General features: G+C 26.4%; 66 protein-coding genes, 1 tRNA gene and 5 pseudogenes. 55 read left to right on the top strand and 17 right to left on the bottom strand.

Features of this window, described 5'->3' with window-relative positions; genetic code table 11:
• Nucleotides 1-20: 20 nt before the first annotated feature.
• From DJ007_RS13450 to DJ007_RS13460, 3 genes are all read right to left on the bottom strand, one after another.
• A complete protein-coding gene (locus DJ007_RS13450) occupies nt 21-314 on the bottom strand; it encodes a DnaA N-terminal domain-containing protein (RefSeq protein WP_165974193.1) in 294 nt (97 codons plus the stop codon).
• Between the two features lie 317 nt (nt 315-631).
• Nucleotides 632-856 (bottom strand): GAF domain-containing protein, encoded by a 225-nt coding sequence (locus tag DJ007_RS13455; protein WP_129410031.1) that lies wholly within the window; start codon nt 854-856, stop codon nt 632-634.
• A gap of 166 nt (nt 857-1,022) precedes the next feature.
• Complete coding sequence (locus DJ007_RS13460) at nt 1,023-1,529, bottom strand: hypothetical protein (RefSeq protein ID WP_129410032.1); 507 nt, start codon at nt 1,527-1,529, stop codon at nt 1,023-1,025.
• A 159-nt stretch (nt 1,530-1,688) separates the two neighbouring features.
• On the opposite strand from DJ007_RS13460, the gene DJ007_RS13465 reads away from it, so the two are divergent.
• Nucleotides 1,689-2,459: a Rossmann-like domain-containing protein gene (locus DJ007_RS13465; RefSeq protein ID WP_129409525.1), complete on the top strand. Its 771-nt coding sequence runs from the start codon at nt 1,689-1,691 to the stop codon at nt 2,457-2,459.
• Here DJ007_RS13465 and DJ007_RS13470 read toward each other — a convergent pair.
• A complete protein-coding gene (locus DJ007_RS13470) occupies nt 2,454-3,107 on the bottom strand; it encodes an HAD family hydrolase (RefSeq protein WP_129409526.1) in 654 nt (217 codons plus the stop codon). The genes DJ007_RS13465 and DJ007_RS13470 overlap by 6 nt on opposite strands.
• A 151-nt stretch (nt 3,108-3,258) precedes the next feature.
• Between DJ007_RS13470 and DJ007_RS13475 the strand changes: the two are divergent.
• The 8 genes and pseudogenes from DJ007_RS13475 (at nt 3,259) to DJ007_RS13510 (ending at nt 10,612) form a co-directional block, all read left to right on the top strand.
• Nucleotides 3,259-4,469, top strand: a pseudogene (locus DJ007_RS13475) (2,3-bisphosphoglycerate-independent phosphoglycerate mutase).
• A gap of 282 nt (nt 4,470-4,751) precedes the next feature.
• A complete protein-coding gene (locus DJ007_RS13480; protein WP_129410033.1) occupies nt 4,752-5,741 on the top strand; it encodes a ComEC/Rec2 family competence protein in 990 nt (329 codons plus the stop codon).
• A complete protein-coding gene (locus DJ007_RS13485; RefSeq protein WP_129410034.1) occupies nt 5,741-6,301 on the top strand; it encodes a thymidine kinase in 561 nt (186 codons plus the stop codon). The genes DJ007_RS13480 and DJ007_RS13485 overlap by 1 nt, the downstream gene beginning before the upstream one ends.
• Nucleotides 6,302-6,676: 375 nt before the next feature.
• Nucleotides 6,677-7,729 (top strand): metallophosphoesterase family protein, encoded by a 1,053-nt coding sequence (locus DJ007_RS13490; protein ID WP_206076394.1) that lies wholly within the window; start codon nt 6,677-6,679, stop codon nt 7,727-7,729.
• Between the two features lie 87 nt (nt 7,730-7,816).
• Complete coding sequence (locus DJ007_RS13495) at nt 7,817-9,352, top strand: AAA family ATPase (RefSeq protein WP_129410035.1); 1,536 nt, start codon at nt 7,817-7,819, stop codon at nt 9,350-9,352.
• Nucleotides 9,349-9,567, top strand: a complete 219-nt coding sequence (locus DJ007_RS13500) for a hypothetical protein (RefSeq protein WP_129410036.1) — start codon at nt 9,349-9,351, stop codon at nt 9,565-9,567. The genes DJ007_RS13495 and DJ007_RS13500 overlap by 4 nt, the downstream gene beginning before the upstream one ends.
• A complete protein-coding gene (locus tag DJ007_RS13505; protein ID WP_129410037.1) occupies nt 9,543-9,980 on the top strand; it encodes a coiled-coil domain-containing protein in 438 nt (145 codons plus the stop codon). The genes DJ007_RS13500 and DJ007_RS13505 overlap by 25 nt, the downstream gene beginning before the upstream one ends.
• 17 nt (nt 9,981-9,997) lie before the next feature.
• On the top strand, nt 9,998-10,612 hold the full coding sequence (locus tag DJ007_RS13510; RefSeq protein WP_276318802.1) for a hypothetical protein: 615 nt from the start codon (nt 9,998-10,000) through the stop codon (nt 10,610-10,612).
• 26 nt (nt 10,613-10,638) lie between these two features.
• Here DJ007_RS13510 and DJ007_RS13515 read toward each other — a convergent pair whose 3' ends face one another.
• Genes DJ007_RS13515 through DJ007_RS13525 form a run of 3 tightly spaced genes read right to left on the bottom strand, consistent with a single transcriptional unit; the run spans nt 10,639 to nt 14,690 of the window.
• Nucleotides 10,639-12,711 (bottom strand): metallophosphoesterase, encoded by a 2,073-nt coding sequence (locus tag DJ007_RS13515; RefSeq protein ID WP_129410039.1) that lies wholly within the window; start codon nt 12,709-12,711, stop codon nt 10,639-10,641.
• Between the two features lie 14 nt (nt 12,712-12,725).
• Complete coding sequence (locus DJ007_RS13520; protein ID WP_129410040.1) at nt 12,726-13,928, bottom strand: BaiN/RdsA family NAD(P)/FAD-dependent oxidoreductase; 1,203 nt, start codon at nt 13,926-13,928, stop codon at nt 12,726-12,728.
• 54 nt (nt 13,929-13,982) lie between these two features.
• Nucleotides 13,983-14,690: a metal ABC transporter solute-binding protein, Zn/Mn family gene (locus DJ007_RS13525; protein ID WP_165974194.1), complete on the bottom strand. Its 708-nt coding sequence runs from the start codon at nt 14,688-14,690 to the stop codon at nt 13,983-13,985.
• Between the two features lie 97 nt (nt 14,691-14,787).
• Here DJ007_RS13525 and DJ007_RS13530 point away from each other — a divergent pair, with 97 nt between their 5' ends.
• The 9 genes from DJ007_RS13530 (at nt 14,788) to DJ007_RS13570 (ending at nt 20,560) form a co-directional block, all read left to right on the top strand.
• Complete coding sequence (locus tag DJ007_RS13530) at nt 14,788-15,495, top strand: MBL fold metallo-hydrolase (protein WP_129410042.1); 708 nt, start codon at nt 14,788-14,790, stop codon at nt 15,493-15,495.
• A gap of 139 nt (nt 15,496-15,634) precedes the next feature.
• Complete coding sequence (locus DJ007_RS13535) at nt 15,635-16,162, top strand: hypothetical protein (RefSeq protein WP_129410043.1); 528 nt, start codon at nt 15,635-15,637, stop codon at nt 16,160-16,162.
• 11 nt (nt 16,163-16,173) lie between these two features.
• Nucleotides 16,174-16,575, top strand: a complete 402-nt coding sequence (locus DJ007_RS13540; protein ID WP_129410044.1) for a DUF2089 domain-containing protein — start codon at nt 16,174-16,176, stop codon at nt 16,573-16,575.
• On the top strand, nt 16,575-16,955 hold the full coding sequence (locus DJ007_RS13545; protein WP_129410045.1) for a hypothetical protein: 381 nt from the start codon (nt 16,575-16,577) through the stop codon (nt 16,953-16,955). The genes DJ007_RS13540 and DJ007_RS13545 overlap by 1 nt, the downstream gene beginning before the upstream one ends.
• Nucleotides 16,956-17,057: 102 nt before the next feature.
• Nucleotides 17,058-17,146 (top strand) — tRNA-Leu (locus tag DJ007_RS13550).
• 70 nt (nt 17,147-17,216) lie between these two features.
• Nucleotides 17,217-18,179: a 2-hydroxyacid dehydrogenase gene (locus DJ007_RS13555; RefSeq protein WP_129410046.1), complete on the top strand. Its 963-nt coding sequence runs from the start codon at nt 17,217-17,219 to the stop codon at nt 18,177-18,179.
• Nucleotides 18,169-18,816, top strand: coding sequence for an endonuclease III domain-containing protein (locus DJ007_RS13560; protein WP_129410047.1), 648 nt, complete (start codon nt 18,169-18,171; stop codon nt 18,814-18,816). Before DJ007_RS13555 ends, DJ007_RS13560 begins: the two co-directional genes overlap by 11 nt.
• Nucleotides 18,817-18,992: 176 nt before the next feature.
• Nucleotides 18,993-19,514, top strand: a complete 522-nt coding sequence (locus DJ007_RS13565; protein WP_276318803.1) for a type IV pili methyl-accepting chemotaxis transducer N-terminal domain-containing protein — start codon at nt 18,993-18,995, stop codon at nt 19,512-19,514.
• An 86-nt stretch (nt 19,515-19,600) separates the two neighbouring features.
• On the top strand, nt 19,601-20,560 hold the full coding sequence (locus DJ007_RS13570) for a methyl-accepting chemotaxis protein (protein WP_129410049.1): 960 nt from the start codon (nt 19,601-19,603) through the stop codon (nt 20,558-20,560).
• 37 nt (nt 20,561-20,597) lie between these two features.
• Here DJ007_RS13570 and DJ007_RS13575 read toward each other — a convergent pair whose 3' ends face one another.
• Nucleotides 20,598-20,987: a NifB/NifX family molybdenum-iron cluster-binding protein gene (locus tag DJ007_RS13575; RefSeq protein ID WP_129410050.1), complete on the bottom strand. Its 390-nt coding sequence runs from the start codon at nt 20,985-20,987 to the stop codon at nt 20,598-20,600.
• Entirely contained in the window at nt 20,962-21,330 is a 369-nt protein-coding gene (locus tag DJ007_RS13580; protein ID WP_129410051.1) for a PadR family transcriptional regulator, read from the bottom strand. Before DJ007_RS13580 ends, DJ007_RS13575 begins: the two co-directional genes overlap by 26 nt.
• A 172-nt stretch (nt 21,331-21,502) precedes the next feature.
• On the opposite strand from DJ007_RS13580, the gene DJ007_RS13585 reads away from it, so the two are divergent.
• The 17 genes and pseudogenes from DJ007_RS13585 to DJ007_RS13650 all read left to right on the top strand — a co-directional run bounded on the left by DJ007_RS13585 (nt 21,503) and on the right by DJ007_RS13650 (nt 34,441).
• The gene (locus DJ007_RS13585; RefSeq protein ID WP_129410052.1) at nt 21,503-21,973 is read left to right on the top strand and encodes a hypothetical protein; all 471 of its coding nucleotides are present in this window, start codon (nt 21,503-21,505) and stop codon (nt 21,971-21,973) included.
• Between the two features lie 16 nt (nt 21,974-21,989).
• Nucleotides 21,990-22,400, top strand: a complete 411-nt coding sequence (locus tag DJ007_RS13590; protein WP_129410053.1) for a carboxypeptidase-like regulatory domain-containing protein — start codon at nt 21,990-21,992, stop codon at nt 22,398-22,400.
• Between the two features lie 35 nt (nt 22,401-22,435).
• Nucleotides 22,436-22,651 carry a carboxypeptidase-like regulatory domain-containing protein gene (locus DJ007_RS13595; RefSeq protein ID WP_129410054.1) on the top strand — a complete coding sequence of 72 codons (216 nt, stop codon included), beginning with the start codon at nt 22,436-22,438 and terminating at the stop codon, nt 22,649-22,651.
• 103 nt (nt 22,652-22,754) lie between these two features.
• On the top strand, nt 22,755-24,389 hold the full coding sequence (locus DJ007_RS13600) for an IS1634 family transposase (protein WP_129407806.1): 1,635 nt from the start codon (nt 22,755-22,757) through the stop codon (nt 24,387-24,389).
• Nucleotides 24,390-24,734: 345 nt separating this feature from the next.
• Nucleotides 24,735-24,893 carry a hypothetical protein gene (locus DJ007_RS14970; RefSeq protein ID WP_165974195.1) on the top strand — a complete coding sequence of 53 codons (159 nt, stop codon included), beginning with the start codon at nt 24,735-24,737 and terminating at the stop codon, nt 24,891-24,893.
• 74 nt (nt 24,894-24,967) lie between these two features.
• Nucleotides 24,968-25,204 (top strand): hypothetical protein, encoded by a 237-nt coding sequence (locus DJ007_RS13605; RefSeq protein WP_129410055.1) that lies wholly within the window; start codon nt 24,968-24,970, stop codon nt 25,202-25,204.
• 15 nt (nt 25,205-25,219) lie between these two features.
• Entirely contained in the window at nt 25,220-26,212 is a 993-nt protein-coding gene (locus DJ007_RS13610) for an MSCRAMM family protein (RefSeq protein WP_129410056.1), read from the top strand.
• Nucleotides 26,143-26,565: a hypothetical protein gene (locus tag DJ007_RS13615; protein ID WP_129410057.1), complete on the top strand. Its 423-nt coding sequence runs from the start codon at nt 26,143-26,145 to the stop codon at nt 26,563-26,565. Before DJ007_RS13610 ends, DJ007_RS13615 begins: the two co-directional genes overlap by 70 nt.
• Nucleotides 26,566-26,681: 116 nt before the next feature.
• Nucleotides 26,682-27,582, top strand: a pseudogene (locus DJ007_RS13620) (aldo/keto reductase).
• A 12-nt stretch (nt 27,583-27,594) separates the two neighbouring features.
• Entirely contained in the window at nt 27,595-30,207 is a 2,613-nt protein-coding gene (locus DJ007_RS13625; protein WP_129410058.1) for a hexose kinase, read from the top strand.
• A gap of 12 nt (nt 30,208-30,219) precedes the next feature.
• Nucleotides 30,220-30,705 carry a peroxiredoxin gene (locus DJ007_RS13630; protein ID WP_129410059.1) on the top strand — a complete coding sequence of 162 codons (486 nt, stop codon included), beginning with the start codon at nt 30,220-30,222 and terminating at the stop codon, nt 30,703-30,705.
• Between the two features lie 3 nt (nt 30,706-30,708).
• Entirely contained in the window at nt 30,709-30,933 is a 225-nt protein-coding gene (locus DJ007_RS18420) for a hypothetical protein (RefSeq protein WP_240739646.1), read from the top strand.
• A 167-nt stretch (nt 30,934-31,100) separates the two neighbouring features.
• Complete coding sequence (locus DJ007_RS13635) at nt 31,101-31,676, top strand: class I SAM-dependent RNA methyltransferase (protein WP_276318799.1); 576 nt, start codon at nt 31,101-31,103, stop codon at nt 31,674-31,676.
• Between the two features lie 11 nt (nt 31,677-31,687).
• Nucleotides 31,688-31,858, top strand: a complete 171-nt coding sequence (locus DJ007_RS19525; RefSeq protein WP_276318800.1) for a hypothetical protein — start codon at nt 31,688-31,690, stop codon at nt 31,856-31,858.
• A 3-nt stretch (nt 31,859-31,861) separates the two neighbouring features.
• Nucleotides 31,862-32,557: a rhomboid family intramembrane serine protease gene (locus DJ007_RS13640; RefSeq protein WP_129410060.1), complete on the top strand. Its 696-nt coding sequence runs from the start codon at nt 31,862-31,864 to the stop codon at nt 32,555-32,557.
• A gap of 80 nt (nt 32,558-32,637) precedes the next feature.
• On the top strand, nt 32,638-33,402 hold the full coding sequence (locus DJ007_RS13645) for a TSUP family transporter (protein WP_129410061.1): 765 nt from the start codon (nt 32,638-32,640) through the stop codon (nt 33,400-33,402).
• Nucleotides 33,403-33,694: 292 nt separating this feature from the next.
• Nucleotides 33,695-34,441 carry an alanine racemase gene (locus tag DJ007_RS13650; protein ID WP_129410062.1) on the top strand — a complete coding sequence of 249 codons (747 nt, stop codon included), beginning with the start codon at nt 33,695-33,697 and terminating at the stop codon, nt 34,439-34,441.
• Here the strand turns inward: DJ007_RS13650 and DJ007_RS13655 are convergent.
• Entirely contained in the window at nt 34,436-35,254 is an 819-nt protein-coding gene (locus DJ007_RS13655; protein WP_129410063.1) for a M55 family metallopeptidase, read from the bottom strand. The two genes, DJ007_RS13650 and DJ007_RS13655, sit on opposite strands and share 6 nt — an antisense overlap.
• A 170-nt stretch (nt 35,255-35,424) precedes the next feature.
• On the opposite strand from DJ007_RS13655, the gene DJ007_RS13660 reads away from it, so the two are divergent.
• The 4 genes and pseudogenes from DJ007_RS13660 (at nt 35,425) to DJ007_RS13670 (ending at nt 38,696) form a co-directional block, all read left to right on the top strand.
• Entirely contained in the window at nt 35,425-36,258 is an 834-nt protein-coding gene (locus DJ007_RS13660) for a DegV family protein (RefSeq protein ID WP_129410064.1), read from the top strand.
• A 92-nt stretch (nt 36,259-36,350) separates the two neighbouring features.
• Nucleotides 36,351-36,764 carry a sulfite exporter TauE/SafE family protein gene (locus DJ007_RS16395; protein ID WP_206076395.1) on the top strand — a complete coding sequence of 138 codons (414 nt, stop codon included), beginning with the start codon at nt 36,351-36,353 and terminating at the stop codon, nt 36,762-36,764.
• A gap of 46 nt (nt 36,765-36,810) precedes the next feature.
• On the top strand, nt 36,811-37,002 hold the full coding sequence (locus DJ007_RS16400) for a hypothetical protein (protein WP_206076396.1): 192 nt from the start codon (nt 36,811-36,813) through the stop codon (nt 37,000-37,002).
• 103 nt (nt 37,003-37,105) lie between these two features.
• A pseudogene (locus DJ007_RS13670) lies at nt 37,106-38,696 on the top strand (gamma-glutamyltransferase family protein).
• Nucleotides 38,697-38,777: 81 nt separating this feature from the next.
• On the opposite strand, the gene DJ007_RS13675 reads toward DJ007_RS13670, so the two are convergent.
• The 3 genes from DJ007_RS13675 to DJ007_RS13685 form a co-directional block, all read right to left on the bottom strand.
• The gene (locus tag DJ007_RS13675; RefSeq protein WP_129410065.1) at nt 38,778-39,623 is read right to left on the bottom strand and encodes a DUF4382 domain-containing protein; all 846 of its coding nucleotides are present in this window, start codon (nt 39,621-39,623) and stop codon (nt 38,778-38,780) included.
• Between the two features lie 166 nt (nt 39,624-39,789).
• Nucleotides 39,790-40,452 (bottom strand): DUF2202 domain-containing protein, encoded by a 663-nt coding sequence (locus DJ007_RS13680; RefSeq protein WP_129410066.1) that lies wholly within the window; start codon nt 40,450-40,452, stop codon nt 39,790-39,792.
• Between the two features lie 11 nt (nt 40,453-40,463).
• Entirely contained in the window at nt 40,464-40,742 is a 279-nt protein-coding gene (locus DJ007_RS13685) for an SHOCT domain-containing protein (protein WP_129410067.1), read from the bottom strand.
• 231 nt (nt 40,743-40,973) lie between these two features.
• Between DJ007_RS13685 and DJ007_RS13690 the strand changes: the two genes are divergently transcribed.
• Together DJ007_RS13690 and hflX are read left to right on the top strand one after the other, a co-directional pair.
• Nucleotides 40,974-41,234, top strand: coding sequence for an HflX-like GTP-binding protein (locus tag DJ007_RS13690; RefSeq protein ID WP_165974197.1), 261 nt, complete (start codon nt 40,974-40,976; stop codon nt 41,232-41,234).
• A 26-nt stretch (nt 41,235-41,260) separates the two neighbouring features.
• Nucleotides 41,261-42,220, top strand: coding sequence for a GTPase HflX (hflX, locus tag DJ007_RS13695; protein ID WP_165974198.1), 960 nt, complete (start codon nt 41,261-41,263; stop codon nt 42,218-42,220).
• Here the strand turns inward: hflX and DJ007_RS13700 are convergent.
• Nucleotides 42,217-43,038 (bottom strand): DMT family transporter, encoded by an 822-nt coding sequence (locus tag DJ007_RS13700; protein ID WP_368359922.1) that lies wholly within the window; start codon nt 43,036-43,038, stop codon nt 42,217-42,219. The two genes, hflX and DJ007_RS13700, sit on opposite strands and share 4 nt — an antisense overlap.
• A gap of 109 nt (nt 43,039-43,147) precedes the next feature.
• Between DJ007_RS13700 and DJ007_RS13705 the strand changes: the two genes are divergently transcribed.
• The 5 genes from DJ007_RS13705 (at nt 43,148) to DJ007_RS13725 (ending at nt 48,082) form a co-directional block, all read left to right on the top strand.
• A complete protein-coding gene (locus tag DJ007_RS13705; RefSeq protein ID WP_129410071.1) occupies nt 43,148-44,077 on the top strand; it encodes a radical SAM protein in 930 nt (309 codons plus the stop codon).
• A 114-nt stretch (nt 44,078-44,191) separates the two neighbouring features.
• Nucleotides 44,192-45,280 (top strand): PfkB family carbohydrate kinase, encoded by a 1,089-nt coding sequence (locus DJ007_RS13710; protein ID WP_129410072.1) that lies wholly within the window; start codon nt 44,192-44,194, stop codon nt 45,278-45,280.
• Nucleotides 45,277-46,185 carry a pseudouridine-5'-phosphate glycosidase gene (locus tag DJ007_RS13715; RefSeq protein WP_129410073.1) on the top strand — a complete coding sequence of 303 codons (909 nt, stop codon included), beginning with the start codon at nt 45,277-45,279 and terminating at the stop codon, nt 46,183-46,185. The genes DJ007_RS13710 and DJ007_RS13715 overlap by 4 nt, the downstream gene beginning before the upstream one ends.
• Before the next feature lie 77 nt (nt 46,186-46,262).
• The gene (locus DJ007_RS13720; protein WP_129410074.1) at nt 46,263-46,538 is read left to right on the top strand and encodes a hypothetical protein; all 276 of its coding nucleotides are present in this window, start codon (nt 46,263-46,265) and stop codon (nt 46,536-46,538) included.
• Between the two features lie 266 nt (nt 46,539-46,804).
• Nucleotides 46,805-48,082 carry an ATP-binding protein gene (locus DJ007_RS13725; protein WP_368359924.1) on the top strand — a complete coding sequence of 426 codons (1,278 nt, stop codon included), beginning with the start codon at nt 46,805-46,807 and terminating at the stop codon, nt 48,080-48,082.
• Nucleotides 48,083-48,155: 73 nt separating this feature from the next.
• On the opposite strand, the gene DJ007_RS18425 is transcribed toward DJ007_RS13725, so the two are convergent.
• The 3 genes from DJ007_RS18425 to DJ007_RS13740 all read right to left on the bottom strand — a co-directional run bounded on the left by DJ007_RS18425 (nt 48,156) and on the right by DJ007_RS13740 (nt 49,760).
• Nucleotides 48,156-48,911 (bottom strand): hypothetical protein, encoded by a 756-nt coding sequence (locus DJ007_RS18425; protein WP_240739647.1) that lies wholly within the window; start codon nt 48,909-48,911, stop codon nt 48,156-48,158.
• 23 nt (nt 48,912-48,934) lie between these two features.
• Complete coding sequence (locus DJ007_RS13735) at nt 48,935-49,330, bottom strand: hypothetical protein (protein ID WP_129410075.1); 396 nt, start codon at nt 49,328-49,330, stop codon at nt 48,935-48,937.
• Between the two features lie 103 nt (nt 49,331-49,433).
• Nucleotides 49,434-49,760 (bottom strand): hypothetical protein, encoded by a 327-nt coding sequence (locus DJ007_RS13740; protein ID WP_129410076.1) that lies wholly within the window; start codon nt 49,758-49,760, stop codon nt 49,434-49,436.
• Nucleotides 49,761-50,052: 292 nt separating this feature from the next.
• On the opposite strand from DJ007_RS13740, the gene DJ007_RS19530 reads away from it, so the two are divergent.
• The 9 genes and pseudogenes from DJ007_RS19530 to DJ007_RS20915 form a co-directional block, all read left to right on the top strand.
• On the top strand, nt 50,053-50,184 hold the full coding sequence (locus tag DJ007_RS19530) for a hypothetical protein (RefSeq protein ID WP_276318581.1): 132 nt from the start codon (nt 50,053-50,055) through the stop codon (nt 50,182-50,184).
• 603 nt (nt 50,185-50,787) lie between these two features.
• A complete protein-coding gene (locus tag DJ007_RS13745) occupies nt 50,788-51,375 on the top strand; it encodes a radical SAM protein (RefSeq protein ID WP_129410077.1) in 588 nt (195 codons plus the stop codon).
• Nucleotides 51,363-51,719 (top strand): SPASM domain-containing protein, encoded by a 357-nt coding sequence (locus DJ007_RS13750; protein ID WP_129410078.1) that lies wholly within the window; start codon nt 51,363-51,365, stop codon nt 51,717-51,719. Before DJ007_RS13745 ends, DJ007_RS13750 begins: the two co-directional genes overlap by 13 nt.
• A gap of 12 nt (nt 51,720-51,731) precedes the next feature.
• The gene (locus tag DJ007_RS14975) at nt 51,732-51,881 is read left to right on the top strand and encodes a hypothetical protein (RefSeq protein WP_165973913.1); all 150 of its coding nucleotides are present in this window, start codon (nt 51,732-51,734) and stop codon (nt 51,879-51,881) included.
• Nucleotides 51,882-52,043: 162 nt separating this feature from the next.
• A complete protein-coding gene (locus tag DJ007_RS13755) occupies nt 52,044-52,856 on the top strand; it encodes an ABC transporter permease (protein WP_129410079.1) in 813 nt (270 codons plus the stop codon).
• An 11-nt stretch (nt 52,857-52,867) separates the two neighbouring features.
• Nucleotides 52,868-53,304 (top strand): annotated as a pseudogene (locus DJ007_RS20910) (ATP-binding cassette domain-containing protein); the annotation flags it as partial.
• Entirely contained in the window at nt 53,290-53,508 is a 219-nt protein-coding gene (locus tag DJ007_RS21095; RefSeq protein WP_497006738.1) for an AAA family ATPase, read from the top strand. The pseudogene DJ007_RS20910 and the gene DJ007_RS21095, both read left to right, overlap by 15 nt.
• Before the next feature lie 157 nt (nt 53,509-53,665).
• A complete protein-coding gene (locus DJ007_RS13770; RefSeq protein ID WP_129407797.1) occupies nt 53,666-54,013 on the top strand; it encodes a hypothetical protein in 348 nt (115 codons plus the stop codon).
• A 115-nt stretch (nt 54,014-54,128) separates the two neighbouring features.
• Nucleotides 54,129-55,572 (top strand): annotated as a pseudogene (locus DJ007_RS20915) (IS1634 family transposase); the annotation flags it as partial.

Raw genomic sequence — 55,572 nt, forward strand, 5'->3', positions numbered from 1 at the left:
ATGTATATTCAGGATTAAAATCAGATAATTTTAAAGTCTTTCTTTATCAACGGACCTGCTTTTTTCTTGGTTGATTGATCGGCAGGTATAAAAGTAAATTCTGCAGTTATCTTTCTAGAAAGAATATCAGATAAAGTATTGGAAACCAATGAACCATATTTTCTAGCAATAAAATCTTTAACAAATAGATTTCCAATACCTATTATTACTTTTTTTTCCTGAATATCTAATATTTGGGCAGAGGTAAACCATTGTTCCCATGTATTGTGATTAATCCTGGCTTTAAGTAGTTCTAATAACTCTTCGTTAGTCACACCAATTACCCCCTGACCAAAAAAATAAAAAGAATGTTTAGCATTATATAGAATATCAGATTTAACATATATAATCAAGAAAAATTTTTATGAACTTTGTTGAGATTTAAAACTTAGTGAACAAAAGAATTAAATAAACATAAATACCATAAAAAAAGGATTTTAGCATAATCCTAAATTTAACCATTTTAATATTTTTTACTTTCATTAAGAATATTTCTATTAAATGAGCTTTTATTCTCGATTTTGTGAATAGGTTAAAAAATAAAATTAATAAAATTAAAGAAATTTTTTAACAAATAAATTAATAATTTCTTCTAAAAATTGGAGTCTTCTATAGTAAAAGGTTCTAATTTATGACTGTCTATATCTAGCTCTCCAAATACATTTCCATCATTATCCAATATTGGAACAACTATTTCAGATTTTGTTTTTTCACTACAAGATAAATAATTTGTTTCTTTTGTGACATCTTGTACTACAAAGGTATTTTTTGTAGAAGCAGCTTGCCCACAAATACCGCTTCCAAATGGGATTTTCACATGCTCAGTGGGTTTCCTAGATAGTGACCTAAATTTAACATATTTTTATCGTTTTCATCAGTTAAATAAAATCCAACCCAGTTATAATAATCAACATTTTTATATAAAGTCTCAACAATTTTTTTCATAACCCTATCTTTGTCATTATTATCATATATGTATTTTTCTATTTGTGAGAGTAATTTAGCAAAAAGAGCTTTTTGGGATTAATTGGAGTATTATTGATAAAATTTAAAATTGCTTCTTCAATAGTTTTTTTGATATCTTTCTTATTTAAAAAATGATAAAAGTTATCAATCAAAATTACAGTACCATAATATGTTTCAATATAATAATGTGAATTTAATCCTAAAAGTCCCATTATATAAACTACAAAATCTCCTCTTTTCAATTGAAAATGTTCAGCATTTCTGGATAATTTCATAACCATTTCTTTTTTTATTTCTAGAAAATTATTTTCCCAATCCTGCTTAAACATATCAAAATCTTTTCTTCTAATCTTAGCTAATATTTCTTTTATTTTTTCATCGTTTAAATTTTCTTGTTTTTCATATTCCCTAACAATTTTGGGCCTGTTTTGTTTATACTCTTGCCATCCTTCAAACCAATAAATTTTGTCTTTGTTTAGTATTTTTAAAAATTCTGGAGTTAAGTCCTGTAAAATACTTCTCATATTATCCCTCCTCGAGATTTTGTTATTATATAAAAATTGAGAGATTGCTAAATATATGATTATTTTACCATTTATTTCTTACAAATATTTTTAGATTATATTTGCTTAATAATTTTAAAAGTAGTATAATGTTTTTGAATTTAATATTGGGGGATTAATTTGACTATAGCAAAAAAATTGTATAATAAAGTATTAGAAAATATTACTGATGACATTTTTATCGAAGATTTTGTAATTGGTATTGGAGAGACTGCTGTTAAATTAAGTGATGGAAGAACAGGTTTTGTAGCGACAAACCGAGAAGATACTTTAGGGAAATGTGAAGAATTTTACAAATGTATGGGGTTAGATGGAAAACCTGAAAGTAAGGCAGAAGTGGGTATGAAAGTAAAGGATTTATTAGAAGTTGGTATGTTCTCAGGAGATCCATTGTTAAGGTCAGTATCATATGCAGCAGTTAATGCTGTATTTAACAAAAATCCTGAAAGATTTGTTAATGGAGACACATTAAAATTAATGGAATTTAATAAAAAGGATATTGTAGGTATAGTAGGTGAAATAACTCCATTTGTAGATGCATTAAGACCAAAAGTATGGGATGTTTTAATATTTGATAGGCAAAGAAGACATGATCAAATATTGCCAGATTGGGCTATTATTGAAATGTTACCTAAATGTACTGCTGTAATTATTACAGGAACAACAATAGTAAATGGAACAATAGATTATATATTAAATTATGTGAATACGGATAGGGTTGCAATTGCTGGACCATCAACAATAATGGTAGAAGATGTTTTTCCAGTAAAAATATTATCTGGTTCGTACATAGAAGATTCAGAAAAATTATTTGATTTAATAAAAAAAGGCGCAGGCACCAGAACTTTATTTAGAAGTGGAGCTGCGCGCAAAGTAAATTTAGTATTATAAATACTTATCTAATTCTCTCAACGAGTAAATGGAATCAGGATATTCAATATTCTGATTCCATCTTTTTATTAATATCGATTTTATTCCAAAATTAATTCCTCCAATAATATCAACATTATAATTGTCTCCAACAAAAATAACCTCTTCTTTGTTTAATTGCATTTTATTCAAAGCATACTCGAATATTTTTGGATCTGGTTTATATAATTTTGTAGAATAAGATGTAAAAAGATAATCATATGGAAAAGTTTTTTTCTCTAAAGCAGGAATAACAAAATCATCATCTGCATTAGACAAAATTCCTATTAATAAACCTTTCTTTTTAATTTCATTTAAATAATCTACATCATCATATGGCTTTAAATTAATAAACGTTTTATACATTTCTTCTATATACCATTCTGCAGAATTTTTTAAGCCTAAAATAGGTTTTAATTCATTAAACATTTTTTTGTAATATTCTCTTTCTGCCTTAAAAGGTTTTAAATGGTAATCTTTAAAAATTTTATTATATGTTTCTCTAATTTTTATTTCTAACTTTTCAACCAAAATATTAACTTCTTTTGAAATAATTTCTGCGATAGGTAAAAATAGATGATTAGCATTTATTAAAGTACCATACAAATCAAAAATAACACCTTTTATCATAAAACACCTCCAGAAAAAGTTGTTCAATTAATATATTGTTCATTTTAATTATATCATATCAATTATCTAAAAATTTACTAAATTATTATATACTTCATATCAAACTATGCTATAATTATAACGAAATAACTTTAACTGGGGAGGGAGTAAAATGTATGTAGACAGACAGGAATTTTTGCAAAAATTAATTACCAAAACAGATTCAAAAATAGTAATGTTAGTAATGGACGGTATTGGAGATACAGTTGTTAATGGAAAAACACCATTACAGGCTGCTAAAACTCCAAATTTAGACAAAGTTGCTACAGAATCTGATTTAGGTCAAACAATTCCAGTGTTACCAGGTATTACACCAGGATCTGGACCAGGACATTTAGGATTATTTGGATATGATCCTATAAAATATCAAATTGGTAGAGGTATATTAGAAGCATTGGGTATTGATGTAGAAGTAGGAGAAAAGGATGTTGTTGCAAGAGGTAACTTCGCTACTATTGATGGAGATATAGTAGTTGATAGAAGAGCAGGAAGACCAGCAACAGAAGAATCAAAGAAAATAGTTGAAAAATTAAATGAAAATATCAAAGAAATCGATGGAGTTAAAGTGCAGTTTTATCCTGGAAAAGAACACAGATTTGTTGTAAAACTAACAGGTGAAGGGTTAGATGATAGAATTGAAGATGCTGATCCACAAAAAGAAGGATTGCCAATAAAATGGGCACATGCAACACATCCAGAAGCAGAAAAGACGGCAGAAATATTCACCAAATTGATGAAACAAATTAAAGAAGTATTAAAAGATGAACCAAAAATAAACTTTGCTTTAATTAGAGGGTTTTCAAAATATCCAAATATTCCAAAATTCCCGGAAGTATACAAAATGAGAGCAGCAGCTATAGCAGTATATCCAATGTATAAAGGGTTAGCTAAATTAGTTGGAATGGATATTTTAGAAGTTGATGGTGAAACTCCAGCTGATGAATTTGAAACATTGAAAAAACATTGGACGAATATGATTTCTTCTATGTACATATTAAAAAAACTGATTCATATGGCGAAGATGGAAATTTCGATGCAAAAGTACATGTAATAGAAATGGTAGATGAAGCATTACCAAAATTATTAGAATTAAATCCTGATGTATTAGTAGTAACAGGAGATCATTCAACTCCTGTAGCAATTAGCGGACATAGTTGGCATCCAGTTCCATTCATGATTAAATCACCATATACAAGAGCTGGATTATCAAAAACATTCGATGAATTTGAAGCAGCTAGAGGGTCCATGGGAACAATATATGCTGTTGATTTAATGAGCCTGTTAATGGGTAATGCAAGAAAATTGGAAAAATTTGGAGCATAATGCCATTTTTTGTAAATTTATTTTTTAGTTCCATAGTATTAATTCTTATTATAAAAGCAAAAATGATGACTACAGCCATAATTTTTATGGCTGTAGTCTTTTTGGCTTTAAATATAAACTAAAGACAAGATTTTTTTTCGTTTTAATTCTATCTATGATATTCTTAAACACTTTAAATTTTCACACCATACCATCAAATTTAGAAGTTGGTATATTAGGTACAATAATAGATAAAACAAACAATTTCTATATAATAAAATCAGAAAAATATTACGATACTTCATGGAAAAAACAAATGAAAAATTATATTTTTCATATAACAATTACACAACCGATCCTTTTAAAATAGGTAATAAAGTTTATATAGTAGGCAAAAAATTCAATGATAATTTCGAAACTAAACACATGGCTAACTCATCAAAAAAATCAATATATTCATTAAGAGGTTTCTTTAAGAAAAGATTATATAAAAATTTTTCATATAACAATAATGAAATATTATTTTCTGTCATTTTTGGAGGATTAAGAGGGAAAAATGCAGAAAATTTCAGAAATACAGGATTATTACATCTGTTTGCTGTATCGGGTTTTCATGTTTATATAATATATCTTGCATTATACTTTTTATATTCACAAACCACAATATACATAATCTATAGAAGAATGTTAACAATAATATTTTTGTTTTTTTATCTAATCACAACTGGTTTTTCAGATTCTGCAACACGAGCAGTAATGCTTATTTCGCTAATTGAATTGACAAAAATTTTGGGTTTAAATATAGATTCAAAAAACTTATTAGGTCTTGTAGGTGTAACAAATATATTGTATAATCCAACTGTTGTTTTTTCTCCAGGATTTTTAATGAGTTATTCTGCTGCGTTATCGATATTATTAATTATAGAATATACAAAAAATCCGCTTATTATATCATTTTCAGCATTTCTTGCAGTCCTTCCATGGAGTATATTATTCTTTAAAGGATTTTCAATAATAAGTCCTTTGATGAGTATAATCTTTGTTCCTATAACTTACTCTTTAATGGGAATATCGATATTATTTCTCTTGTTTCAAATGCCTGATATATTAAATAAAATGATAAATACTTATATAGAATTAATAAAAACCTTTTTAAGATATATAAGCAATTATATACCTTATATACATTTGAATGTAAAATTAAGTATAGTTTTTTATATCCTATCTTTCTTTTTATTAATAATTTTTCATTATATTATACATAAAAAATATTCGATCAAGGAGGAATTATAATGTCTGGAAAATTCATTTTAATAGTAGGTCCAATGTATTCTGGAAAAACTTCGGAACTTATATCTTTTATCGAAATATATACATTAGGTAGAAAAAAAATAAAAGTATTTAAGCCTATAATAGATGACAGATATTCATCAGAGTATGTAGTATCACATACAGGAACAAAGGTTGAAGCAGTACCTATAAAAAAATCTAAAGAAATGTATAAATATTTAGATTTTGATGAAAAAGCCGTATTTGTAGATGAAGTTCAATTTTTCGACGAAGAATTGAAAGATGTAATATTAGATTTAATTAAAAAAGGAATAAATGTTTATTGTTCAGGATTGGATTTAACATATAAAAATAATCCTTTTAAAACAACAATATTATTATCTGCATATGCAGATGAAATAATAAAGAAAAAGGCAGTTTGTCATGAATGTGGTGAATATAATGGCACAATATCTTTTAAAATAGTAGGAAATGGTTCTGAAATCGATGTAGGAGGATTTGAAAAATACATAGCAGTGTGTAGAGACTGTTATGAAAAATTACTTAATGAAAAAGAAAAATAATAAAATTGCACATACAAAAATTCATCAAATTCAATTAACGAAATCGAAATATTGTTAAAATTCTAAAACATTGATTGTAAAAGCAAAAGAATTCAAATAGGTCCGGGAGCATTTAAACAAAATGCAATAAAATTTAAATCCGGACCTATTTAAAAAAATAACAAATTTCTAAAACCAGTATAAATAAAGGAAACCTGAAAAATAGACTCGAGAAATTGGCTTCTAAAATAGTGAATATAAAAGACATTTGAAAGAGATAAAACAGAATTGATCTTAGAATTAAAGCTATTATTTGTGAATAAAATAATTATGTTATAATAAAAATATAGAAAAAATGAAATAATTATATAAAACCCTTAGGTAGGAGTGATTTTTTTGAAAATACTACATACATCTGATTGGCATTTAGGAAGAAGACCTGTTGGTGGAATTGGAGAATATTCAAATATTAGATATGAAGATTATTTTAATGCTGCTGAATACATTGTAGATATAGCAATAGAAAAAAAGATAGATGTTTTCATTATAGCGGGAGACTTATTTGATAGAAGTTCGTTATTACCAGATATTTTATTTAAAACAGAAAAGATACTTGAAAAGCTAAGAAATAATAATATAAAAACATTACTTATTGAAGGGAATCACGACAAAATATATACTCATGAAGATTCATGGATAAAATATCTTGAAAATAAAGGTCTGGTAATGGTTCCTGAGTTTAAGAAAGAAAATGAGAAATATATATTTACTCCAATAAAAATAGAGGATATAAATTTCTATGGAATTCCATATCAAGGAGTAGTTATAGATGAAGTGTTAATAACACTATCACAACAATTAGACAGAGATAAAAAAAATATCATTATTACACACACAGGTATTGGAGGAAATTTTATACCAGGATGTACTAAATCTGGAATTATTGACTTTTTTAAAGATAAAGTATTATACATGGCAGGAGGTCATTTGCATTCATATTCTCAATATCCTAAAGATAATCCTTATTTTTTTGTACCAGGTTGTCCGGAATATTGGGATTTAAATGAAAATGGCGAAAAAGGATGCATTATTTTTGATACTTTAACAAAAGAACATGCATTTTTTGAATCAAAAAAGAGAAAGTTATCATCATATGATTTGATATATTCTGATACTTTTTTTGATGAGTTAAACAAAATTCAAATAGAAAAAAATGAAATAATTAGATTAAAGATTATCAATGAATCAAATAAATTAATAGAAAATGAAAAAATAGAAAAAATATTAAAAGAAAAAGGCGCTTTAAAGGTTGACATTCTGGTGAAATATAAGATTGAAAAAGATTTTGTTAATTCTGAAGAATTAGACATAAAAGATATAGAAAAAAGGTTATTAAATCATGGAAAAATATATATTCTAAAAATGCTGAAAAAACAACAGAATATTTAGAATTATTGAAAAATAATATTGAAAATGAAGAAATAATATATGATTCCTTTGATAATTTCTTGAATATATTGCTTGAAGGTGATTCGAATGAAAATAAATAAAATAATATTAAAAAACTATAGAAATCATAAAAATTTGGAAGTTGAATTTGAAAAAGGAATAAATTTATTATTAGGTAAAAATGGATCCGGAAAAAGTTCCATTTTTGAAGCGCTAGGAATTGCCCTTTTTGATATAGAACCAAGAGATAAAAATTTAAAAAATGCAGTGAATAAGGAAGAAAAATCTGCCATTATTACAGTTGGTTTTACAGGAAATGATATGGTTGATTATATTGTAGAAAGAAAAATAGGAAATCAAAGCAAATATCTTTTAAAAGAAAAATCTGGTGAAATTATTGCTGAAAAAAAAGATATAGTTTTGAGTAAAATAGGGGAATTAGCTGGAATTAAAGGTAAAAATACAAAAGAAATATTTAAGAATGTTATCAGTGCATATCAAAATGATCTGGTAAATATATTTAATCTAACAGGTGCTCAAAGAAAGGAATTATTTAATAAAATATTTAATACGGAAATTTATGAAAAGATTTCTTCTGTTTTATTAAACGTTGAAAGAAAGTATGATTCAGAAATTAATAAGAAAGCGTCAAAAATAGAACTTTTGGAAAGTCAATTAGAAGAGTATAAAGGATTAGACGAAGAGATAGATATAATATCAAAAAATATTGAAATGTTAGAAGAAGAGTTGAAATTAAAAAAAGCAAAGATGCAAAATTTTGAAAAAGCAAAAAAGAACATAAATACGCAAATTGAGAAAGTAAATGAATTAGAGCAAAAAATAAATAAGTACGAAACAACAATAAAAAGTAAAAAAGAAATGAAAAATAAACTGGATCTCGAAATAAAAGAAGCAGAAAAGGCTAAAGATATTGTTAAACAAACAAAAGAAGGTTATGATTTATATATAAAAATAGAAAAAGATATAGAAAAAATATCAATATTGGAAAAAGAATTGATAAGAAAAGAAAAAGAAAAATCGAAGTTAGAAAAAGGATTGAATGAATTGGAGAAAAAAAGAGAGAAATTTATATCAGAGAAGAAAAATTTTTTTGAAAGAAAAAAAGAAAAAGAGAAAAAAATAAAAGAGTTAGAAGATATTATTTTAGAAATGAAACCAGAATTAATTCTAAAAAAGGAAAGTTATAATAGCTTACTAAAAAATATAGAAGACTTTGAAAAAGAAAAAGAAAATTTTGAAAAAGATTTTGAAAGTTATAGAAAAATAATTCAAGAAATAAAGCAATTAGAGGAAGAAATAAAAAATGAAGAAATAATCAAAGAAAAAAATGAAGAATTTGTAAAAGAGAAAGAAATATTGGAATTAAAGTTGAAAAAAATAAAGAATGAACTCGATATAAAAAGTAAATTAAAAATAGAACTGGAAAAATTAAAAATGAAATTAGAAAATCTTGAGAAGTCAAAAAGTCAATTATCAGATGGAAATTGCCCTATATTGAATGAAAAATGTTTAAATCTCGAAGAAAAAGGTGGAAGTACAACATATTTTGATAGTAATATAAATCAATTAATTGATGAGATAGAAAAAAGGAAAATGAATTGAAAAAATTAGACAGACTGGAAGAAGATAAAGAAAGTTTAGAAGAAAAACTTTTTAATTTAAATAATGAAATTTCCTTTAATAATCACAAACTTGATGAATTATATAAAAAGAAAGACAAATATAGAATATTATTAAATGAAAAAAAGATATTTCAGAGAAATATAGGGATATTGATAAGCAGAAAAAGGAGTTGGAAGAAAAAAATAAAAAACTAATTGCTACAGAAAGCAAAATGGCAGAAGAGATAAAAAATTATAATGATAAAATTGAAGAAAAAATAAAAGAAAAAGATAATATCACTGATGAATTAAATAGCATTAATCAAAAATTGGAATTTTTAAAAAAGGAAATAGAAAGAAATCAATTTAACGTAGAAACATTAAAAAAGAAATTAGAAGATTATTCTGATATATCAGAAAAACTTGAAAAAGTCAGAAGAAACAAAGAAGAATTTGAATTCAGGAAAAAATCGTATAAAAATGAATACGATGAGTATATAAGAAATAAAAAAATGGCAGAAAAATTAGAAACATTACTCGATGAATTAAAAAAAGTTGAAGAAGATATAGAAAAACAGGAAGATATTATAAAAATATTATTAGAAGAAAGAAAAAATTTGAGGATTTAAATGAATTAAAAGAAAAACTGTCTACAACTGAAATAGCAATAAAAAATCTAAATAAAGATGTAGCTGAATTAAATGAAAAGATTGGTAAATCCAGAAATGAATACAAAAATCTATTAAAAAAATTGGATGAAAGAGAGAAAAAAAGAAGTGAAATAAAACAATTGAAAAAGGAAAAAGTAATTTTTGAAAAAAAGCACCAACTAACGAAAGAATTTAGAGAAAAAATGAAAACAATGGGAAAATACGTTAGTACAGAATTTACAAAAATTATTTCTTCTCATGCAACAGAAAATTATAGAAAAATGTCCGGAAAAAACGAGATTATTATCTGGGATTCTGAAAAAGATTATCTCGTGGTTTTAAAAGATGAAATAAAGGGTGAAAGAGAATTTTCCATATTATCTGGTGGAGAACAGGTAAGCGTGGCTATCTCAATAAGAACTGCACTGGCAAACTTTTTATCGAAAGCAAATTTTTACATTTTAGACGAACCAACGGTAAATCTTGATGAAGAAAGAAAAAATATGCTAGCTGAAAATTTAAAAAATATGCTTAAAGAAATAGAACAGGCGTTTATTGTAACTCATGATGGAGCATTTTCCGAAATGGCAGAAAATGTTATTGAAATATGATAAAATCGGCGTTAAAGCCGATTTTATCATTTTATACTTATTTCAAATCTGTCGATTACTTTGTTATATTTTTCCAAATCTCTATCGTTATTTTTGTTTTTGACCTTTGCAACGGTTTTTACAGTAAAAATTATTTTATTATCTTTTACTTCAGCCAGAACGTAATGTAATGTTCCATAATTGATTTTTACGGTAGTAGGTTCTAAATTTTTTTTGTGTACCAGTTCTAAAGGTGCTCCACCACCACCTGTTATAACATAAATGATACCATTTTTTTCATGTCTTTCATATGAATGAACGTGCCCGTTAAATACGGCTTTTACATTATATTTTTCAAATATGGGTCTCCATAATTCTTCTAAATGTCTTTCCATACCGTAATTATATCCTTCGCAATTATTCCAGAAAGGGTGATGATAAAATACTAAAATGGTTTTATCCGAAGATTTTTTTAAGACATCTATTAACCAGTTTAACTGAGACTTTTCAAGTTGCTGAGTACCAACTGCATTTGAATCCAGAAAAATAAAACGTATTTTTCCATAATCAAAATAATACCATCTTTTATTATAATCCCCACTGCCTTTTGGTAAATAAAAAGCCTGGTAGTAATAAGAATTATTTCTTTCGTGATTTCCTAATAAAGGATAATAAACAGAATTTTTTGCTAAATTCGATATTTCATTAAAGAAAGAATTCCAATCATCTAACCAATCGCCTTTTTCAACTAAATCGCCATCATTAATTACAAATTCCGGATTATCATTTGCTATATTATCCGCTACTAATTTATGTAGCTCATGATATGTTCTTGTATCACCGTAAATCGCAAACTTAAGATTATTTTCATTAAGACTTTTGGTTTTAAAATGTCCTGAAATAACAGCATTTGTTTTTATATAATAATTTTCAATATATAATTTATAATTATATTCTTTGTTAGGGTTCAAGCCGGTTATTGGTATGTGCTGGATTGATAAAGGAATATTAGCTAAGACTGTTTTGATATTTTTCTTTCCATCAAAAATTTCTATTTTTGCTGTAGATGGAATAATGGTTTTCCAGTTAAATATAACAGATGTTTCTGTATGATTTGTTAAGTATAATGGCCATATAAAATCGTTATTATTAACTTCAGGAATAACTTTTATAATATTTTCATTATTTTGATATAAAGGTATTTTCTTTTCTTTAAATCCTTCGCATTTTAAAATAGCATAATCTCCTTCTTTTACATTAATAAAAGAAAAGTTGCCTTTTTTATCTGTATAGGTTAAGGATATTGGAGTGTTATCTCTATTATACAAATATATGGGAATGTTATCTTTTTTATTTAAATTCGAAATTATTTTTCCAGAAATAGAGTTGCTTGAAGAATATATATATTTTCTAACTTTTTCTATATCTTTTGTAATATATAATAAACGTGAAAAATTAATACTTTCATTTGGTTTTAATTTAATGGGTTTATATATTAATGCACTGAAATTACTTGTAAACATTGAACGAAAAATCTGAAAATTAGGATCTGGTATAAATGAATATGAAATAAAATCCTCCTGCAATAATAATTTTTTCCCATTTTCATTTGTTTTAATTATTTTTGGAAATAATTCATTGAATGAGACAATATCTTTTATCAATAATTTAGAATCTTTGTTAGAAATGTTTTTTATATTATTTATTATTTCTATATAATTTTTATCTTCCTCAAGTTTGTAAATTGTTGAAAGGTGAAATGGACCATAATCATTATTTGCTACCTTAAATTCAATATAATTTTCATTTTTTCTTATTTCAATCTTATGTGCATTCAATATTTTATTCTGGACATAAATTTTATAATTATCCAGTAAATTTCTTTTTATATCATTGGTATAAGCTTCAATAATTCTTCCTGAAAATTCATCATTTCTTTTTTCAGAACCTATAATAACAGTTATTTTATTATTTTCTAATAAATAGTCTCCATATTTAGCCTTTGAAAAATGAGGTAAAACTTGCAAAGTGTTTTCGGAAATCTTTTTTATTGTAAGTTGAGAAAAAATGCTAACTGAAAGTAGAATAATTAAAACAACAACGTAAAATCTTTTTTTCATAAAAATCCCTCCATCTATTTTTTTGAAATATCATCTGCAGCAGCTTTAGCTGATGAAAAGGCCCACTGAATATTATAACCTCCAGTATCTCCATCAACATCTATGATTTCGCCAATAAAATATAGGTTTTTAACTAATTTTGACTCCATGGTTTTGGAATTTATTTCTTTTGTATCAATACCACCTTTTGTAACCATTGCTACATTGAAATCTCCTAATTTTTCTATGACATAAGTATGATTATATAAGTAATTTATAATTTTGTTTCTAACCTTTTTAGGTAATGCATTGCATTTTAGTTTGTTGTTTATTTCTAAATTATGAAACATTATTGAAATGAATCTTTTTGTAAGTTTATACCTTTTTCTTAAGGTTTCATATAAAAGCTCATTTTTATTTTTATTTAAGACATTAAAAAAATCATTTCTAAATTCTTCTTCATCCCTAAAAGGTACAAAAGATAATTTAATTATATCACCATTATTCAAATATCTGGAAGCATTTAACACAACAGGTCCAGAAAAACCTTTATGTGTAAATAACAAGTTTCCTTCAAATTTCATATTATTATTAGTTTTCAAAGTTACTATCATAGATGTTCCTGCTAAATCTATTAAATTAAAGTCTTTTATTATTAAAGGAGTTAATGCAGGTTTTGGATGTATGATATTATGTCCAAATTTTTTTGCAAAATTATATCCATCGCCTTTGGTTCCTAAAGCTGGAAAAGATTTTCCACCTGTTGCAAGAATTAATATTTTTGTTTTAATAATAGCGTTTTGAGTTTTTATTATAAAAGGTTCTTTGTTATTATCCTTTTTTATATCTAAAATATTTATTCCTGTTTTTATTATGATGTTTTTCTTCTTTTCTATATTTTTTAGTAGCCAATTCAAAACGGTAAAAGATTTCATGGATTTTGGAAAAATCTTTCCTTCTTCGGTTATGGTATATTCGAAATCAATATCTTTTAATAAGTCAATATTTGAATAATTATATAAAGCCTTTTTTACAAAATTCTTTTTATTTCCATAGTGGGTAATCAAATCTTTTAAATTATCGTTGTTTGTAAAATTACATTTTCCTCCACCGGAAACAAGGAGTTTTTTTCCAAACTTTTCATTTTTTTCTAATAGTAAAACTTTTTTATTTTTAATGTTTGAAGCACAGAAAAGACCTGATGGACCTCCACCTAAAATTATAACATCATAATGCATATTTTCCTCCTATAGATAAAAAAAGACAGTACAAGACTGTCTTAAAATTAAAATTTAGTTTAGTAAATTTTCTATTATAGATTTATAGAAATTTATGATATTATTATATTTAGAAGCAAATATATCTACCATAACTTTTTTATTTTTTAAATTTTTATATATGGGATTTTTATAATCATAATTTGATATTAAAATTTTATCGTTCGTAATAGTAGTGTTTTTATTATAAACTTTATAATCTATTCCGTATCTTTCATAAAAATGAATGAAAATATTATTTATATCAATTATGCTAATTTTTTTATTTTGTATTTCTTTAGAAAATGCATCTGATAAATCAATTATTTTTTGTGTGAAATTCAATAAATTATCTCTGTATTTAGAAGCATTATCAGGATCAATATTTTCTAATTTCTTTTCTATTTTATATGCGATAACAATTGAATATAAAGGATCAGACCATATAAAAGGATTTTCTTTGTATGGGTAAAATAAAACACCTTCAGATAAAACAACCTTATTTACAGCACTGTTTATTTCTATTTCGTCATTTAAAATAATTATTAAATCGGTATTTTTGAAATCTTTAGATTCGATTTTTAAATTTTTAAAAGTGTCATAAGTATTATAAATATTGTATATAATTGAGTTTGGGGCTAATTCTCTTGTTATTAGTTCTAGTGGTTTGATAGATGTTATAATGTTTAAAGAAAATGCTGAGATTGTTAAAACTAAAATAAAAACGACTATAATTTTTTTCACAACAATACCTCCATTCTATAATCAAATTCAATTATAGCATAATTTTCGGTGAAAACAAAAAATAATTTATAAATTTTATACTAAAGGAGTGTGAAATATGAAAATAACAGGTATAGTTGATAATTTTAAGGTTCATCCATTATTAAAAAGAGATTGGGGATTATCTATTTTAATAGAAAGTGAGAATAAGAAGATACTTTTTGATACTGGAGCAGATTATAGAATTTTGGAACATAATATAAAGCACCTTGGATTAGAAAATAAATTAAAAATTATAGACGATCTTTTTTTAAGTCATTATCATGATGATCATACGGGAGGTTTAGATTTCATATTGGATAAGTTTCAAGTGAAAAAGACATATATACCGTTAAAATTTCCAAAAGAATTAATAAAAAAGTTAGAAAACAAAACCGAAATTATCATATGTAATGAACCTACGGAAATTGAGAAAAACATATATTCAACAGGTACATTTAATGAAAGTATTCCAGAACATTCAATGGTATTAAAAACAAAAAAAGGGTTGGTAGTTATAGCTGGTTGTGCCCACCCGAAAATAGAAAATATATTAAGTTTTTCTAAAGAAATTTTTAAAGAGAAAATACATGCTGTTATAGGTGGTTTCCATTTTTATAAACAATATGAGGAAAAATTGTTTGTTAGATTGGATAAAATAAAGAAAACAGGAGTAGAATATTTACTACCTTCTCATTGTACGGGCATAGAAGCTATAAATGTTATGAATATTGAATTTAAAGGTAAGATTATTAAATTTGGTGCTGGAACAACATTAGAAATATAAAGCGAAACTTTTAGAAGTTTCGCTTTATATTTTATAATATCAATTTATAAAATATAAAAAGAAAAATTTTTGAATTTATAAAAGTTAACTTGACATATTATAAAAAATAGTTTATAATTTTATATATAGGGGTGATAATATGGCCGGAGTGATATTATTAATTTTATATGGATTAATACTTATTTTTTTCGGGGCTAAAATTTTTTGGGCGTTTTTCTTTATAGGACTGGGAATTTATATTTTATACACTTATTATAAAGCATTTAAAAGAAAAAAAATTCAAAAAAAACTATTAAAAAGGTCTATTAAAAAAATTGTTGAAGAAAATGATCCAGAAATAGCAGCAGAACTTATCAGCAGGAAAATAAAGTATCCCGTAGGAACAAAATTCGTAATAAGTGTAAAGTCTGAAGAAACTAATGTGAATCTGATTTTTCCATTGGGAGTATTAATAGCAACAAAACCTTTATTATATTCTTTAAAACCTTTAATTAAAAAATCTATTGAATCCAAATTTAAAAAAGAAGGAAAAGAAATTAATTTTGATGTGAATTTGATTATTAATGTAATAATAGAATCTATAGATTATTTATCGGATTTTTATGGGGATTTTATAGATGTTGATACAGATGGAGGAAAAACAAAAGTAAAAATATATGTTGCTTAGGAGATGGTAGTATGTATAAAGCACCTATTATATGTCCGGTTTGTGGTAATAAAATGCATATTGAAGTATTAAGATGTGATAATTGTAAGTCGAAACTTGAAGGGAACTTTGAAATGAACGAATTTGCTTCTTTAAGTGATGAAAACATAGAATTTTTACGTCTTTATTTATTAAATCGTGGCAATCTTTCAAAAGTATCTGAGATACTTAAGTTATCATATCCAACGGTTTTGAATAAGTTTAATAAGTTGTTAGCTGATCTTGGTTATGTTTCAAAGGAATATATATCAGATGAAGAAAAAAATAAAAATATTGTTATTGAGAAAAAAAGAATTATTGAAGATTTAGAAAAAGGCTTAATAAAACCAAAAGAAGCTATTGAGAAATTAAAATTATTAAAGGAGGCAAAATAATGAGAGAAGAATTGATAAGAGTATTAAATATGGTGAAAGAAAGCAAAATAGAAATTGAAGAAGCAGCAGACTTAATAGAGGCTTTTTTTGATACAAAAACTGAAGAAAATAAAAAAACAAAATCAAAGAGAAAATTGGTTATAAAAGTAGATTCTGCAAAAGGAGACAAGGTGAATGTAAAAATACCTCTCGGATTAATAAAAATAGCTAAAGCTATGATACCGTTGGGGTTAGCTCAGCAGGGAACGAAGATGAGTAAAGAGCAAATTGATCAAATTATAGAAGCTATAGAAAATATTAATTTTGATGAGTTTGAAGGTGAAAATATAGTAGATGTAGATTCTGAAGATGGAGATGTTGTAAAGATTTACATAGAATAAAATAATTTCAAAATAATAAATTACTCAATTTTTTAATTATATTTAAATTTTCAAATTGTACTTGACTAATAATATTTTTAATGGTATAATAATCTTGGTTTTGCCGAGATGGCGGAATTGGCAGACGCGGTGGACTCAAAATCCACTGAGGGTGAAACCTCGTGTGGGTTCAAGTCCCACTCTCGGCACCAACTTCACCGGCTTTTTAAAAGGCCGGTTTTTTTGTTATAATATTGATGAATTTAAAATGGAGGTGGGATAATGCCAAAAGTAGCTTTTACATATGAAATACCTGAAATTGCAGAAACAAAATTAAAAGAAGCTGGTTTTGAAGTATGGGTTAATAGAGAAGAAAGAACTTTAAATCATGATGAAATAATTGAATTAGCAAAAAACAATGATGCCTTAATAACCTTATTAAGTGATAATATTGATAAAGAGGTTATTGATGCTGGAAGAGGAATTTTAAAAGTAGTTTCTAATTATGCAGTAGGTTATAATAATATAGACGTTGAGGCTGCTAAAGAAGCGGAAATTTATGTAACAAATACACCTGGCGTTTTGAGTGATGCAACCGCAGATTTAGCCTGGGCACTTCTTTTTGCTGTTGCTCGAAAAATTGTTGAAAGTGATAAATTTGTAAGAGAAGGAAAATTTGTTGGTTGGAGACCTAAATTATTTTTAGGATATGATATTAAAGGAAAAACGTTGGGAATAATTGGTATGGGAAGAATTGGAAAAGAGATGGCAAAAAGAGCTAAAGGTTTTGAAATGAAAGTATTATATTATAAGAGAAACAGATTATCTAAGGTTGAGGAAAAAGAGTTAGGAGTTGAATATGCGGAACTTGAAACTTTAATAAAAGAATCAGATTATATTTCTTTACATACGCCATTAACAAAGGAAACATATCATCTATTAGATGAAAAAGAATTTTCTATGATGAAACCAAATGTTATTATTATTAATACAGCAAGAGGTCCCGTTATTAACGAAAAAGTTTTGATTAAATATTTAAAAGAAGGGAAAATAGCTGGAGCAGGTTTGGATGTATATGAAGAAGAACCAAAAATTCCACAGGAGTTAATAGAACTAAATAACGTAGTATTAACTCCACATACTGGAAGTGCTACATTTGAAACAAGAGATAAAATGGCAGAAATGGTAGCTGATAATGTAATAGCAGCATTGAAAGGAGAAGTACCACCCAACAATGTATATTGATTTAATGAAATTATATGATCTGTTAAGTAATGAATATAAAATATCTGACGGATGGTGGCCGGGGAATAATAAATTTGAGATAATGTTAGGTGCTTTATTAACTCAAAATACCAATTGGGGTAATGTTGAAAAATCGTTAGAAAATATAAAAACAAATAGTTTAATGGATCCAGAGAAATTATATAATTTATCACTTGAAAAATTAGAGCATTTAATTAAACCTTCAGGTTTTTATAAGATGAAAGCCAAATATGTTAAAAACTTATTGGGATGGTTCAAAAATTATGAATTTTCTTTTGAAAAAATTGCTATAAAAAACAAAGATGAATTAAGAAATGAACTATTACAAATTAAAGGTATTGGAAAAGAAACAGCAGATTCAATTTTGCTATATGCTTTTGATAAATTATCTTTTGTTATAGATGCATATACTAAAAGAATGTTTGCAAGATTAGGATTTAAAATAAAAAACGATTATGACACATATAAATTATTTTTTGAAGAAAATATACCTGAAGATTTACTTATTTATAAAAATTATCATGGTTTAATTGTTGAACATTCAAAGTACATATGTAAAAAAAATCCTATATGTCAAAATTGTTTTTTAAAGAGTTATTGTAAATTAGATAGATAAAGTAAATGATTTGTTGATTTTTTATGAAAAATATAATATAATATAATATAATATTTATAATAATAAAATATATTTAAGGGGCAAATTTATGAAAAAAATAGTTTGTACGTAAAATTAGGGTACCTATAGTATTTTTTGTATTATTATCTTTAATTACTTTTGTTTCAACAAATTATATTACTAAGCTTCAAGCGGAAGATGGTTTAGTAATAAATTTAGCTGGAAGGCAGAGAATGTTAACTCAAAGAATGACAAAAGAAGCATTAACATATTATATTTTAAAAGATGAAAAGACCAAACAAAGTCTTTTAAACACCATCAAGATTTTTGATACTACATTAGTTGCTTTAAAAGATGGTGGTAAAGCACCATTTGATTTAGCTTGGGAAAAAATTGTAATACTTCCAACAGCACCGGAAGAAGTAAAAATACAACTTGAAAAAGTGAAACAGCTGTGGGATACTTTTTATTCAAATATGAATAAATTTATTGAAACTGATGATAAGGAGGCTTTAGACTATATTTTAAAAAATAATATACCTCTATTATCTGAAATGAATATAGGTGTAACATTATTTCAAAAAGAATCTGAAAAGAAAGTTTCACTTATGAAAAATTTGCAATTATCTTTTTTTATAATAAGTATTTTAATAGGATTATATGCTTTTTATATATTAAAAAAATCCCTTTCCCTTTAAAAGATCTTGAAAAGATAGCGGAAGGAGATTTAACAGTCACATCTAATATCAGATCTAATGATGAAATAGGAATTATTGCAAAAAAAATGTACCATTTGGTTGGTGAAAAACTAAGACCTACTTTTGAGTTTATAAAAAGAAGTATGGAAAGCATAAATATTTCTGCAGATAATGTGTCTGGAAGTGCTCAGGAATCCAATGCAATTATTGAAGAATTTAAGGCATCTTTTGATATGATGGCTGAAGAATCAAAATTCATGGAGCAGGAAACAGATAGAACAAATGAATCTATTAAAGAAATTTCTCGTTCAACTGATGAAGTAGCAAATTCTGCAATAGAACTTGCAAATGTTGCAAGTGTGTTAGAGAAAGCAACAAATGATGGTAAAGATATTATGAAATCATTAGAAGAAGCTATATTAAATGCTGCAAATGAAACTCTGAGAACTATTGATGAAATTAAAGAACTAGAAAATTATGCAAGTAAAATTACAGAAGTTATCGAACAAGTTTCTAATATAGCTGAACAAACAAATCTCCTTGCGTTGAATGCTGCTATTGAAGCTGCAAGAGCTGGAGAAGCAGGTAAAGGTTTTGCAGTAGTTGCTGATGAAATAAGAAAGTTAGCAGAAGAAACAAGAAAAGCTACAGATGAAATTTCTGGTATTCTTGGCTCAATTAAAACGAATGTAGACAAATCTACAAAACAAATATTTTCTGTGAAAGGAACTGTTGAAAAAGTTACAGAAAATTCTTCTGTTTTGAATGAAGAACTTAACAAAATCTTAGATCAAACATCTATTCTCTCTGAAAGAGCCCAAACATTAGCAGCATCAGCTGAAGAACAAAACGCATCTTCTCAAACTATAGCTGAGGCATTTTCTAATGTTAATGAATCGTTGAATAGGTATTTTGAAAATGTACAAACTATGCGAGAATCGAGTAGTGAAATTCAAAATATGGCAGATAATTTAGCTGAAATTGCTTCTGATTTGCAAACGAGTGTTGAACTTTTAAACAACGCGCTATCAGACTTTAAATTTTAATTAAAAATAGGACTCATAAAAAATGAGTCCTATTTTTTTAATGATTACATTCATGATCTGAATTATGTTTATGAAAATGTTCTTTTACTTCATATTCTCTATCTTCTAAAATATTGTTTTTTAATGCTTGAATTATCTCTTCTACTGTTCCTTCAGCACCTCTTATTACTTGTATTCCTAATTGCTCAAAGAACATTATAGCTCTTCCGCCTATTCCTCTGGCGATAAGTATATTTATACCTTGTTCATTTAAATAATGGGGTATGTCTCCAGGTCCATGTTCTTCCAATGGATTTTTAATAATTTCTAACTCATATTCTCCATTTTCTTTTAAATTAATAAAACCGAAATATGGTGCATGTCCAAAATGCTCACTGATTTTTGATTTTTTTCCATTATTTTCAATTAGTGGAATTGCTATTTTCAATTTTCTCACTCCTTTCGTATTCTTGAAGAAATTCTTTTAATATTAAAATTCTTTTTTTTATATTTTCTATTATTTCTTTCAAATACTCTAATCCAGTTTGAGTAATAAAAAAAACTTTTTTTGGTGGTCCTTCTTCACTAGGTTGAATTTTGGAGTAAACCAAGCCAAAACTTTCCATTTTTTTTAAATGTCTGTATATAACTGTAGGTTCGTTTATTTCAAATCCTAATTCTTTTAATTTGTTCATCAAAAAATAGCCATGACCTGGTTTTTCTTTTAAAAATAATAATAAATATCCACTTAACAAATCAGCGCCTTTAAACCTTGGACATTTTTTTTTCATATTATTACCTCCACTATTTATTATACACTAATAGTGACAAATTGTCAATAGTTAATTTGATTACGATAATATAAATATTTAAATAATATTCAATAAAACGGACCGATAAAACTTTTATTTTAATATATTAATGATATAATTATAATTTAATATTAATAAAAAGGAGGGGAATATGAGAAAAATATTAGTTATGTTATTTTTTGTGTTTGTTATTAATTCGGTTATATTTAGTTTTGAACTATCAGGAAGTTATTTGATGGAATTATCTGGATATGAGAGAACTTTTTATGGCATAAGCATTACTTTAGGAGATAAAGATATTATGGGATTAGAATTAGGAGTTTTTTCGCCTCCTGATATTGTTGAAGCGGGTGAAATTACTTATCTTCAGCCAACAACCTTTCTTTTGTTGCAATTGCCTTTAAAAAATCTAAAGATTTTTGCAGGAATAAGTCCTATTTTTCAATATTATGATAGTAAATTTTCTTTATATTCGTATACAATGTATCTAACTAAAGCTGGATTATCATTGTATCTGGGTCCATTAGTTTTTACTGGAGGAGCTAATACAATAATAGATCTTTCATTCCAACAAACTTTTGGAATATATAGTGTATACGGAGAATTAGGCTTAAGATTCTAAGATTGGGGGGAGAAAAATGAAGAAATATATTTATGTAATTTCATTGTCAATAATAACAATATTTATATTCTTTTCATGTCAAAAAATTGATCCGTTGTTAGGAAATAGTAATATTAGTGGACTTACTAAATTAAGTAATACTATTAACTATGAAAACATAAAAATTTCTATTGAAGGTTTAGAAGCCGCAGGTGAAGGTTTTAGTCCAATAGATACAATAGCTACATTAGGTGACACATTATCTGATAAAAATGGAAACTTTTTGTTAGAGAATATACCAGCAGGAAATTATATTATTAAAGCTGAAAAAGAAGGTTATTTCCCAACGAAGCAATTTATTGAAGTATCAGATAATTCGGAAATAGAATTAAGTGAGCCGTTAATTTTATATCCTTTAGAAGATTATGGAACATTAAAGGAAATGTAAAATATATTGATAAATCAAATCATACAGGGATTTTATTGGAAATTAGAACACCTGAAGGAGAACCATTACCAGGCATGTATACTTTTTCTGATATTGATGGAAATTATTCATTTGATTTTATTCCGATAGGGAATTATGTTGTTTATGCCCATGATCCTTCTGAGAATTCTGAATATTCCGCAGATGCTGCTCCTGCCTTTGACAGCAATTTGGCGATTTTAAGGAAATGGAACGGTAGAATGCGGGTTTGAGGCGTGTATTTTTCAGGAAGTCGAAAAATTGTGTGGCTAACTTTTGTTACAGAGAATTAACTATAATTAGTAATATATTAGTCCTTTTGGTGGTATAATATATATGACAACCACTGAAAGGAGATGTTTTAAAATGTATCCTAAAATATCAAAAGTGAAAGGAAAAAGATATTTAAGGATAATGGAAAGCAAAAGAGAAAATGGAAAAGTGAAACAGCATACAGTAATAAATTTTGGAAATATAGATAAGTATAGTAAAAAAGATATAACAAAACTTGTAGATAGTCTTTTTAAAATATTTGAAATAGATGAATATGAAAAAATAGAAGATGATTTAATGGAAGAAATAGCAAGAAGAAATTACGGAGCCAAAGTAATAGTAAATAAGATATTTGAAAGATATGAGATGAAAAGATATTTTGAAAGACTGGATAAAGAAATAAAATACAATGCAGAAGAAATGTTAAAAATAATGGTGATGAATAGAATAGTAGAACCGAAGAGTAAATTGGGAATATTTAATAATTTAGAGTATTTTGGATATAACAAAGTGGAAGTTAAAAAAGAAAAAGACCTGGAAGAAAAAGATGTAATGTTGCACTGGTTATACAGAACATTGGATATATTAGCAGATAATAAAGAGTCGATAGAAAAACATATGTATAATCAAAGGATAAGTTTGTTTAATACAACGGTAGATTTAGTATTTTACGATGTAACAACATTAGCGTTTGAAACACAACAAACAAATGAAATATTACAAATGGGATATTCAAAGGATAAGAAATTTAATGAGTCGCAAGTAGTATTAGGGATGTCAATAGATCAGGATAGAATGCCAGTTAGTTTTGATATATATGCAGGAAATACATTTGAAGGGCATACATTTAAAGATTCAATAGAAAAAATGAAAAAAGAATATCAATTAGGAAAAGTAATAGTAGTAGCAGATAGAGGAATGATGAGTAAAAAAAATATAGAAGTAGTAGAAAATTCTAATTATGAATTCATAGTAGGAAAATCAATAAAACAGTTAAAAAAAGTAAATATATTTGAAGGAGAATTCATAGAAATAGCAAAAGGAATAAAATATAGAGAAGTAGAATATGAAAATAAAAGATTACTCATAATATATTCAGAAGAAAGAGCTAAAAAAGACAGAGCAGATAGACTACGATTAATAGAAAAAGCGAAAAAAATGTTAGAAGAAGGAAATATAGATTCCAAAAGTAAAAGAGGAGCGAAAAAATATTTAAAAGAACAGAACAAACAAAATTATATATTGGACATAGAAAAAATAGAAAATGATGAAAAATACGATGGATACTATGGAATAATAACAAACACAAAACTATCTCCAAAAGAAATATTAGAACAATATCATACATTATGGAAAGTAGAAGAAACATTCAGAACATTAAAAAATTATCTTGAAACAAGACCGGTATTTCATTGGACACCGAAAAGAATAAAAGGACATATTGTAATGAGTTTCATATCTTACATAATTCAAAGAACATTAGAATTAGAACTGGAAAAAAATAATATTGAATACTCTCATGAAAAAATAAGAGAAGCTATAAAAAAAATGGAATACTCTGAAATAAGATTAAAAGACAAATTATTTGCATTAAGAGCCAATTTAAACGATTTTCAAAAAGCCATATTAAAAACATTAAAAATAGAAAAACCGAAAAAAATGATGGAATTAGATGAATTTAAAAAAATAATCTCCTAAAACACGCATGAAAAGCCAAAAAGGAGGATGTGTGTGGCTAATTTCTCTTTTTATAAAAAGTTAACAATAGCTATTTTTTTGAATAATTCTACTTTTTAGAATTTTGTTGATAATAATAGTGTCAAACTCAGGAACAAATCAGCGCCTTTAAACCTTGGACATTTTTTTTTCATATTATTACCTCCACTATTTATTATACACTAATAGTGACAAATTGTCAATAGTTAATTTGATTACGATAATATAAATATTTAAATAATATTCAATAAAACGGACCGATAAAACTTTTATTTTAATATATTAATGATATAATTATAATTTAATATTAATAAAAAGGAGGGGAATATGAGAAAAATATTAGTTATGTTATTTTTTGTGTTTGTTATTAATTCGGTTATATTTAGTTTTGAACTATCAGGAAGTTATTTGATGGAATTATCTGGATATGAGAGAACTTTTTATGGCATAAGCATTACTTTAGGAGATAAAGATATTATGGATTAGAATTAGGAGTTTTTTCGCCTCCTGATATTGTTGAAGCGGGTGAAATTACTTATCTTCAGCCAACAACCTTTCTTTTGTTGCAATTGCCTTTAAAAAATCTAAAGATTTTTGCAGGAATAAGTCCTATTTTTCAATATTATGATAGTAAATTTTCTTTATATTCGTATACAATGTATCTAACTAAAGCTGGATTATCATTGTATCTGGGTCCATTAGTTTTTACTGGAGGAGCTAATACAATAATAGATCTTTCATTCCAACAAACTTTTGGAATATATAGTGTATACGGAGAATTAGGCTTAAGATTCTAAGATTGGGGGAGAAAAATGAAGAAATATATTTATGTAATTTCATTGTCAATAATAACAATATTTATATTCTTTTCATGTCAAAAAATTGATCCGTTGTTAGGAAATAGTAATATTAGTGGACTTACTAAATTAAGTAATACTATTAACTATGAAAACATAAAAATTTCTATTGAAGGTTTAGAAGCCGCAGGTGAAGGTTTTAGTCCAATAGATACAATAGCTACATTAGGTGACACATTATCTGATAAAAATGGAAACTTTTTGTTAGAGAATATACCAGCAGGAAATTATATTATTAAAGCTGAAAAAGAAGGTTATTTCCCAACGAAGCAATTTATTGAAGTATCAGATAATTCGGAAATAGAATTAAGTGAGCCGTTAATTTTATATCCTTTAGAAGATTATGGAACATTAAAGGGAAATGTAAAATATATTGATAAATCAAATCATACAGGGATTTTATTGGAAATTAGAACACCTGAAGGAGAACCATTACCAGGCATGTATACTTTTTCTGATATTGATGGAAATTATTCATTTGATTTTATTCCGATAGGGAATTATGTTGTTTATGCCCATGATCCTTCTGAGAATTCTGAATATTCCGCAGATGCTGCTCCTATAATAATTGAAAAATCTATGAATACTGTAGCTCCAAATCTTATTTTACGTAAAGTAGCTGAACACGTTATAATTTTTCGTGATGTATCAGCATGGGGAGTTTCAGACGCAATTCCGAATATTTTAAATGATATAGGTTTTACTAATGGTTTAGGTTTACATCAATATGAAATTAAAAGCTCTTCTGATATTAGTAATTTAATTTCTTTTAATCCTTCATGGGCAATAATAATTGAAGGGATCAAACAACAAATTTCTATGATATTTATAAAGCAAATGCGAATAAATTTGATACCTTTGTTGAGAGCGGAGGAACATTGTTCTGGATTGCGTGTGATAATGGTTGGAATGGAGGAGATTTTACAGGAACACTTCCAGGTGGTGTAACCTGGAGAGATAATTATGATAACTATAATGATATAGTAAATGAAACACATCCATTATTAGAAGGATTTCCATTTGAGCGTTCTTTGGAAGGGAATTATGCCAGTCATGGTGGCTTTGATAACTTAAATATTGCAGATATTCAAAATTTAGTAGTATTTATTAAAGAAAATAGTACTTATGAAAAATATCCCACATATATTGAATATAGATATGGAAATGGAAGAGTTATTGCTTCAACATCACCTCTTGAATTTTATGTTGAAAATAGTTATTCTGATAGTGATTGGTATATTTTATTGTTAAGAAGGTCGATAGAATATGTATTTAATCTTCCTATTAGTCCAGTTGAGTGATATATTTAATAAATATTAAAATATTTTAAAACCTCAGTTTTAGTACTGAGGTTTTTTTATAAAAAATGATATAATTATAATAAATAAATATTATATAATATGAAAAGAGGGAAAGTATGAGAATAAATATTTCAAATAGTGGATTAAAGTTATCAAGAATTATTCAGGGAATGATGAGAGTAAATACATGGAATATGACAAATGATGAACTAGAAAAATTTATATTAGAAGCTATGGATTTAGGAGTTACAACCTTTGATCACGCGGATATTTATGGAAGAAATCATTTATGTGAGTCAATATTTGGAGAAGTATTGAAAAGAAATCCAGGATAAGAAAAAAATAGAAATTATAAGTAAATGTGGGATAAGGTATAATAAAAATGAGAATGCTGTGGTTGAAAAGTATTATGATACCAGTAAAGAACATATAATTAAATCCGCGGAAGATTCTTTAAAAGCTTTAAATACAGATTATTTGGATTTGTTTTTAATACATAGACCAGATCCATTTATGAATATGGATGAAATTGCGGAAGCTTTTTATGAATTACATAAATCTGGAAAAGTATTGTATTTTGGTGTATCAAATTTTACACCTCAACAGTTTAGTGCTCTTCAATCAAAGATGAATTTTCCTCTGGTAACAAATCAGATAGAAATTTCTCCGTATAATTTAGAACATTTTAACAGCGATAATATCTTTTTTTTAATGGAAGAGAATATAAATCCAATGGCTTGGTCACCATTAGCCGGTGGAAAGATTTTTGATTCAAAAAATGAAAAAAGCAAAAGGATATTAGAAGCATTAAAAAAAGTAGCAAAAGAGTTAAACATTGATTCATTAGATACAATAGTATTTTCATGGTTGTTAAATCATCCAGTTGGAATATTTCCAATTTCTGGTAGTGGAAAGATATATAGATTGAAAAATGCAGTAAAAGCCTTAGAAGTCAAATTAACAAGAGAACAATGGTTTGCTATTTATGAAGCATCACTTGGTCATAGAGTTCCGTAAGGAGGGATTTTTTTGAATATAATCGACCAGAAAGTTGTGGAAAAAAGAAGAAATTTAAACGATATAATAGAAGATTTGAAATTTGTTTTGAAAACGATTAAGAAAGAAAATGCTCTTGAAGAGATTGAACAAAGATTAAATGAACCATATACTTTTATGATAGTAGGAGAAGTAAATTCTGGAAAAAGTAGTTTTGTTAATGCGCTATTAGGAAGTAAGGATCTTGCAAAAGTGTCACCACAAACGTGCACAGACAAAATAAATGTAATAGAGTACTCTGAAGAACCATATGAAAAAGAATTATTGGATAAATACATAAAATATATAGGACGGCCAATTGATATTTTAAAGAATATTAGAATTGTCGATACACCTGGAACAAATAGTATGATTGTTGAACACGAAAAAATCACAGAATCATTTATTCCAGAAGCAGATTTAATTATATTTGTTTTTCCAGCTAATAATATTGAAGCTGGTAGTGCGTGGAGTTTTTTTGAAAAAATAGCAAAGAAATTTCAAAAAAATATAATAATTGTACTTACAATGAAAGATATAGCTAAAAAAGAACAAATAGAGATTAATTATCAAAATGCTAAAGTAAGAGCCAAAGATAAAGGAAAAGAAACTCCTATTTTTATAACCTCTTCTGACATGGAGTTTGATGGGAAAGAAGATTCCGGATTTGAAGAAATTAGAAAATTCATTTTAGATACAGTAACTGGTAGTAAAAAAGAATTTGGAAAATTGGAATCTCTTGCCAACCAAATAAAAGCGTTATTAATGGAAATAAAAGAAGATTTTTATAAAAGAAAGAAAAATTTACAGGAACAAAAAGATATTATAAATATAATAAATAAAAATATTGAAATTTCAAAAAAGAATTCGCTAAATGAAGTAGAATTATGGATAAAAATTATATTAGAAAATTATAGGAATATTTCAAAAAAGGTAAAAAATAAATTGGAAGAAGAAATTACATTATGGAAATTATTAAGAAGATCATTTTCAAAGAAAGAAAATTTAAGGAATTTAGAAGATGAAATTAAAAGTCTTTTTATTGATGAACTTTTAAGAACAACAAAAGAAATATCTTCTGAAAGATCCGTGAAGTTTATTAATAATGTAAAAAATATGTTGAATAAGAATCTGGAAGAATTAAAAGAAATAGAGAAATCTATTGATTTAAAAAATATTTTTTATGATTTTGGTGAACAAAGAAATAAATTAATTGATAACACTATAAACAAAATTGATGAATATATAAAAAATGAAAAATTTATGGATTTAATAAAAGAAGAGAAATTAAAATCTATAAATTCTACAATATTTAGCGGAACTGGTTTATCTGTATTGGGAATTATTTTAATGGCTTCAACACAAATATCTATTTTTGATATTACTGGAGGTATTATAACCGGTCTTGGAGTTATGACTGGAACTGTTTTTGCAGCATTTAAGAAAAATAAGATTATAAAAAAGATAGAAAAGAAATTTGATGAAGGTGAAGAATTAATAAAGAATAATTTAGAATCAAACCTTTATGGCGTAGTTGAATTGATCTATAATGATATAGCATCATTATTTTCAGAGTTTGAAGCAAATATAATAACTGAATATGAGAAACTTGAAGAATTAGATAAAGTTTTAGACAGATATTTAGAAAGATTAAAAGAATTTACAAAATCATTGGGGGATAGTATGATATTTACATTAACAATGAATCCGTGTTTGGACAGATATTTATATGTAGATAAATTAATTCCAGATGATACGATTAGGGTAAAAAGAATCAAGGATTATCCTGCGGGAAAGGGAATAGATGTTTCACGTGTAATAAAAGAATTAGGTGGTGTTTCTGTAGCCATTGCCCTATTAGGAGGACATAATGGTAGAAGAATTGAAGAGATGTTAGATGAAGAAGGAGTTATATATTCTTCAATAAGAATAAGTTATGAAACAAGAATGAATATTATTTTGGAGGAAAAAACACAATATAGAATGAGCATGCCAGGAGAGAAAGTAAAAAAAGAAAAACTTCAAAAAGTATTTGAAGTTCTTAATTCTTTAGTTCGTGAAAACGATACTGTTGTAATTTCAGGTAGTTTGCCAAAAGGTGTATCGCCTGATTATTACACGGGATTGATATTTTCACTAAAGCAATGGGGCGTAAATGTATTTTTTGATTCCGATGGAAAAAATCTTAAAGCAGGATTAGAAGCTGAACCATATTGTATAAAACCAAACACCCATGAATTATCAAGGTTATTGGAAAAAGAAATAGATGAAAAAAATAAATTAGAAATATCAAAATATGCCAGAGAAACATTGGAAAAATACAAACTTCAAGAAATTTTAGTGTCAATGGGAAAGTATGGAAGTGTATATGCTAATTGGGATGAAGCATATTATGCATATCCTGTTGAATTAAAAGTTGAAAGTGCAGTTGGAGCAGGGGATTCATTTCTTGCTGGTTATGTGATGAAATATGAAGAGGATAAAATGGAAGCGTTTAGATTAGCAAATGCTGCTGGTAATGCTGCTGTATTAACTCCTGGTACAGAATTGTGTAGAAAAGAAGATACAATGAGATTATTACCTCAAATTAAAATTGAAAGATTATAATGGAGGGATAAAATGAAATATTTAAAATATAACATTGGAGATAATGTTGATTTTGAAATTGTTGAGACAAATGGAAATATAATAAAAAGTGAAAATTTAAAAGGTAAATGGGTGGTATTATACTTTTATCCAAAAGATAATACTCCTGGGTGTACTACAGAAGCAAAGGATTTTACTAATTTATTAAATGAATTTAAAAAAAATAATGCAGAAATTATAGGAGTAAGTCCAGACAGCATAGATAAACATAAAAAATTTATAACAAAGTATGATTTGAAAGTGAAACTTGGATCTGATGAAAATAAAGAATTATTGGAGAAATTTGGTGTTTGGCAAAAGAAAAAAATGTTCGGGAAGGAATACTATGGAGTTGTTAGAACAACAGTATTGATTGATCCTGAAGGTAAAATTGCATATGTATGGGAAAAAGTTAAAGTAAAGGGTCATGCTGAAGAAGTATTAAATAAGATAAAAGAATTACAGAATATTGGAGGTTGATGAATGTCAAATATTTGTGATGTATTCGGAAAATGTGGAGGTTGTACATATTTAAATATTGATTATAAAGAACAATTATCTCAAAAGACAGATGAAATACTTAAAGTTTTAAAAGATAGCAATATAGAAATAAAAAATTATGAAGGTGTGTTATCTTCTCCTGCTATATATCATTATAGAAATAAAATGGAATATTCATTTGGAAATGAAGTTAAAGGGGACCTTTAACAATTGGATTAAGAGGTAAAGGGAAATTTTATGATGTATATTCGGCTAAAACATGTAAAATAGCTCCAAAAGATTTTGGTGAGATAATAAAATTTTCCGAAGAGTTTTTTAAGGATCTTCCATTTAGAAATTATAGAAAACATGTTGGTTATTTAAGGCATCTTGTAATGAGAAAAGGATTTAAAACAAATGAAATTTTATTAAATATTTCCACTTCATCTGAAGACTATCATTCATATGTAGAAAAATGGGCAGAGGAAGTGTTGAAATTAGATCTCGAAGGTACTATTGTTAGTATATATCATACTATAACTGATGCAAAGTCTACTGTAGTAAAACCTGATGAATTAAGGAAATTATATGGTAAAGATTATTTTGAAGAAGAAATACTTGGAATAAATTTTAAAGTTGGGCCTTTTTCTTTTCTACAAACTAATACTTTAGGATCTGAAGTATTGTATAATAAAGTATTAGAATATTTAGATGATAATGCTAAAACGGGATTTGATTTATATTGTGGCGCTGGAACTATTACATTATTAATGGCAAAAAAATTAGAAAAAGTAATAGGTGTAGAAATTGTTAAAGAAGCAATTAAAGCGGCTAAAGAAAATGCGAAGGATAATAATATTGAAAATGTAGAATTTTATTTAGGTGATGCAAAAGATGTTGTTAAACAACTCGAAGATAAATTAGATACAATTGTTGTAGATCCACCAAGGGCAGGACTACATAAAATGTAATTAATTTCATTATGGACAATGAATTTGATAATGTTGTTTATGTATCATGTAATCCAGTTAATTTTGCAAGGGATATGATCTATTTAAAAGATATGTATGAGATAGAAAAATTTGTATTTGTTGATATGTTTCCTCACACAAAACACCTTGAATCAGTTGCTAAATTAAAAAGAAAGTGGTGATTTATGTTTCCGTTAAGGGATATTAATCCAAGTAGTAAAAGGCCTGTTGTTACTATAGCATTGATTATTATTAATGTTATAATTTTTCTTTTTGAAGTATTTTTGCCATCTGATTTGAGAGAAGCTTTTATTCAATATTATGGTTTTGTTCCAGCAGAGCTAACAAAAGCTATTGTATATAAGTCAATTGGATATTTTGGGGTGAATATTTTTACTATATTTACCAGTATGTTTTTACATGGTGGTTTTATGCATATAATTGGTAATATGTGGGCTCTCTGGTTGTTTGGAGATAATGTTGAAGATAAACTTGGACATTTTAAATTTTTGATTGTGTATTTTATAAGTGGTTTTATTGCATCTTTTACTCATTATATCTTTAATTTTAATTCTCCAGTAGCTGCCATTGGTGCTTCAGGTGCAATAGCAGGAGTAATGGGAATTTATTTTATATTATTTCCGCTTGCAAAGATTCAAACATTGTTTATTATTTTGATTTTTCCATTTTTTGTAAACATTCCATCTTTTATATATATTGGCATATGGTTTTTATCTCAAATATTTAATGGTGTTTTAACATTGTTTGGTCCAAATTATGGTTCTGGAGTAGCATGGTGGGCTCATATTGGTGGATTTATATTTGGTTCATATATTGCGAAGAAATATAAAGAAAAAAATTATTATACATATTATTATTAAAAAATAACGGCTAGCATATTGTTTAGCCGTTATTTTCATGTTATAATAGTTCTGTATGCTAATTAAAGGAGTGGATGTTTTTGAATATAACTTTAATGGACAAATTTATTTTATTTCCATTAATCTTTTTTGCAGGATTCGTTGATTCCATTGCAGGTGGTGGTGGATTAATTTCTTTACCAGCATATTTGTTTATAGGGCTTCCGAGTCATAATGCGTTAGCTACTAATAAATTATCTTCGAGTATTGGTACTATTATTAGTGTAACAAGATATGCGAATAATAAAGCTATTATTTTTGAAATTGGATTTTTTTCTGTTATTTTTTCATTTATAGGTTCTTTTTTAGGAGCTAAATTAGCAATGTTTATTCCGGATAATATATTAAAAATTATACTTTCAATATTGATACCATTAGCTGCGATTTTAATATTTTTCCGACATAATAAGGATTCTTCAGATAAAGTAATCGATTATAAAGCAGTTAAAACAATAATAATATCATGTTTAATAGGTTTTTTTATTGGTATGTATGACGGCTTTTTTGGACCTGGAACAGGAACATTTTTAATTATTACTTATGTTTCTTTTTTATCTCTTGACCATGTAAAAGCATCAGGAACTGCTAAGATAGTTAATTTAGCTTCAAATATCAGTGCCTTAACTGCTTTTATTTTAGGTGGAAAAGTATTGTTTTCAATAGGATTACCTGCTGCAATTTTTGGAATAGCAGGACATTGGGTAGGTTCTGGATTAGCCTTGAAAAAAGGAAGTAAAATAATAAAACCCGTTATATTAATAGTATTAATACTTTTATTTATAAAAATAATATCAGATATTATTTAATGGAGATGTTAGATTTTTGGAAATCCCTTATTTAATAATTGATTTAAAAAAAATTAGAGAGAATACCAAAAAGTAATTGAAAAATGTAAAGAAAAAATATCGAGGTTGCAGCCGTAACCAAGGTTTTTTCTGGTGATATAGAAATAGTTAAAAATATTATTAATTGTGGAGTCGACATTTTAGCAGATTCAAGATTGCTTAATTTAAAACAATTTCAGAGTTTTAAAATAAAAAAGATGCTGATTAGAATACCTATGAAAAGTGAAATAAAAGATGTAATAAATATACAGATATTTTATTAGTCTCAGAGTTAGAAACAATAATTGAACTCAATAAATATGCAGAATTAAATAATAAGATATATGAAATAATATTAATGATCGATGTTGGAGATTTAAGAGAAGGTATTTATTTTAAAAATTTTGAAAAAATCAGATATTCTGTTGATAATATCATGAATTTAAATAATATTCATTTGAAAGGGATAGGAACTAATTTTTCATGTTTTGGTGGAGTACGTCCAACTAAAGAAAAATTTGATATTTTAATTGATATAAAAAAAGAATTAGAAAAAATTTTCAAATCAAAAATAGAAATAGTTTCAGGTGGAAGCTCTGGAACACTTTCCATCTTTAACAAAGTAGAAATACCCAAAGAGATTAATCAGCTAAGATGTGGAGCAGCAATAGCTCTTGAGATTGGCCTTGATGATAAACCATTTGAATACTTACATCAGGATACTGTGGAGTTTGTTTCTAAATTTGTTGAGATAAAGTCGAAAAAAATAAATGGTAAATGGAAAAAAATCGGAGTATGTCTGATTAACACTCCGGGATTAAAAACAGAATATTTTATACCAAAGGATAAAAATATAGAAATAATTGATATAAATAATGATTATTTAATATTAGACATAACAAAATCTAATAAAGTTTATTATTTAAATAATAAAATAAAATTTTATTTATCCTATGGCGGATTGCTTCTTATGATGGGATCTCCATATACAAACAAGATTTATATTAATAAAGAACTATAAATATTTAGCAGCCATTGTTATGTAAGTCATGGCTAATAATCCTTCAAAAATGACCTTATAATCTTCATGAATTAATTTAACTTTTCTTCCATCTATCCTTTCTACCAAAGGCATAGATTCTACCATATCTGCTCTTAATGTATCGGAAAATTCCACTATCATTTCAATAGGTTTTTTAAATTTTAAAATAGTTAGATCTTCTTTTTTTAGATTTAACATCTTTATAGCAGCATCTTCGATCTCATTTAATAATGTTCTCATAGGTTTAAACTTAGCAGAAAATCTTCCTATAGAATTTTTTGTTTTAACATAAACCAAATTATTAAAATATCCATTTAACTGTTTTTCTAATTTATCATCTCCAACAACCATTGCTAAAGGTACATTATATAATCCTCCAAATGCTGCATTTATTAAAGTTTCATTCATATATTTGCCGTTTATCCATATATTGTGTATAGAAGAACTTGAATATGTATGATCCATTGTTGAATACATTTCACCAACACCTGAATGATATCCGAAAAATATCATTCTATCAAAAGAATTATCTAATCCATTCATCATATAATATTTTCTAATACCACCACTTATTAACTCAACATTTGGAAATTCCTTTGTTATTTCCCAGGGTATATTGTCTCCCATAGCATGAGAATCAGATATGACTACCTCATGTTCTTTTAAAGATTTTAATAAAGATCTTAGTTGTTCCATAGCATAAACTTGCTTATAGTCTTTTCCTTTTGTAACATCTTTCCATTGAGTTACACCAGCTAAGCCCTCAAAATCAAAAGAAATATAAATTTTCATAATATCTCCTCCCCGTTAATATGTGATTTGATTATACAATATATAATTGAATTTAAGATAATAAAATAAATCAATTATCTCTAAATAATTGAACATCTACTTTTAATTATAACTCCTAATTACAATTATGATATAATATAATAAAAAAGTTTTGATTGGAGGGATAAAAAATGATAAAAATAGTTACTGATAGTGCTGCAGATTTACCAAAGGAAATAATAAAAAAATATGATATCACTGTTATCCCTTTAAATATAGATATTGATGGAAGTAAATATCAAGATGGAGTAACAATTTCTGCAGAAGAATTTCAAAACAAAATGTTAAATATTAAAGAGCTTCCAAAAACTTCGCAACCATCACCAGAATTGTTTAAAGAATCATTTGAAAGGTTAGTTGAGGAAGGTCATGAAATACTTTGTTTAACAATTTCATCTCAATTAAGTGGAACTATTCAAGCAGCAAATTTAGCCAAAAACCTAATAAAAAATAATTCAAGAATAGAAATTTTTGATACGTTAGGAGCTTCTTCTGGTGAAGGAGTTCAAGTCATAAAAGCTGCTGAGCTCATATCTAAAGGATATAGTTTAGATGAAATCATTAATGAATTAAAAAAATTAAGAGAAAGAATAAAAATATTGATATTACTTGACACTTTAGAAAATATTGTGAAAGGTGGACGTTTAAGTAAATTTAGTGGAACTATTGCAAAAATTTTAAATTTTAAAATAATCTTGCATAATAAAGAAGGAGCAGTTGAAATGCTTGAAAGAGTAAGAGGAAGAAAGAAGTTTCATTTAAAGGTACTGGAGATACTGGAGAGAGAGAAAGAAAATATTTCAAATGGTATTGTTGGAATTACACATGTAAATAATAAAGAAGACGCTGAATACTTCAAAAATTTTATTCAAGAAAAATATAATCCAAAAGAAATATATATTAATTACATGGGATCAACATTAGCAACGTATGCTGGAAATAAAGGTGTCATTATTTCTTTTTAATTCCCCTTTCGGGGAATTTTTTTGTTGACAAACAAGGTTAATTTTAATATAATAAAAATAATTAGCTTAACAAATTTTTTAGGAGGGGTAATATGTTATATATTTTAGTATTTTTAGCCGGATTATTTAGTGGTTTTATTAATGTCATAGCTGGTGGTGGATCGCTAATTACATTGCCAGTTTTGAATTTATTAGGATTACCTATTGATGTAGCAAATGGTACAAACAGGATAGGAATAATTTTTCAAAATATAACTGCAACAACAAAATTTCGAAAAAATGATGTTCTTGATCTTAAAAGAGCTATTTTTTTAGCGATTCCTGCAACTTTCGGAGCATTAGTTGGAGCTAATATAGTTGTTAATATAGACAAAGCTTTGTTAAAAAGTATAGTTGGTTTTATTTTAATCGTTATGAGTATTTTTTTAGTAAAAAAGCCTGATATATGGACAAAAGAAAGAAAAATAAAGAAGAACAATATTTTAAGCTTTATAGTGTTTTTTTAATAGGTATATATGGGGATTTATCCAAGCCGGTGTTGGTTTTTTCTTAATGTCCGCATTGGTTTTATTAGAAGGCTATGATTTAGTAAAAACAAATGCTGTTAAAGTATTTTTGGTGTTAATATACACACTCTTTGCTTTTGTAGTTTTTGTAGTAAACGATCAGGTTAATTATTTAGCTGGTTTTGTTTTGGCATTGGGAGTATTTCAGGTGGATATTTGGGAAGTACTTTTTCAATAAAAAAGGGTGCAAAATGGATTCAAAGAATTTTATTCATTGTATTAATTATTATAGGTATATATTATATATACAATGCAGTTGTAAAATGATATGGGGGATATGTATGAATTTTGATTTTTTAGAATATCCATTTAATTCAAAAAGGACCTGTGTTTTTTCAAAAAATGGATGGTTGCTACAAGTGAACCTTTAGCTGCACAGGCAGGATTGGAAATATTAAAAAAGGTGGAAATGCTATAGATGCTGCTATAGCTACAGCAGCAGCTCTAACAGTTGTTGAACCTACCTCAAATGGTATAGGTTCTGATAATTTTGCTATTATATGTTATAACAATAAAATATACGGAATGAATTCAAGTGGGTATTCACCAAAAAATTTATCTATTGAAGAATTAAAAAATAGAGGAATAAATACGATTAATCCACATAGTTGGGAAGCGGTAACAATACCAGGAACTCCAGCCGGTTGGGATTTATTGTGGAAAAACTTTGGCAAATTAGAATTTAAATCTATTTTTCAGCCAGCGATAAAATATGCGGCTGAAGGATATCCTGTATCTTCTACTGTGGCTTATTATTGGAATAAGGCAAATCAAACATATAAGAAAAAATTAAAAGGAGAAGTTTTTAAGTATTGGTTTGAAACCTTTGGTAAGGAAGCTCCTAAACCTGGTGAAGTTGTTAAATTGCCATATCATGCTAAGACATTGGAATTAATTGCTGAGTCAAATTCACAGGAATTTTATAAAGGAATTTTAGCAGAAAAAATGGTGGAATTTTCAAAAAAGAGTGGAGGTTATTTTGATTATTCGGATTTTGAAAAATTTAAAAATGAATTAATTAAACCAATAAGCGTCAAATACAAAGACTATGATATATGGGAATTACCTCCAAACGTTCAGGGAATAATTACTTTAATGGCTTTAAATATATTAAAAAATAGAGATTATACTAATGAATATGAATTATATCATAATTCTATAGAAGCATTAAAGTTAGCTTTTATAGATGGAAAAGAATATATAACAGACATTTCGAAAATGAAAAATAGAGTTGAAGATATGCTCTCAGAAGAATATGCAAAAGAAAGAGCAAAATTAATTATAGATAAAGCAATAGAACCCCAACCTGGAAGAATCCCTTCTTCAAATACAGTTTATTTAGCGACTGCAGATAAATGGGGGAATATGGTTTCTTTTATTCAAAGTAATTATATGGGATTCGGATCAGGAATAGTAGTTCCAGAGACTGGTATAGCACTTCAAAATAGAGGACATAGCTTCTCTTTAGATAAAAATCATATAAATTTTTTAGAACCATTGAAGAAGCCTTATCATACAATTATTCCAGGTTTTATTACTAAAGATAACAAACCAATAGGTCCATTTGGAGTAATGGGTGGATTTATGCAACCACAGGGTCACTTGCAAGTTTTAATAAATTTAATTGAAAAAAATCTAAATCCTCAGGCAGCATTGGATGCTCCAAGATGGCAATGGATTGAGAAAAAAACAATATTAATTGAAAAAGATTTTCCCACACATATTGCTGAAAAGTTAGAAAGAATGGGACATGAAATTAAAGTATCTTTAAGTTCAGGACCGTTTGGTAGAGGGCAGATAATAATAAAAAATAATGATATCTATGTTGGAGGAACTGAAAAAAGAGCTGATGGTTATATAGCAATATACTGAAAAATATCTACATTTATTAAAACGATTATAATTTTCACTATTAAGAAAAGAGGCTGGTACAAAAACCAACCTCTTTTTTAGTCAGTTTTGATTACTTATATCAATATTTAATTCTAAATTAGCACTGTTTATAGTAATATTTTCTGTTGCATCAGGTGTATATGAACTTAAATCTAAATCAATATTTTCATCTGGTAAGTCAATGTTACTTGTATATACATTTATAATATAATTTCCATTTTCATATTTTCCAAGGCAAAAATTACCATTATCATCTGAGAAAGATATTCTTAATATTGTTGAATCATCACTTATAGTAACAATAGCTTTTGAAACAGGTTCAGAATTATTAATGATATTTCCTTTAACTAAATATAAATCATCAGCAAGTCCTCTCCTGAAAGTTGGCTTTAAAACAGGTGAAAGCATATATGTATCATTATTTTTTATTTGATGCAAAGATCTTACAACATCAAAATCCAATACCAACTCTCCACCTTCTCCAATATTTATATCAACATTAGGTATTAAAATTTCTTCTTTTTTAAGAGTAACGGGATAATTTGTCCCGGAAATTGTAACTGTTGCATCTGTAACTGTCATTTTTAAATTTACAAGAGTAGAGTTTTCTGGAATTTCAAAACTAAATAAAGATGTTTCCGTTCCTGCTAAACTTAAAATATCATATTCTTTTTCAATATATATAGGGGTTGAGTTTATAGTTTCTCCGTCTTCTGTTTTATAAGTATATGTGAAATCTTTGATATATACCCATAAACTATCAACATCACTTACAGGTCTATCTGTTAAAAGAACCTTTACTGTTGATTTTGGTACATTTGCGTCATCATTTATACTAGTTATACAACTGGTTAATGAAAAACTCAAAATTAATACTACTAACAAAACATATGCTATCTTTTTCATACAAATCCCTCCTTAAATTGGTTTTGATATATTTTAGAATAATTTTCATTTTCATGATACAAGATAAACCTTAAAAAATCCTTAGAAAATTAGTAGGCGTATTTTTAAATTTGTTATGTTGCTATATTATTTCAAAAAAGCCCCGAAGGGCTTTTTTAAGTTTGAATTATTTTCTTCCACCTCTGTAACCATTTCCGGATGCGTTTGACATTGTAGTTGAATTGTTTAAAATATCCTCGAATTCATCCATTGAAATATATTGTGGTGAGTATGTTGCATTATATCTGTCAAGTATTCCTACAAATGCTCTCATATGATTTTCTGATCCCTGTCTCAAATTTTCATATACTAATTTTATATCTTGATTATCAGTTTCTTCTAATAGTTTGTCTAAATCATATATATCTAAGTCTTCGATAGTAGCTCCAACTTTTAATGCATCTATAGCTGATTTGTTTCCTTCTGCAACTAAATCATAATATAATTTTTGTAGTTCTTCATTTTTGAAAACACCTACTGTATAATCTGTTATAGGATCTTCTATTTCATATTTATCTAAAATAGTTTTAACTGCATTCATATGTGTTTGCTCAGATTGTGCAATGTTATAAAATGTTTGAATTCCCCATGTGTCATATAAAGTTAAATAAACGTCTCTTGCTAATTTTTCTTCTTCTCTCATCTGTAACAAACCATCTATTTCGCTTGCGGACAATGTTTCCGTTGGTAATGTTGCAACTGCAGCTGCTGGGTTATTAAAAAATCCTCCTGCAAATGATAATACTACTAATAATAATGCCATAATTCCTATTAAAATTCCTTTTTTCATAATACCGCCTCCTAATTTTCTATTAATTTTCTTTTTCTTAAATATTCTTCCTCATCAATTTCACCTTTTGCAAATTTCTCATTTAAAATTTCTAAAGCTATATTTTTTTCTTGACTTGTTTTGGGAATATAATAATCTTGATTTTTTCTTGAACTGCTTTTAAATAATAAATAAAATACTGTAAATATCAATATTCCCATTATAATTAATCCAATCCATCCATACCATCCGTAACCTAATCCAAAAAAACTACCAAATGTATGATATCCTGGATATGCATAACCTCTCATAATATCAACCTCCTCAATCTATTTCGTTTTTCACATTCTTATTTTGACATCTATATAATAACCTATTAAACTTAGAACAACCTTAGAAAAAACTTAGAATTTCCTTAAAGATTAATAGATATATTAATATCTTCTATAATTTATTTAGATAAGAATTTTTTGATATAATACAAATACAATATTAGTAAAATTGGAGGCGATATTACGAACGACTATTTATCAGGAATAATCGTGGCATTAAATTTTGGAGATATTGATTTTGAAAAACAAATAGAAGAATTAAAATTATTATGCGAAAATATTGGTATTCAAATTATCACTGAGATATATCAAAAAAGGAGTCATATGGATAAAAAATATTATGTAGGAAAAGGAAAATTTTATGAGTTATCAGAATTAGTTAAAGCATATAATGTAGAAGTTGTTGTTTTTAACGATGCCCTTTCTAATACTCAAAGAAAAAATATTCAAGATTATCTGGGGAAGATATAAAAATAATAGATAGAAATGAAGTTATATTGGAAATCTTTAGAAGAAATGCAAAAACATCGGAAAGTAAATTACAGGTAGAACTGGCTACTTTAACATATGAATTACCTAAATTAATAGGACTTGGTAAAGAACTCTCGAGAATTGGTGGAGGTGCAAGAGGTACAGGGACTGGAACCAGGGGTTCTGGTGAAACGTTATTAGAATATAGAAGGCGTAATATAAAAGATAGAATAAACCATTTAAAAAAGCAATTGAAAGAAATTGAACATGTAAGAAAAATAAAAAGTAAACAAAGGAATGAACTATATATTCCAAAACTTTCTATTTTGGGTTACACCAGTGCGGGAAAATCTACATTATTAAAAGCATTATCTGCAGATGAAAAAATATATGTGTCAAAAAAATTGTTTTCCACTTTGTCAACATTATCAAGAAGAGTCCAATTCCCTTCAGGACTATCCGCTATTTTTTCAGATACAGTTGGATTTATCAGAAAATTACCTGTAGAACTAATAGAATCATTTAAATCAACACTAGATGAAATAAATTATACAGACGCAATTATAGAATTAATCGATGCCAGTGAGGAGAATTTTGAAGATAAAATGTTAGTTGTAGATAATATAGTAAGTGATATTTTAAGAGAAAATATACCGAGGTTTGTGGTATTTAATAAAATTGATAAATTGAATTTTGATAAAATACAACATATAAAAATGTTATATCCAGAGGCTATATTGGTTAGTGCAAAAAGTAAAGAAAGTGTTCATGAATTTTTGTTGCAACTCGAAAAAAAGCTTTTAGACTTTAAGGTGATAAAATCTAAAAAAATATTTGTTGAATATCATAATATATGGAAGATAGAAAAATTGAAAAATAATATAGGAATTAAACGGCAAAATCAAGTAGACAATGGTTATGAAATTGAAATAATAGCCAAAGAAAATTATTTAAATAAAATCCTAAAAGAAATATTGAATACTTAATTCTGAAAAATATTTTTTTTATTTAAATTTGCCACAACAATACCAAAAAGCAGAATTATTGCTCCAAATATTTGCTTTGTTGTAAAGGTTTCATTTAATAATAAAAGCGACAGAATTGCGGAAAAAATTGGCTGAGCTAAAAACAATATAGCAGTTAAATTACTGCCGATATTTTTTTGATGTTTTAACTGTAAATATATTACAACTATGCTTCCGATAAAAGCAGAATAAACAATTGTAATAAAAGAAAAGATATTGATATTCATAGGGACTTTGAAAATAATTGAAGTTAGAAAACTAATAATCGTTACAGTTAAAAACTGATAAGTAAGTAAATCTTTTTCATTTATTTTTTTACTGAATTTAGTAATCAACACTATATGTAAAGCAAAACTTATAGCGCATATTAACATTAGAAGATCTCCAAAATTAAAACCATATATTCCTCCTGAAAGAAAGTAAGAACCTATTATTGAAAAGACAAAACCGGCACCCTGATATTTATTTATTTTTTCTCTGTCTATTATATATGCAAATAATGGAATCAAAATTATATATTGTGAGGTAATAAACCCGGCTTTTGTAGCTGTGGTAAATTTAATACCTACTATTTGAGTTATATATCCAATAGAAAGTACCAATCCGAGAATAAAAGAGTACAGAAAATTTCCTTTTTTAAATAATAAAAAGGAAAATATTGTGGCTATTAAAAATCGTAGAAAAACATAGGTTAAAGGATTAACGTTTGAAAGTCCAATTTTCTGTATTGGAAAAGTGCTTCCATCAGTATTGAGGCTAATAATATATATATCATGGATTTTTTCATAATATCACCGTAATAATGTATTTTTAAGTATTATATCATAAAAATTCTGTTATAATATATATGTAGTATGCATATATATTATATAGAATTGGGGTGAAATAATGGGAAATGTATTTGGACCAGTGCCTTCAAGAAGATTGGGAAATTCTTTAGGGATAAATTTAACACCATTAAAAACATGTAATTATTCCTGTGTGTATTGTCAATTAGGAAAAACAACAAATTTTACTAACGAAAGAAAAGAATATATACCTACAGAAGAAATTATAGAAGAATTAAACGAAACTATAACAAAAACTCAAATTCCTATTGATTATATCACCTTTGTAGGCGATGGTGAGCCAACATTACATTCAGGAATAGGAGAGATTATAAAATGGATAAGAGAGAAATATGGTGACAAATATAAAATTGCAGTTGTGACAAATGGATCTTTATTTTACCTTGAGGAGGTTCGAAAAGATTTAAAAAATGTCGATGTAATTTTACCAAGTATTGATGCACCAGATGAAAAAAAGTATAAATTGATAAATAGACCGATTATGAAGATAGAATATAAGAAAGTTTTAGAAGGATTAAAAATGTTTGTAAAAGAGTTTAAAGGAAAAGTATGGATAGAAATAATGTTGATAAAAGGGCTAAATGATTCAAGGGAAGATATCGATAAAATTGCTGAAATTATAAAATCCATTGATCCAATACCTGAAAAAGTATTTATAAATGTTCCTGTAAGACCACCAGTAGAGAAATGGGTAAGAATTCCTGAACAAAAATCTATATTATATGCATTAAAAACAATCCCTAATTCGTCATCCATAGCTTTTAGGGAAGAAGGGGAATTTGATATTAGTCGATATTCCAATTCATATGAAGCAATATTAGACATAACCTTAAAACATCCATTACGTATTGAACAGGCTAAAAAGATAATATCAGAATTCAATGAAAACACAGAAATAGTAGTAAATAAATTAATCAAAGCTCTTAAAATTGTGGAGTATGACAACGAAAAATACCTGATAAAATGGTAAAAAAGTGAATTTTCTACAAATCCTTCGTGAAGTGAAGCGTTGACATCTTGAAATTTATTCTTTTTTATGATATTATAATTATGTTTATAAAATAAACAAAAGTTAGGTGATAAAATGACTGATAGAGAAAAAGAAATATTGAAGCTTATTGAAGAAAATCCATTTATTTCTCAAGAAGAAATTGCATCTATTTTAAATATCGCAAGGTCGTCGGTAGCAATTCATATTACAAACCTTATTAGAAAAGGATATATTTTAGGAAGAGGATATATTATTAACAACAATAATTACGTTTTAGTAATTGGTGGAGCAAATATTGATATTACTGGATTTCCTAAAAATGAAATAATATTAAAAGATTCTAATCCCGGAAAAGTAAAACTATCATTAGGTGGAGTTGGAAGAAACATAGCAGAGAATTTAACTCGATTAGATATAAATGTAAAGTTTGTAACTGCTATTGGAAATGATATTTATGGTAAGAAAATTTTAGAACACTCAAAAGAAGTAGGAATAGATATGGGAAGTTCATTAATTTCTGCTAAAGCTCCAACATCTACATATTTAGCTATTTTAGATAAAAATAGAGATATGGAAGTGGCTATTTCAGACATGGATGTATGTAATGAATTAACAATAGACTTTTTAAAGTCGAGAAAAGGTATAATTCAAAATAGTGAAGTATTGGTTTTAGATACAAATCTGCCAGAAGAAAGCATAAAATTTTTATTAGAAACGTATAAAAAACCAATATTTTTAGATACGGTTTCGACTACTAAAACAAAAAAGGTAAAAAATATTATTGGTAAGTTCCATACTATTAAACCAAACAAATTAGAAGCAGAAATTTTATCCGATATTGAAATTAATAATGAGAATGATGCGAGAAAAGCATGTGATGTACTAATTTCAAAAGGTGTAAAACAGGTGTTTTTAACAATGGGAAAAGATGGAATAATATGTGCTAATGAAAATGAAAATATAAAAATAGATATTCCAGAAATTCAAGTTGTTAACGCTACTGGTGCAGGAGATGCCTTTAGTGCCGCATTAGTATATTCTTATCTAAATGATTTTGATTTAGAAAAAACTGGGAAATTTGCTTTAGGCGCTTCATTAATTGCATTAAAATCAGAAAATACTATTTCAGAAAATTTAAGTGGTGAAAATATAGAAAAAATTATAAAGGAGCTGAAAATATGATAAAAGATTATCTGGTAATATCAGAAGAGGTAAAAGATGCATTGGATTCAAATAAACCAGTTGTAGCACTGGAATCAACTATTATTTCACATGGAATGCCTTATCCGCAAAATGTTGAAACTGCATTAAAAGTGGAGCAGATTGTTAGAGATAATGGAGCAATTCCTGCGACAATTGCTATAATAAATGGAAAATTAAAAGCTGGATTAAGTAAAGAAGAAATAGAATACTTAGGAAAAAAGGGCAGAGAAGTTATAAAAGTAAGTAGAAGAGACATACCTTATGTGGTTTCTAAAAAGTTAGATGGAGCTACAACAGTTGCTGGAACAATGATAATTGCATCTTTAGCAGGAATAAAAGTATTTGCAACTGGTGGTATTGGTGGAGTTCATAGAAACGCACAGGAAACATTTGATATTTCTGCCGATCTCCAGGAATTGGCAAATACAAATGTTGCAGTAGTTTGTGCTGGTGCAAAATCTATCTTAGACCTTGGTTTAACCTTAGAATATCTTGAAACTTTTGGTGTTCCCGTAATTGGTTATCAAACAGTAGAATTACCAGCATTTTATACAAGAAAGAGTGGATTTAATGTAAATTTCAGATTGGATTCACCAGAAGAAATAGCAGACTTTTTAAAGGTAAAATGGGATCTTAATTTAAAAGGTGGGGCTGTTATTGCTAATCCAATTCCGGAAGAGTATCAAATGGATTATGATGCAATAACAAAAGCTATTGAAGATGCCTTAGCAGAAGCGGAAAAATTGGGTATTAAAGGTAAAGAAACTACACCATTCTTGTTATCAAAAATAAAAGATATTACAGGTGGAAAAAGTTTGGAATCAAACATTCAATTAGTGTATAATAATGCGAAATTGGCTGCGCAAATTGCATCTTATTTGTAAAAAAGTTAAATTACCCTTAACTTTTCCTGAAAAATATGATATAATAATATCAGAACTAAACTTCAGGGAGGGATAACATGGCTAAATATATTTCAGATAGGATTGATTTAGATTTGATATTATTAAAACCAGTAGAAGATTTAAGGGTAGAAAAAATTTCTTTAGAAGAATTAAAACATGGGATTAAAGATGGGTTTGAAAGTCATATAAGATGTGAAGAAAAAGCAAAAGAAGTAAGTGAAAAATTAGGTATTGAAGTAAAAGCAAATGAAAATCCATATAAATTAAATAAAGATGATACCTTATATGTTGTTGGCGAAAAGGATTTTTATAGAGTAAAATACATATATTAATATTAAAAATTAATGGTTTCGGTGTTATCCGAAACCATTTTTATTTTCAAAAAATAAATAACGAAATTTAATTGACAGGACAAAATAAATGTAGTATAATTATTATGCTAAATAGTATTATACTATCTAGTATTATACTTTATAGTATAATACTAAAATAGAGGTGATAATATGAAATTTTACAACAGAAAAAAAGAGAAAGATTTTTTAATAAAATCTCAAGCATAAACAAAAAGCTATTTATCGTTTTATACGGTCGTCGAAGAATAGGTAAAACCACATTAATAAAAGAAGTTTTTAAAAATAAAAATAATACATTTTACTATTTTATTGAAATGAAAAAAGAAGAAACGTTATTAAAAGAGTTAAGTTTAAGTATTTCTAAAAGTATATATGTAAAATGGTATGATCTTTTTTTGGAGTTATTTAAAAAATTTGATTATGTAATATTTGATGAATTCCAAAACCTTTTTAAAATAAATCCCGAAATATTGTATGCTTTTCAGCATGCATGGGATGAAAATATAAATACTACAAAATTAATCATACTTGGTTCATATGTTGGTATGATAAAAAAAATATTTACAGATGAAAAAATGCCAATGTTTGGAAGAAATGATTATCTATTAAGAATAAAAGAATTTTCTTTAAAAGAGTCTATTATAATGCTTAAAGATTTCGGATATAACATCACAGAAGCTTTAGAAATATATAGTATTACAGGAGGTATTCCAAAATATCTATGGCTATTTGAAAATAAAAAAAATTTAAAAAAGTTGATTTTTGAAATATTTATAGATGAATTTTCACCTTTAAAAGAAGAAGCAAAAAATATTTTAATAACAGAATTTGGTTCTGAGCACAAATCTTATTTCTCTATTTTAGAAGCATTATCTGGTGGTATGAAAAGTAGTTCTGAAATTTCTGACATTTCTGGTATTCCACAGACCAATTTGCCGAAATATTTAAATGAATTGACGAATATATATGAAATTATATCCAAAGAAAAATCGTTGTTTTCAAAAAAAAGTAAAAACATTAAATATGCTATAAAAGATAAGTTTTATAATTTTTATTTTCAAAATATTTATAAGAATTTCTCACTAATTGAATTTATGCCAGAAAAAGCATTAGAAAAAATTTATAATAATTTTCAAACATATATGGGGTTCCAATTTGAAAATATATCAAAACAGTTTATTTTTGAAAATCCTGAAATATTTGGGTTTACACCAACAACAATAGGAAAAAATTGGGGAAAAGTTCCATATAAAAAAAATGAATCTTATGATATAGATATTGTAGCTTATGATGAAACGAATGTTGTTTTTGTAGAATGTAAATGGACTAATGAAAAGGTTGATGTTAGTACTTATGATAAATTAAGATTAAGAAGTGAATATATAAATACAGGAAATAGAAAAAAGAAATATGCCATTTTTTCTAAAAGTGGTTTTACAGACCAATTGATAAATATGAAAAATTCTAATAATGATTTATTCTTATTTACTCCGGAAGATATAGAAAGAATATACAATATATAATATAATTGATGCATAATAATGAAAACAAAAAATAATATCTGGCCATTTAAACTGGCCAGGTTTATTTTAATTTTTATACTTTCAAAAACTTCTCAATAATAGAATCAAGAAAAGCTCTTTCATCATCTTCAAAAGAGTAATATCCTAAAGCGACGCGTTTATAACCAAGACCATATTTAATTGCAAAATTTTTGATTTTACCTTCAGGATATGGAGTAATTGGCCATTTAATATCATATCGAACGCAATTTCTCAAAAACATATCAAATATCCTCATTTCCTCATCACTGAGCTCAAAATAATGAAGAATAAAATCTTTGATATTCTTCACCTTTTTAAAAAGCTCAATGATGAGTTTTTTTCTTGCTATGTAAAATAAACTACCCTTGACAGGAAACGTATCTTCAGTAAAATGAGAATTATTATAAAGGTTATTTATCAGAATTTCTTCATGAAAATCTAATAACATCAAGTTAAAAAAATACATCTTCTCATAATCCCTTGAAAAGTATTTAATGATTTTATCTTTATCTCCTTCAAAAATCAATTTTAAAATACGACTCTTTGTAAAATATGGTTTTTCTATTAATGCTGTATATGTTGAAAAAAATAATTTAGGAATTTTATTTCTTGCAATTGTTTTGAATTTTACTATATTATTGTTGAAATTCTTTTTAAGATGAATCTTATAAATTTCATTATTTATAGCAAAAGGATAATTAGAATTAAATGAAAGATTATAATCATCAATAATCTTTTTTAATTCGGAAGATTTTTTTGATGAATGATAACATTTTCTTTGAATTTTTTTTAATATAAAATCATTCAAGTTTTTTGTTAATTCGTAAGTTTTTATATTATCACTAAAGATAAATTTATTGAATTTATCATCAATTTTAAAATCAGGATATTATTATGCAATTTATAAATATTGTCAGTTATCTCAAAAATTTCTATATTATTGTTCATAAAATAAATCTCAAAAATAGTATCAAATTGATTATACATCTTTGGTAAATCTTCAAAATAATAACCAAGATAATACTCTAACAAATTCGCTATATATAATGCTTTCTTTTTATCAACATTTCTTATCCACCACGCAGCATTATTTAATCCAGAACACATCATTGTAGGATGAGGAAATTCTTTAGCTAAAATATATCCTTCAATAGCCTTCTTATATGCTTCATCATATTTCTTTTCATCTCTAAACTTCCTTGCTTCAGAATATTTTAGTAATGACATCTGAACATAACTTTCATTATATTTATTACTGCATATATTTATATCACCTAAATCATCATTATAAATGGAACTTAAATGTTTTAAACCTGGAAAAATTAAATTTCTAACATACTCTGGAATAACAGAAAAATTTTTTTTTCAAATAAAAGTATTCTTTTTTAGCGTACTCTTTTTTATCTAAAATAATAAGAATTTTTATCTTTTCAAATCTTGTAAGTTCTTTTAGTATTGTTGTTGTTGTTGAAATAATAATATTTGCATATTTAAGAGCAATATTATGTTTATTTTTCCATTTAGCTTTTAATAATTCAATATATAAATTTAAATGACTTTTTTTATCTAAAATTCCCATAACATAATTAAGGATAGGAAGAGAATATTTACCGTATTCAACAATACTAATAATTTTTTTTAAAGAAATTGCTTCCATTTTAATCACCTTGTATAACTATCTTAATATGATTGTTTCATAAAAATTCAAAATAAGTTAAAATTAAAAACCAAGGAAAAATCCAAAATGAAAAAACATGAAAAAATTTTTTGAATTTATTAATATAAGAGAAATACAAAAAATATTACATAAATGTAAAAGAAAACGAATTAATTAAAAATTAAAAAATTGCAGTTTCTAAAGCATTGATAAATAGCGGATTTTTATTTTGGTTTTGTTTAACAAAACCATAAAATTTCATTGATAAAATGAAAATTGTGGAGGTGAAAAAGTGAAAAAAATCATATTATTAATATTAATAATGTTTTTGTTTTCTATAATTATTTTCAGTGATGAAAATAATGAAGATATTTATTCTACCGATTCAACCAATCCTCAAATTCAAACTGAAGTTTCTGAATAAAAAACAGCTCTATGCTCAATTGTTTCATTAATATTATAACATATGATACTTTTGTAATACAATGTGGTTTTATAAACTAAAATCAAAATTTTTCAGCCGGCTGATTTTTCTTTAGTGCTAAAAATTATGGGTAAATTTTTATAGGTAAATTAGAAAGGGGAAGATGAATGGTATGGATTGAAAAAATCGAAGAAAAGAAAAAAACTGAATTTTGGTGCCCTTGCAAAGGACCTATATGTTTATTGGATTGCTGGTGGTTATGTACTTGTAATGGTCCAGGAGGATGTTATGAAGCATGTACAATAGTTCAATAACTAAATGTTTTAAAGAATAAGAAATAAAATCCTAGGAATATGAAAAAAGATAGTTATTTTATAAAATTTAAAATTATCATAAAATGGATTAATAATACTAATTTCAGAAATAAAAAACTTTGGGAGGTGAATGTATGCAATGGATCGAAAAAAATAATGATTATATGCTTGAATTTGAATTTTCTTGTGCAATTTTAAGACTTATATGCCCGTGTTTTGGAGAAAGTTGTTTGTTTAAATGTAATTGTCAAGGAGATAATTCATGTCATGAACGAAGGTAGAGAATGAAATAAATTATTTATCGGTATCTTGGTATGGTGGAGAACCGCTATTAGATTTAAAAACAATAAAAGAATTATCAAAAGAATTTATAAAACTTTGTGAAAATAATAGTATAAAATATAATGCATCAATAGTCACAAACGGATATTTGTTAAATGCAAAAATAGCAAAGGAATTAAAAAAATTAAAGGTAAAAACAGTTCAAATAACAATAGATGGGCCAAAAGAAATTCATGATAAAAGAAGACCTTTGATCAATGGAAAAGGTAGTTTTGATACAATAATAAACAATGTAAAAGAAGTAAAAGATTATTTTGAACATATAAGTATAAGGATAAACATAGATAAAACAAATGAAGATAAAATAATTGAATTATTAAAATATCTAAAAAATGAAAGGTTAACAGAAGGAAATTGCAGTCCGTATCTTGCATTTGTAGATGTATCAACAGAAGTATGTAGAGATATAGAAATAAACTGTATTGATATAAAAAATCGTTCAAAATACATGGAAGAAAAAGTAAAAGAAGCATATGAAGAAGGTATAAATATTATAAAATATCCAACTCCAATGTATTCACAATGTGGGCAGTAAAACCAAATAGTTTTGTAATAGATCCAGAAGGATACATGTATAAATGTTGGCATGAAGTAGGAATAAAAACATTAGCAATAGGAAATATAAAAGGAAATGAAAAAAATAAAAATTTTGATAGATATTTAAAATGGAATACATTTAATCCTTTAAATTATGAAGAATGTAAAAATTGTAAGTTTTTACCATTATGTATGGGTGGTTGTCCTGATAAGACATTGTTTAAATATAGAGGAATAAATGAAGAAAGCTGTACAATGTACAAATATAATCTTGAAGAGATGCTAAAAATGCATCTAAAAGCAAAATTGAAAAAAGGTTTTTTACCAATACCAGTAAAATAAGGAGGGATTTCTATGTCATGGATAGAAAAACCAAAAAATCCAGAAGAAAAGATTTGTTGGTTCAAATGGTTAGAAGGCTTCTTTGATTGGTTTAGACACACTTTTCATATTTTTGAATGTAATTGTGAAGGTGAAGGTGTTTGTTTAGAAGTAAAGGAGTGAAATAATGAAGTGGATTGAAAAAATGAAGAATATTCAGAGGAATTCTGGTGTCCTTGTAAAGGACCTGATTGTTTAATACACTGGTGTAATTTATGTATAATTTTATGTGATTGTAAAGGCGAAAATTTTTGTAAAAGGAATTTTAATTAAACTGGTGAAATTATGAAAATAATAAAAAAGTTTTTGTATTTTCTTGCAAGAGACATATTAATATGGAAAAGCTATAAAACACAGGCAGTGTTGGGAATACTGAGTGGATTTCTGGGATTATTACAATTTGGATTCATGGGCAGGTTTATAGCTCAAGGTAATTACTTCCCCATGATTGAACAGTATGGCGGAAACATACTTGCATATTTCATATCTGGAAGTGTATTCATGAGTTATACCACTCTCTCCCTGACAACATTTAAGAATGTAATAAGACAGGAGCAGGTAATGGGAACAATAGAATATCTGCTTCTGTCTGAAACGCCATTATGGGAAGTGTTTATATACACCATATTTTCAAAATTGGTATTTACAATATTAAACACAGGAATAGTCTTTATATTTTTAATATATACATTTGACGTGGAAATAAAAATGAATATAATAGCTTCAATAATACTATTAATAATAACAATGATAAGTCTAAGCGGAATAGGACTATTAAGTGCTGGATTCATTGTAATAACCAAAAAGGGAGATCCAGTAAGCTGGATATATTCATTTCTAACAGGAATGTTTTCAGGAATATATTATCCTGTAGAAATACTTCCAAAATGGTTAAGAGGAATATCCTATATATTACCAACAACATATGCAATGGATGGATTAAGAAAAACACTCATAAAAGGATATAGTTTATATCAAATAAAAGAAGATATAATAATATTAATAATAATGACAATAATAATATTACCAATAGGAATATACTGGTTTAAAAATAGTTTTGATAAAGCCAGGAAATATGGCACAATATCGCAATATTAGGAAGTGAAAAAATGGAAACAATAATAGAAATAAAAAATCTGACAAAAATATACAAAAATAGAATAAAAGCATTAAAAAACATAAATCTTACAATAAACAGAGGAGAAAAAATAACAATATTTGGACCTAACGGAGCAGGAAAAACAACATTAATAAAAACAATAGGAATGTTTATAATACCCGATGAAGGAGAAATAAAAATAAAGGGATATGACATAAAAAAAGAAGTAAAACAAATAAAAAATTAATATCGATAGCAACATCAAATGAAAGGTCATTTTACTACAGATTGAGTTTAGAAGAAAATCTAAACTTCTTTGGAATGTTAAATAACCTAACAGGAAAAGAATTAAAAAAGAAAGTGGAAAAAGGATTAAAAGAGATGGGACTATACGAAAACAGAAAGATTAAATATATGGAAGCATCAACAGGAATGAAGAGGAGATTAAATTTAGCAAGAGCATTAATAAAAGAAGCGGAAATATATTTATTGGATGAACCGACAAATGGAGTGGATATAGAAACAAAGATAAAGATATATGAAATAATGGAAGAATTATCCAAAAATGGAAAAACGATAATATTGGCGAGTCATGATGTTAGTGAAATAGAAAAAACGGATAGAATAGTGGTATTAAAAAAGGAGAAATAATAACAGACAGAAAAACAGGAGAATTACTGGAAAAAACAACAAGAAAGAATGAAGAGCGGTTACTGGAATTAATAAAATAAGGCGAATGCCTATGCTTCACTAATATTCTTCGCATCTAAAATAGATTTTAAGTATCTCTCAATGAAAGGAGTTGAATATGGGTAAAATAAAAATTATTTTTAAATTTGTATCTTCAAGATTTGGAAAGAAAATAAAACGAAATGTGCTTTTTATAATGTTAATTTCAATTATAGTGAATATTCTCACTATAATATTGCCATTACTTCAAAAGAATATAATAGATGCAATTATTAAAAATAATATTGAAAACGGATTAATTCTTGTTTTTCTTGTATCAGGATTAACCATTTCTATAATATATATAATAGAATCATTATTGTTAGAAAATCTATTCCTGAGTTTGACAGCAAATTCAAGATTTTTGAAAAATCGAAACGGTAGAATGCGGGTTTGCGACGATGAAAAGGGTGAAAATTGGGGTTGAAAAATTTTTGTAGTGACACAAATATTTTTAACAATAGCGTTATATTCTTGATTTCATAATATTTTTGTGGTATAATAAGTAATGGTATTATGAAATCAAGAGGTGATTTTGTGTTTTGAGAGTAGTTAAAAATAACAAAGGTGTTGAATATTTAAGAATTGTTGAAAGTTATAGGGAAAATGGTAAGATAAAGCAAAGAACTGTTGCAAACTTAGGAAGGATTGACTCTTTTAGTGAAAATGAAGCGAAAAATATAGTAAATAAACTCATACAAATATTTGATTTAAAAATTATATTGATACGGAAGATATAAAAAAGCACCAGATAAAAGAAATTACGGAGCCAAAGTAATAGTAAATAAGATATTTGAAAGATATGAGATGAAAAGATATTTTGAAAGACTGGATAAAGAAATAAAATACAATGCAGAAGAGATGCTAAAATAATGGTGATGAATAGAATAGTAGAACCGAAAAGTAAATTGGGAATATTTAATAATTTAGAGTATTTTGGATATAACAAAGTGGAAGTTAAAAAAGAAAAAGACCTGGAAGAAAAAGATGTAATGCTGCACTGGTTATACAGAACATTGGATATATTGGCAGATAATAAAGAGTCGATAGAAAACATATGTATAATCAAAGGATAAGTTTGTTTAATACAACGGTAGATTTAGTATTTTACGATGTAACGACATTAGCGTTTGAAACACAACAAACAAATGAAATATTACAAATGGGATATTCAAAAGATAAGAAATTTAATGAATCACAAATAGTATTAGGGATGTCAATAGATCAGGATAGAATGCCAGTTAGTTTTGATATATATGCAGGAAATACATTTGAAGGGCATACATTTAAAGATTCAATAGAAAAAATGAAAAAAGAATATCAATTAGGAAAAGTAATAGTAGTAGCAGATAGAGGAATGATGAGTAAAAAAAATATAGAAGTAGTAGAAAATTCTAATTATGAATTCATAGTAGGAAAATCAATAAAACAAATAAAAAAGTAAATATATTTGAAGGAGAATTCATAGAACTAGCAAAAGGAATAAAATATAGAGAAGTAGAATATGAAAATAAAAGATTACTCATAATATATTCAGAAGAAAGAGCCAAAAAAGACAGAGCAGATAGACTACGATTAATAGAAAAAGCGAAAAAAATGTTAGAAGAAGGAAATATAGATTCAAAAGTAAAAGAGGAGCGAAAAAATATTTAAAAGAACAGAATAAACAAAATTATATACTGGACATAGAAAAAATAGAAAATGATGAAAAATACGATGGATACTATGGAATAATAACAAACACAAAACTATCTCCAAAAGAAATATTAGAACAATATCATACATTATGGAAAGTAGAAGAAACATTTAGAACATTAAAAATTATCTTGAAACAAGACCGGTATTTCATTGGACACCAAAAGAATAAAAGGACATATTGTAATGAGTTTCATATCTTACATAATTCAAAGAACACTAGAATTAGAACTGGAAAAAAATAATGTTGAATACTCTCATGAAAAAATAAGAGAAGCTATTAAAAATATG

The organism is Marinitoga lauensis (assembly GCF_004135675.1).
Taxonomy (GTDB): domain Bacteria; phylum Thermotogota; class Thermotogae; order Petrotogales; family Petrotogaceae; genus Marinitoga; species Marinitoga lauensis.

What these genes read in the sequence shown, in the direction of transcription:
- DJ007_RS13460 (WP_129410032.1), bottom strand. Translation starts at nt 1,529, where the DNA reads ATGAGAAGTATTTTACAGGACTTAACTCCAGAATTTTTAAAAATACTA.
- DJ007_RS13470 (WP_129409526.1), bottom strand. Translation starts at nt 3,107, where the DNA reads ATGATAAAAGGTGTTATTTTTGATTTGTATGGTACTTTAATAAATGCT.
- DJ007_RS13480 (WP_129410033.1), top strand. Translation starts at nt 4,752, where the DNA reads ATGGAAAAAACAAATGAAAAATTATATTTTTCATATAACAATTACACA.
- DJ007_RS13485 (WP_129410034.1), top strand. Translation starts at nt 5,741, where the DNA reads ATGTCTGGAAAATTCATTTTAATAGTAGGTCCAATGTATTCTGGAAAA.
- DJ007_RS13495 (WP_129410035.1), top strand. Translation starts at nt 7,817, where the DNA reads ATGAAAATAAATAAAATAATATTAAAAAACTATAGAAATCATAAAAAT.
- DJ007_RS13515 (WP_129410039.1), bottom strand. Translation starts at nt 12,711, where the DNA reads ATGAAAAAAAGATTTTACGTTGTTGTTTTAATTATTCTACTTTCAGTT.
- DJ007_RS13520 (WP_129410040.1), bottom strand. Translation starts at nt 13,928, where the DNA reads ATGCATTATGATGTTATAATTTTAGGTGGAGGTCCATCAGGTCTTTTC.
- DJ007_RS13530 (WP_129410042.1), top strand. Translation starts at nt 14,788, where the DNA reads ATGAAAATAACAGGTATAGTTGATAATTTTAAGGTTCATCCATTATTA.
- DJ007_RS13535 (WP_129410043.1), top strand. Translation starts at nt 15,635, where the DNA reads ATGGCCGGAGTGATATTATTAATTTTATATGGATTAATACTTATTTTT.
- DJ007_RS13540 (WP_129410044.1), top strand. Translation starts at nt 16,174, where the DNA reads ATGTATAAAGCACCTATTATATGTCCGGTTTGTGGTAATAAAATGCAT.
- DJ007_RS13545 (WP_129410045.1), top strand. Translation starts at nt 16,575, where the DNA reads ATGAGAGAAGAATTGATAAGAGTATTAAATATGGTGAAAGAAAGCAAA.
- DJ007_RS13555 (WP_129410046.1), top strand. Translation starts at nt 17,217, where the DNA reads ATGCCAAAAGTAGCTTTTACATATGAAATACCTGAAATTGCAGAAACA.
- DJ007_RS13560 (WP_129410047.1), top strand. Translation starts at nt 18,169, where the DNA reads ATGTATATTGATTTAATGAAATTATATGATCTGTTAAGTAATGAATAT.
- DJ007_RS13570 (WP_129410049.1), top strand. Translation starts at nt 19,601, where the DNA reads ATGTACCATTTGGTTGGTGAAAAACTAAGACCTACTTTTGAGTTTATA.
- DJ007_RS13580 (WP_129410051.1), bottom strand. Translation starts at nt 21,330, where the DNA reads ATGAAAAAAAAATGTCCAAGGTTTAAAGGCGCTGATTTGTTAAGTGGA.
- DJ007_RS13585 (WP_129410052.1), top strand. Translation starts at nt 21,503, where the DNA reads ATGAGAAAAATATTAGTTATGTTATTTTTTGTGTTTGTTATTAATTCG.
- DJ007_RS13590 (WP_129410053.1), top strand. Translation starts at nt 21,990, where the DNA reads ATGAAGAAATATATTTATGTAATTTCATTGTCAATAATAACAATATTT.
- DJ007_RS13600 (WP_129407806.1), top strand. Translation starts at nt 22,755, where the DNA reads ATGACAACCACTGAAAGGAGATGTTTTAAAATGTATCCTAAAATATCA.
- DJ007_RS14970 (WP_165974195.1), top strand. Translation starts at nt 24,735, where the DNA reads ATGAGAAAAATATTAGTTATGTTATTTTTTGTGTTTGTTATTAATTCG.
- DJ007_RS13610 (WP_129410056.1), top strand. Translation starts at nt 25,220, where the DNA reads ATGAAGAAATATATTTATGTAATTTCATTGTCAATAATAACAATATTT.
- DJ007_RS13630 (WP_129410059.1), top strand. Translation starts at nt 30,220, where the DNA reads ATGAAATATTTAAAATATAACATTGGAGATAATGTTGATTTTGAAATT.
- DJ007_RS18420 (WP_240739646.1), top strand. Translation starts at nt 30,709, where the DNA reads ATGTCAAATATTTGTGATGTATTCGGAAAATGTGGAGGTTGTACATAT.
- DJ007_RS13635 (WP_276318799.1), top strand. Translation starts at nt 31,101, where the DNA reads ATGAGAAAAGGATTTAAAACAAATGAAATTTTATTAAATATTTCCACT.
- DJ007_RS19525 (WP_276318800.1), top strand. Translation starts at nt 31,688, where the DNA reads ATGGACAATGAATTTGATAATGTTGTTTATGTATCATGTAATCCAGTT.
- DJ007_RS13640 (WP_129410060.1), top strand. Translation starts at nt 31,862, where the DNA reads ATGTTTCCGTTAAGGGATATTAATCCAAGTAGTAAAAGGCCTGTTGTT.
- DJ007_RS13655 (WP_129410063.1), bottom strand. Translation starts at nt 35,254, where the DNA reads ATGAAAATTTATATTTCTTTTGATTTTGAGGGCTTAGCTGGTGTAACT.
- DJ007_RS13660 (WP_129410064.1), top strand. Translation starts at nt 35,425, where the DNA reads ATGATAAAAATAGTTACTGATAGTGCTGCAGATTTACCAAAGGAAATA.
- DJ007_RS16395 (WP_206076395.1), top strand. Translation starts at nt 36,351, where the DNA reads ATGTTATATATTTTAGTATTTTTAGCCGGATTATTTAGTGGTTTTATT.
- DJ007_RS16400 (WP_206076396.1), top strand. Translation starts at nt 36,811, where the DNA reads ATGTCCGCATTGGTTTTATTAGAAGGCTATGATTTAGTAAAAACAAAT.
- DJ007_RS13675 (WP_129410065.1), bottom strand. Translation starts at nt 39,623, where the DNA reads ATGAAAAAGATAGCATATGTTTTGTTAGTAGTATTAATTTTGAGTTTT.
- DJ007_RS13680 (WP_129410066.1), bottom strand. Translation starts at nt 40,452, where the DNA reads ATGAAAAAAGGAATTTTAATAGGAATTATGGCATTATTATTAGTAGTA.
- DJ007_RS13685 (WP_129410067.1), bottom strand. Translation starts at nt 40,742, where the DNA reads ATGAGAGGTTATGCATATCCAGGATATCATACATTTGGTAGTTTTTTT.
- DJ007_RS13705 (WP_129410071.1), top strand. Translation starts at nt 43,148, where the DNA reads ATGGGAAATGTATTTGGACCAGTGCCTTCAAGAAGATTGGGAAATTCT.
- DJ007_RS13710 (WP_129410072.1), top strand. Translation starts at nt 44,192, where the DNA reads ATGACTGATAGAGAAAAAGAAATATTGAAGCTTATTGAAGAAAATCCA.
- DJ007_RS13715 (WP_129410073.1), top strand. Translation starts at nt 45,277, where the DNA reads ATGATAAAAGATTATCTGGTAATATCAGAAGAGGTAAAAGATGCATTG.
- DJ007_RS13720 (WP_129410074.1), top strand. Translation starts at nt 46,263, where the DNA reads ATGGCTAAATATATTTCAGATAGGATTGATTTAGATTTGATATTATTA.
- DJ007_RS13735 (WP_129410075.1), bottom strand. Translation starts at nt 49,330, where the DNA reads ATGTCATTACTAAAATATTCTGAAGCAAGGAAGTTTAGAGATGAAAAG.
- DJ007_RS13740 (WP_129410076.1), bottom strand. Translation starts at nt 49,760, where the DNA reads ATGGAAGCAATTTCTTTAAAAAAAATTATTAGTATTGTTGAATACGGT.
- DJ007_RS13750 (WP_129410078.1), top strand. Translation starts at nt 51,363, where the DNA reads ATGTGGGCAGTAAAACCAAATAGTTTTGTAATAGATCCAGAAGGATAC.
- DJ007_RS14975 (WP_165973913.1), top strand. Translation starts at nt 51,732, where the DNA reads ATGTCATGGATAGAAAAACCAAAAAATCCAGAAGAAAAGATTTGTTGG.
- DJ007_RS13755 (WP_129410079.1), top strand. Translation starts at nt 52,044, where the DNA reads ATGAAAATAATAAAAAAGTTTTTGTATTTTCTTGCAAGAGACATATTA.
- DJ007_RS21095 (WP_497006738.1), top strand. Translation starts at nt 53,290, where the DNA reads ATGAAGAGGAGATTAAATTTAGCAAGAGCATTAATAAAAGAAGCGGAA.
- DJ007_RS13770 (WP_129407797.1), top strand. Translation starts at nt 53,666, where the DNA reads ATGGGTAAAATAAAAATTATTTTTAAATTTGTATCTTCAAGATTTGGA.